Genomic DNA, 54532 nt, shown 5'->3' on the forward strand with positions numbered 1-54532 from the left:
TTAGCCTTTCTTAATGCTGTAGGCAACAACAGTATTGCCAATTTTTTAAAATCGACATCATACCACATAGGTCACAGTATTAAAGTTTTCGATTTCAAAATAGCCCGCAACTGGAATGGTTTTCACGGTTATAGGTTGAAATGCACTATAACTATTTGTTGCTGTATTATAGTAGCTTGATGTTGCAACGGTGATATTGGCGTTATTCACACCTTCAACAGCTCGCAAATGTGCAATCAAGTCGTTCAATACTAATTCACCATCAAATGGCAGCGCCTTCATATAAGAGCGGATTGCTTTTTCCACTGGTTTATCCCCGTTCAAAATGCTAACTCCGTTTTGGTCTATCACTAAGACGTCACGATAAATTTGCATATTCAAAAGCAATTTGTCTGCTGGGTTGTTGACTACGTTTAATTTTACACCCGCATATTTTACCTCAGACATATACTGAAGAAAAGCCGTGATTTGGGTATCGTCTAGCGGTTCCAAGGCGTCGCCAGACTCTCCAGCAACTTTAATCGTTAATCGATTACTCTCAATTGATTCCTTAACCGAGCAATACTTTATAATTTTTGAAGCTTCGATTTGGTCATCGATATAGCCTGTATTATCATACTTATCAGAGTCCACGAGCAAATCAAAACCGTATTGAAACGCCAAACTCATATTGCGGTACCATCTAGGTGTTCCGCTTTTTTGCTCATAAAGTGCCGTGTCAATTTCTTTTTTGTGGTTGTCGAATATTGATTCTAGCAGCCATATTGCAAAAGCTACTATGTCAAACAATATGGATTCTACAGAAACTTTCGAAAACTCATTTTCGAAAACCGCTCCAGCTTCAAAACCATAAGCAGCCTGCAAAACAGCATTACTCATAAATAAGCCTGTAATACTGTCCTTTATTTCTTTTATCGTTCTTGCCATTATCCTACTATAAAATTTTTACCGATTATCATATAACCAATACCGTTTTTGCCAATTGATTCCTGTTGTATCGCATTAAAGTTTGTCGCTGGTCTATTGTATTCATCAAAAAAGGCAACAATCTTGTTTTTAGATGGCGCTGAAGCTTTGACCTCTTTACCTAATACTAAATCATCTGTTATAGCTACTTCATTGAGTAAAGACATTGCGAAGCTATTTTCGATGTCGCCTGTTAGCTCTAAAACTTTATCCAAAAAGCATTGCCCTTGGTATGCTGTATTTTTACTCATAACTAGCATTTATTAAAAGAGGTTGCCCCTCAGACAATTCTAATTTTTGCACAATCAAACCATCTTTTGCAAAATGTTCTCTTATCCTGTGTCGCATCCTTAAATAATCCTTATCCAATAGCAAGTCACTTATAGAAACTCCTATTGTAGGTTCAAATTTGAATTCTCCCGGTGACGCCATTAAAATCAAAGCCTGATTTTGGTTCATAGTTGGTCCAATTACCAAACCTTGAGTAATCTTACCGTCATTGCCTCGTAGTACTTCTATTTTCAAATCAATACTTTCAACTGCGTTGACGCTATCATTAAGTTGTATGCCTCTATCTTTCATATTAAACAGTATTTAAAATAGAATTAAACTGTGTTTTGATCTGATTTAATGCTGTTTTTGTAACTGCGTTTATCGCTCCTGGACCGTTAGGTGTATCAATGACCGAATTGCTAACTGTATCAATCAAATTCTCAATCAATGCACCAAAATTTGCACTCGCATTCTTTAGAGTCACTTTCTGCGTGGTTCCGTCAACCTTAAACTCAAATGCACCGTTTTTATAAAGTACACTTTCAACTGCATCCACCTTAATAACCATCAACCCTGAAAGCGTTCCCGTTTGGCTCATCAAAACCACTTCCGAACCTATTTTAGGAACAATCACAAAAGAATCTTGACCTTCATTGACAGTGGCACAAAGTCTGACATCGGTCAGAACCAAGTCAGAAACCAACCTTACCGTGCAAGTGTTGTTTTGAATCGAAACCACTTCAGCAGTGATTGCGAGGTTTGGATTAACCCCCAAAGCTTCAAGTAAGGCTCTTTTTATTTTTGATGCTTTGTCCATTTTTACTATTGCTTTTCGGTTACTATTACCCCTTCGGGGGTTAGGGGGCTACACTTAATTTTATTCCCGGTTTAACAGTTCTTTTAAAACCCGCTTCATTGATTGAAGTGGTAACACTCACTATATAGTATTTGCCGTCCTTTTCAGGATAATCTTCATCTTTGATTGTTGCTGTATACGTTGGCTGTACGAATGGAATTGCCCATGTGTCAATCGTTCCGTCATACATGTCTGCGGATCTTCTTATGAGTTCCGCATCAGCTATTTTTTTTAAGTCAATGGATCCTACAGAACCCACTTTAAGCGTTACCTTTTCGCCTCCAGTAGTACCAGTAGTATAACTTTCTATTTTGCCCGATAAATTGGTTTTCTCAACCGTTACCTCTACTTTTCTATCGATGGCCTTTTTATATTCCAAAGCGTTGTTTTCAACATTGTGCTGCATACTATAAATTACGGCTCCTGACTTTTCCACATAAGGCGGGTGAATATGGAGCTGCTTTTTTTCAGTATTGAAATAAATGTTAGCTTTTGTTTCTTCAGCAATCTTTTTCAAAACATCATAAGCCGTGGCTTGGTGAATCACAAACTTTTCATAGCTAATATCATAGTCGCAAACAAGCGTAAATGATGGGTCAATTTGGTCAATTAGTAGTTGAGCAATCTTTGGTACCGATGTCGGTTTGAGCTCCACGTTTTTGACTCCTTTTCGAAACAAAAACAGAGCATCTTCACAAACAATTTTCAAAGAGCTATCCTTGGTTACCACTTCCTGAACATAGCCTACAAATTCCGTTTTCAAATCGTCATCATAACCCGCTTTAATGATTACTTCAGAACCTCGTTTTACCTCATTAGCTATATTGAATACTTGATTCATATACGCCTCTGGCAAAGTGATTATAGCCGTATCTGTCAAATTATCAACACTACATTCAATGTCTATGGATTCCACTGTTTGCAAGGAGTAATTCACTCCATCGGTTTTGAATCTAATACTCCATCTGATGTTATACATTACACTTTCTCTTTAATCAATAAATCATACGAAAAATCACTTACCAATTTCAGCTCATACGCCTGTACGTTTTCGCCTTTGGTAAAAGGAAAGCTATAATCTTCAATGACTACTTTAGTAATCCCCAACAATTCCAGAGGATGGCTATAGACATACAATTCTTTGGAATGTTTTAAAAAGTTAAACAATTGAACAAATTGGTCTTTTGGAAAACAGTCCTCAGGCTTGCCCTGCATTATACTACCAATCAGAACGCCTGTAACCGTAATATCAAAGTCCTTACGACTCCAACGCTCCTTTATCGTTCCAATAAGGTTTTCACCTTGTTTGGCCACATTTCGTTTCACAATGTTATTCCCTGAAGAAATATTTATCATTGGCTCGTAAGGGAAAACCCAGCGAACGCCCTTCTCCTTAAAAGAAAAGCTAAGCGGAAAAAACTGCTTTTGTTGGTCTATTGCATTTGGAGTCGTCCAATTGTCATTCACATTGATAGCTCTCCCACGTTCAACAGCTACGTTCGTATTGTTTTTCAAAGGCAAAAACGGAATAACAGGAAGCACGTGCTTAGCCAGTTCATTATTCACAACATTGGCGTTCTGAATTAATGTAACGGCACGGCTCCCCATTAAACTTGCAAATAATATGTCTTGATTGTCTAGCATTAAAACTTCTAATTTCTTATTTCTAATCTCTAACTTTAAGTTGCGCTCCCAGCCATTGCTAAAATTCTTAATAGTTCATCTGCCACACCTTCACCAGATTGTTTAGCGGTTTCTTTACCACCGCTTACCGTTCCAGCTTTTAAACCGATTAATTCCTCAATTTTTATCGTGATGTAATTATGCTTAGTTCCTCCAGTGGCCACTGATTCGTTATTCTTTTTCATATTGCCAGACTGTCCAGTTCCTAAACCGCCGTTGTTTTGACCTAAGTTAGTACCAGGAATGCCCGGTGTGCTAATTCCGTTTTCTTCAGTAGCTTTCTTTTCCTTTTTCCATTTTACAGAATCATAAGCAGCTCTAAATTCACCAGCGGCTTGCATAGCAGTACCACCTGCTTTTTTGTAACCATCAACGATTGATTTTTTACGAGCTTCAACTTGTGCATTGAGTTGGGATATTTGAGCATTATTGGCTGCGGTATTACCCAAACCAACAACATTCTTAAACTTATACCACGCAATCTGAATTTTATTAATGCCTATCATGAAGCCATTTACCAAAGTATTGAAATGGGCTTTTGCAGTTTGAACATACGCCACAAATAGCAATTTTGCGCCATTAACAGTATGTTTCCAAGCTTTTCCCCAGCCTTCAGTTTTCGAAATGACTATAGTAATCGCTGTAATCAACGCGGTAACACCAAGAACAATCGCTATTACTGGATTCATACCCATTACTGCATTAAATGCCGCTTGAGTACCAGTCCAAAGCTTGGTCGCTCCTGATACTACATTCGTCCATAAAGCTTGAAGTTTGGTCGCACTGGTCATTGTCGAAAAGACTTTAGTAGCACCACTAAACAAAGGCATCATGTTTGAAAAGTCTTGAGCTGTTTTCCCAATCACGTTAGCATAGCCCAACAAACCATTTGTACCGTTAAACAGAGAAATTTTAAAATCATCTAAACGAGCTTGCAAATGTTTGTTTTTTTCTTCAGGGGCTTCCATAACAATAGCTGCCTGCTCATAGGCTGTATTCGTTCCAGTCACCGCTTTGGTCAATCGTTCAGCCTCTTCGGTTCCTGAGATCATCGCGAGAGCTGCTGCGTTATTTTCTTTGCCAAAAAGCTTAGTAATCAAGGCTTGGTCACCCATAATACTTTTTAACGGCTTCAAGCGTTCAGATAATGAAACAGAGTTATCAGTAAGCCTATTAACATCAACACCAGCAGCTGCTAATTCCGCTTTAGTGTCTTTTGGCAAAAATCGTCCTTGTGCCAAAGTAGCCATCACGTTACGCAAAGCCACACCTCCTTCAGCCCCTTTCTTTCCACTTTTATCTAAAACTTGGATAAAGGCGTTCGTTTCTTCAAAACCTACATTAGCTGTTTTTGCCGCTAAACCTGTTTGCTCCAAGGCTTCAGCAATTTGTGGCAACTCAGCAGAACCTTCTTTGGCAGATGCTGCCATTACATTGTTCATTCGAGCCATTTCCTTAGCCGCCTTAATAGGGTCTTTTGTGGAAATTTGGTATTGATTCATTGCTGTGGTAAGAACGTTGGTTGCTGCTACCGTATCACCGCCCATCAATTTTGAAGTAATAGAAACCTCTTTTCCCATAGATTGCAAAGCCTTAGGCATTTTTGCAATTTCGGGGGACAGTTTAGATAAAATCAGTTTATAAGATTCTACTCCCTCAGCGGCAGTACCTCCAAATGTTTTGGCGTTTTGTCGTGCATAGCCTTCAATTTCTTTCAAGCTTTTGCCTGTAACTCCTGTAATAGCCTGAAGATCGTACATATTTGTACTGAGCTTCATACCCGGCTCATTCATACTATTAATTCCGTCAGCTGCCGCACTTACATTTTGAATGAAGGCGTTCATACTAACGGAATTGAATTTCTTTTGTATTTTATCAATACCCGTTTGAACGTTGTTTGAAAACTTATTAAAATTCGCGTTGACCTTATCAAAGTTGCTGTTGATCTGAATGATATAGCTTAAGGTATTGCTCATTACATTTAGTTGTTTTCTGATTTTCGGATAAAGATTAATTCTGCATATTTAGAAGCCCACTCTTCGTCAGTTAAGTCATCAGGATTGAGATGAAAATAATATCTCAATTGGGCGTTCGCTATTCTGAGCCAGTCATTCTCATTGACTGCTAATGACTCTACAGCTTTTCCAGTTCAAACTGTTCAAAAGCGCATATTTCATCCAGTTGCGGACAAATACCCAAAAAAAGCGCATCATTTGTCATAATTTCCTCATCGCCGTGAAGCCAGCAGCTTTTTAGGATTGAGGCATTAAAGTTTAAAGGATCTTGCTGTGAAGCAGTAGTGGCAAAACTTAGCTCTTTACGAGTAGGTTTTCTCAGATAACATATTTTATTAGATTCTGGCGCTTTCAAAGCGTAGACACTTACGTGTTCTTGCTTCCAAGCTTCTATTTGTTCTGGTGTTGCTGTTTTCATTGTTTGTTGTTGTTTTTATTAAGGCATTCCCTGAGGAATGCCTTTTTGTCTTTATGCTTGATTTAAAACGGCTAATGCAATAAATGGAATGGTAATTTCCATGTTTTTGTCGCCTTGCTTTAGCTCTTTGGGGGCTTCAGTAAAGCTGATACCCACGATTCTATCCGTAACCATGGCATCGCCTAAGGATGGATTTCCAAAGGCTACAATCCCGTCAAGGTTTAAACCTAAAATAGATCCGTTGCCCGCTCGCTCTAAAGCAATTAATTCCGATTGCAAAACAGTGATTTCACCCTCTACGGTTACATTACCAGTTTGAATGCTGTGTGCAAAACGTCCTTTTGCGAATAGCGCTTCTTTTTCGGCTTTCTCCGTGTACTTCATGCCTCGGATTCCCGTAACATCTCTCCCTCCCAAAACAAGAGTAAGATCTGCCCATTCGTATTGTCTTGAATTAAATGCCATATTATTGTCCTGTATTAAAACCGATTGCAAACTCTAATAATCTGCCATAACCGTGAGGTCTAACGCCTATTCTTCCTTTGATAATAGAATCTTGAGCAACGTTATTAGTAACATCAATCACACATTCCACCCCGTTATCATTTGCCACAGTAGGGTCTACAGAAAGCTCACCTTTCGCCGACATTTCTTGGGCAATTACTCTCACTACTTCAGCTTCCAAAGCCTTAGCGTATGCCGCTTGAATTTTTCCTTCGTTCGTTAACGGAACGGTGTCCAGGATAAAATTAGTTAGCGTTTGATTGGCCAAAACATAAGCTTTATCAATTACACGTCTGCGTGTGAGGTAATGGTAATCGTCCTCAACCTCACAAGCTAGCATATCATCTACAAAATAGTAACCGCTTTTTCCTGTGTGAGTGGTCAAAGTGAGAAAGCCTTTGTTATACAAAGCATCAATATTAACTTGCTCTACAGGCGTGTCTACTATGTAAAATTCAAGAGGGCTTAATGCGCCATCTTTTACACGACCTACATTTACATGCACCTGATTTTTAGCAATTCTACCCGCCAACACTCCAACGGCAGCACCTTTGGAGGCTGTGGCTCCTGTTCTTTTTTCAGTATCACCAATCAATACCGCAACACGGTTGTAAGTTGTATTACTGAAACCAACCAAGTCAGCAGCGACACCAGTATAATTGTAGCCTTCAAGAATAAAGACTAAGGGCTGTGTTTTCTCTTCGGTATAGGTTTCAGCGATCAATTGAGCCGCTGCCAATGTTGTTGGAAATCCAGTTCTCAAACCTGCCGTTACTTCGTCATCGTCAGCTGATGGCGCATATTTAGCCACAACAAAGCGAATTCTTCTATTTGATGCTGTGAGTACCACTTTTGAGTCATCAATCAATTGATCTAATGTTCTCGTTTTGGCTACACCATAAATCCAAAGCTCAGTTCCAGAACCTGCCTCTGCATAAAATTCTTTGATTGTTTTATGCAATTCGTAGTTTCCAGCCACAGTAGGTATAATGCCCAAAGCCTCAGCTTCAGCTAGCGAATACACCGTGTATGGTGTGCTAAGAGCAAAGCCACCATTGGCAACGGCGCTGGCAACAATTACACAAACACCGTCTGGGCTTGTGGTAACGCTTCCAATATTGCCGTTTTCAAAGGCTATATTTACACTTGGTTTTCCCATTATTTAGTGTTTTTAGATGGTTTTACTACTTTTTGAGCTTCTTCAGTTGCTGGTGCATCTGTAGTCACTTCTTCTTTTGTAACTTCTTCAGTTGCTGGTACAGCTGTAGTCACTTCTTCTTTTGTGGCTTCTTCAGTTGCCGGTACAGCTGTAGTCACTTCTTCTTTTGTGGCTTCTTCAGTTGCTGGTACAGCTGTAGTCACTTCTTCTTTTGGAACTTCTTCAGTTGCTGGTGCAGTTTTAGTCCCTTTCTCTTTTGGAGCTTCTTTAGTTGCTGGTGCAGTTTTAGTCCCTTTCTCTTTTGGAGCTTCTTTAGTTGCTGGTGCATCTGTAGTCACTTCTTCTTTTGAAGCTTCGTCAATCTCTTCACCTACAACTTCTAAATGATCTGGATTAAGAACCAATTCTACTTTTTTGTCCTCTAATGATTTGGCGTGCATTTTAGCATCGTTATCATTATAAAAACATTCTCCATCAGCAGTTACGTGAACTTGCTTTAATTGCGGATTACTTTCAAAAATCTTGTGTTTCATTATATCAATGTTTTAAAGTTGTATTTAATGACTGTGTAAATAGCGATTAAAAGGGCTGGTGATAATAGTAGCCAAAACCCCATTATTTGAGTTTCTTGCCACCAAGTCAGGGTATTCGTTATTACAGGAACCTCTTTTACTTGCTGAGTGTTTTCCTGAATGTGCTTTGACTTCCATTGCGCAAATAGTCGTTGTGCTTCGGTTTCACAATTCACTTGTAAGGTGTTGTGATCCACCCGAACCCTTGGGCTTTTTAATGTGCGCCCTGGTTCGGACAGAACAACATGTTTTATTCGCACTTTACCGTCTTGACATTCTAGCAAGGCTTGATAGAATGAACTATCCTTTTCAATTTTAAAAACAGTATCATGTACCGTTTCGGTAACTGTTTTTGTGGTTAGGGTTTCACTCTTCATCACCACTGGTTTATTGCTTGTGCAAGAAACCAGCATGATGAGAACAAAAAACAAACAACCTAGTTCTATATTTTTCATGTACTCTTAAATTAGTTTTTCTAAATCCTTAGCTATTTGTTTTAGTAAAGTAGCATAGTTTGGAGCCGTAGCATAACCCGCTTTTGCTATCTCATCTATAAAGCGATAAGGATCTTCTTTTACTGCTAAGGCTTTCGCGTAGCGTTTGTTTTTCAAAAAGAATTGCGCGTGATCTGTAAAGCATTCTTCGGGTGTATTGTATTTTCTGAAATAATCCTTAATGGTATACTTGAACCATTTCGAACCGTTTTTTATAACAGGTTTTACGGATATGATTCTAGGAAACTTTGCCGTGGCACTTCTTGAATACTCAGTAGTGGTCAACAATTGCTCATTGCCGTTGATTCCGTCCGTATCTTTAACCCCAAAAAACATGTTACCTGGTGCTACTTTCCCCCAAGCACTTTCGACAGCCGCTTGAGCCAAAGTAACTAGTGCGTGTATGCCCGTTTTGTCTTGTGTTTGTTTTGCAAAAGGATAATAAGCTTTTACGAACTCGGTTTTGTTCATTGGGTTTTTCCGTTGAGTTGTTTGAATTTTTGTAACTCTTCTACTAAGTGCTGATTGATTACCATTAACTCGCGGTGTTGTGCCTCCATCGTTTTAATGGTTTCTGTTGCTGCACTCAAGCGTGAGGCCATATCATCCAATAATTCTCGGTAGTATTTCACCGCATTGACTGCATTATCGAGTTCGGCAGCGCGATCTTCTGCCAATGATTTTCTTTTGGAAAAAAACCATGTGATTAAACCCGCGAAAAAAGCAGTTAGCGTAGGGTAAACAAATTGCTCCATAGTGTTTTTTTAAAAACCCTTTCAGGGACCAAACTCTGAAAGGGTTTTGGTTTTCTAGTAAATGGCTCCAATAGCTTTTGAATCAAAAGGCATTGCAATGAAGTAATGTCTATAATTCAATAAGTTGGTTTGCGCTTCTGGATCGTTTTTGGCTTCTTTGAAGTATTGCTTAGTCAGACCTGTTTTCTTAGCAATTTGCCCCTCCCAAAACGCAAAAGTTCCTTGACGATCGCCTGCTGCTTTTACAGCTCCGTATGCCTTTTTAACCCCTGCATTGGTGTACAATGGATTACCATTAAATTGATACAAAGAAAAACCTGCAATTACTGGAGCTGGCATACCTGTGTTGTAGTTCACCAATTTGTCCCCAAAGTTTTTACGATCTACCAACAAGTCATTCCAGTGAGCTGTAGACAATACCAAGCGTCTGCCTTCTGTAGGAACTTCAGCAGTATCCAAAGCCTCTTTCAAGCTAACTAAGTCTTCATAAGTTAATGAAGCTGGACCACCCGCAATTCTTGGCGCACCTGTAGCAGCTATAACTGGAGTTGCAGCAGTATTAGAAGCCGGAGCAATAGCATGAGCCGCTTTTTGGTATTTCTTAGCGTTGATAGCTACTTTATGCGATTTAGTCGCGGGGTCAATAACTGCATAAGACGCACCAATGATTTTATCATCAGAGATTGAGGTTGGTTTTGTTTGGTATTTATCCAAAGCCACCACCGTTTCATCATCCGTGTAAGCCTGTACAGCCAATGGATAAGCAGTGTTATTAATCAATACATCTGGATTGAATGAGGTACGCGGAATGTGAATTACATTCATTTCCGAAGCATCACCGGAACCCATTTCTAACACTTGCGTGTCTAATTCAGGAATACCGTCCAACCAGGGCGCTACATCTTGTGTAGTTAAGTTTTGGCGAACACGGTTCAACCAAACGTCTGCAAAATTTGCTGGCATATTTTTAAAATATTAAGATTTACGATTTACGAAAACAAGGCTTTGTACCCCTCAGGATTGTCAGTTTTGAAAGCCAATTGTTGCTCGATAGACAATTTTTGGAAGTCTTCAGCAGTTTTCACTTCAGGAGCTCCTAAGCCAGAAGGCGTTTTCACACCCGTTGAAAAATTTTGCTTTTCTGGAATAGCACCAAGCATGGTTTCTAAAGCTTTTTCAGAGGTCATTCCAAGAGAGACCATTTCCTCTTTTTGATCCGCTTTAATTTGACCTTTAGTGATAGCCAAATCAACCTTGGATTCAATTCTTGATTTTGTGGCGGCTTCCTGAGCTTCCTTAGCCGTTTGTGCAGCTAATTTCAAAGCATCATTTTCTTGTTTCAAGCTATTCACTTGATTGGAAAGTCCCAATACTTTCGCCTCTACATCAGCTACATCATGCCCGTCTGTAGGTTGGTCTTTAAAGCCTAAGGCCATCAGCGTTGCTACGCTTAAAAGAATTTTCTTCATGTTATCAATGTTTAGATTTAATTCGGGATTCTTAATGCCAGGAATAACAGAAAGTGATAGTTCTTGAATTTCTTTTTCTTCCATTGGCTTGCCATCTGAGTGCATCAATCGCACTGCATTAGCATTGGACGGAACTGGAACAATGGAAACCTCGACAAGTTCACACTTAGTCAAAATCACTTTTCCACCTATCACAGTAAGATTTTCTCGATCAAAGATGATTCCCATTGAGCAGGCGTTGATATAGCCACGCTCAACCTTACCAGCAATAACAGCCGTGTCTTGGTCTTCTGTGTCGAAGTCAGGAAGCCCACTCAAAATGGATCCCTCTTTTTTAACATCAAACCACTTTCCAATGACGTTGCTATTCGAGTTCCAATGGTCTGAAAGCATAACCGGGTTTTTAGAAAACCTAGTTAAGTCAATCCCTTCAGTTAGGATTGAAAAACCATAGGTGTTTTCAATGGTTTCGTCGTTAAATACAAAAGGTTTACTAATTGGTTTTGGCATCTTTTTTTTTCGTTTAATCCTAGCGTTTTATCGCCTTATGAGATGACAAAGATTAGTTGGTTTCGATTCTTAAAAAAACTGTAGCCAATTAGCCGAACGCTTGTGTTTGCAATACCTACAGAGTTGTAAAGCAAGTAAACGGGTGTTTTTTTTACAGGCTTGTTTTTTGGAGTTTTGACATAAATATCAAAGTATGGGATCTAGAAAACAGGTAGAAAAAGACCTCGCAAAAATGCTTTTTGTCAACGAAAATATTTCACAAAAAGAAATTGCAGAACGATTATTTGTTACTGAAAAAACAGTTAGTAAATGGGTAAATGAAGGCGATTGGGAAAAACTTAAAGTCTCGCTTTTAGTTACCAAAGACAGTCAGCTTACTGCTTTGTATGCGCAATTGCAGGCTGTGAATGACGAAATAAAGACACGCCCGGTTGTTCGTGACATTCCCAATTTTATGCTTAAGCCCATAAAGCTAAAAGACAGCTCGGGCGATGAAAAACTGGAATACCCAAAGTATAATCCAGAAGACTATCCAATTTTGATCGGGAACTTTCCTAATTCAAAAGATACTGATATGATTTCGAAGCTGACAACCGCAATCAAGCGTTTGGAAACCGAAACTAATATTGGTGAAACCATTACGGTGGCCAAAAACTTAATTCTATTTATTAGAACAATTGAGCCCGCTTTCGCCAACCAGTTAACCAAGTATTGTGACGCATTTATCAAACAAAAAATGACAGATGGCACTAACTAGAAAAGATAAAGAAAAGCTAATTGGCTGGGAGGACTTTGTAACAAACCAGTACAGAGCTACACCAGTAGATCTAAACGAAACCGCAAGTGATAAACTCAAAAGAATTGCCGATTTAGAGGCGCATCCTGAGAAGTGGTTTAAATACTATTTTCCCAACTTTTATACGTCAGAACCTGCCCCTTTTCACATAATGGCTACTCAGCGAGTGATTGCGAACGCAGAATGGTACGAGGTGCGTTCTTGGGCGCGTGACTTGTCTAAGTCAGGTAGAACCATGATGGATGTGTTTTTACTAACAATGACGGGCAAAAAGAAAACAGTTGTACTGACGTCTGCAACCTATGACGACGCGGAAAGGCTTTTGAAACCTTATAAAACCATTCTCGAAATAAATGACCGTTTAAAGAACGATTATGGAGAGCAAAAGGCGCTTAGCGGATGGGAAGAGGGTGACTTTACCACTCGTAAAGGTGTTTCCTTTAGAGCCGTTGGTGCTGGTCAGTCACCTCGTGGAACCCGAAACGATGCCGCACGTCCTGACTTGATTTTGATTGATGATATTGATACAGATGTCGATTGCAACAATCCAGATACAATCCAAAAGAAATACGAATGGATTGAACAGGCTTTAATTCCAACTCGTTCTATTTCGGTACCGTTAACCATCATCGCCTGTGGTAACATCATTGCCAAGTATTGTTGTATTACTGAAATGGCTAAGAAAGCCAATGTACATGATATTGTAAATATTCGTGACGAAAATGGTAAATCAACATGGCCACAGCGTAACACAGAGGAATTAATTGATTTAGCCTTTAGAACTATGACTTCTAGTTCAATTCAAAAGGAGTATTTCAACAATCCTATTCGAGTGGGTAAACTTTTCAAGCAAGTTCCTTGGGGCAAATGTCCGCCGCTTAAAAGCTGCAAACACGTATTGATCTATTCCGACCCTGCAACAAGCAATAAAGACAACAAAAACAGCTCCCGAAAGTTTACGGGTATCATTGGCTACAAAGATGGCGTTTTCTATTTATACAAAGTTTGGTTAGACAATATGACCCAAAGAACCTTTGTGCAAAACTTATACAATGCGCACGACTGGGTAAAAGAGAGAAAGGTGGATACGTTCAAAAACTGGATTGAAAACAACTCACTTCAGGAGCCTTTTTGGGAGCAAGTACTTAAGCCTTTGGTTAAAACAGTAGCGAAACTTTTAAATCGAATTCCGCTTTTTATGTCGCTGGATAAACGTAAGAAGGACGATAAGTACACTCGTATCGAGGGAACTTTAGAACCAAAATACAAAGAAGGCTGTTTGGTTTTTAACGAAGATGAAAAAGACAACTTGCACATGCAAAGAATGAGTGAGGAATTTTTAGGAGTTGCTCCAAACTCCAAAATGATGGACGGCCCCGACGGATTTGAAGGCGGTGTTTGGATTATTGAAAACTTATCAAGCAAAGAAAACTCCGAGTATGTCGTAGGTCATATTAACAATCGTAAATATTAAAGTTATGAGAATTGCAATTTATCAAATTGGTGTTGACGTATTGGGATTTCCGATTTATGTCGAACATAAAATATGCCAAGGAGAAACTAATCAAAATAAGTTTTGGCCAAAACCTAAAAAGTGGTTAAAGGTTATTCAATCAATCATTAAACAGCATTAATATGTTTATCGAAAAAGCAGACTTAGGAAGTGTCCTATATGATTATCAAATAGACCAAATCACAGACGGGAATGATGATTTGGTGGCTCAAGCTTGCAACGCCGCCATTGAAGAGGCGAAGAGCTATTTAACCCCAAATGTTGAGGATAAAAAATGGCTTGACGGCAGACTATTGTATGATGTCGAAACAATCTTTTCTCAAACTGGAAACGACAGGCACTCGCTAATAGTACAGCATTGCTGTACTATGGCAAAATGGTATGTAGCAGAATTATGTAACGCGGATTTCATTTATGAAAAAGCAAAAGAACGTTACGACCGTGCAGTGGATTGGTTTACTAAGGTTGCCAAAGGAACCATAAACGTTTCTTCATTACCGCAGTTAACAAGAGACGAAACAACAGCAGGAGACAAACAGCCCTTTCAATTTGGTTCAAGAGCAAAATTTAATCACGATTATTAATTATGGGAACATTTTCATTTTCTTTCAAAAACCCATTCGGGCAAAAAAGCAGTGCAGATTTAGGCGCTCAAACCACTAAAAAAGGTAATAGCTACATACAAAATATCGTACCTAAAACCATTAGCCAAACCCGTCAAGACATCAAGGTTTGGACTAATGCGCAAAACATGGCACAAACAGAAGAGAATCCAAAATTCTTTCCTATACAAAACTTATACGACAACATTCTCAAAGATTTGCACCTACAGTCTCAGGTCAACAATAGAATGCTGAAGTCATTAAGCAGACCTTTTACCATTAAAAACGCTGATGGTAAAACCAATGAGGAATTAACCAATTTGCTACAAGACAAAGGGTTTGTTTTTCAAGTCAACAAAGCCATTTTAGAAACGATTTTCAGAAGACACTCCTTGGGTGAGTTCGCCTATAAATTAGTGAACAACGAGCCAGTTCTAACCTTTGATTGTATTCCGCGTCAAAATGTGGATCCCGTAAACGGATACATCTACTACGACTACACAGATGACAAAAAAATCAACTACAGAGAGCAAAAAGAATACGGCTCCTGGTTGATTGAGTTTGGCGAAAAAAACACCACTCTGGGGCTGCTTGATGGCTGTGTACCTATGGTTCTTTTCAAGCGTTTTGGTGGCAGTTGTTGGAGTGAGCTTTGCGAGATTTACGGAATCCCGCCCCGAGTAATGAAGACCAACACTCAAGACAAAGTAATGGTAAATCGTGCCAAACAAATGATGCAGGACATGGGTTCGGCTGCTTGGTTTATCATTGACGACTCTGAGAGCTTCGATTTTGCAAAAGGAGTGAATACCAATGGCGATGTTTACAAAAACTTACTGCAGTATTGTAACAATGAATTGTCAATGGGTATCTCTGGAACCGTTGTAGGTCAAGACACCAAAAACGGCTCCAACGGAAAAGAAAAAACGTCCATCGGCATACTTGACGATTTAGTGGATAGTGATTTATCATTGATTGAACAATGCTGGCGTGATACGGTTATTCCTGCTTTGCAAGCCTTGGGCGTTTTGCCCCCTGGTGTAATGTACAAGTATGATGCGACGGAAGATTTAGAAACGCTTTGGAAAATGGTTACTGAAGCGGCTAACTTTTTAGAAGTTGACCCTAAATGGGTAGAAACTAAGTTTGGTATTAAAGTGATTGGAACTAAAAAGACAGATCCGGCCACAAAACTCTCTTTGAATCTTGGTGAGGATTTTTTCGTGTAGGGACAGGTCGCGACCTGTCCCTACACTCGGAAAATTATTTCAGGGCTTTACACGCCCGACTTAACGGTTTGTACAATTGTGATTGTGATGATTGCAAAAAGCAAAACACCGTTTTGAATTTAGGGATTAGTGACAGTTTTAAACAACTTTTAAACGATGGTTTAAACGCTTTTAAACACTTGCACAAAAAAGGAAGTTATAAGCCCGAAGACCTCAAAACCGAAAAACCTTATCAAAAATTGATACAATCAACTTTTGATGCGTTCGACTTTGCCATTAAGGACAATGATATGCCCGAGGCCATGAGAACCGCGCTACAAGATGACGCCCGGTTGTTTGGTTCCCTTAAGGCAAATGCACAACTATTTGAAGCTTCAAAGTTGCTCTTAACTCCTGATGGCAGGCTAAAACCTTTTTCTGAAGTAAGCAAAGATTTTGATAAGTTGAATGTAAACTACAATCAGAATTATTTGGAGGCAGAATATGAATTTGCGGTTGCGAGTTCCCAAGCAGCTGCACAATGGGCAAATCTTGGAGGTGATCGTTACAGCTTACAGTACAGAACCGCACAAGACGAACGGGTGAGAGCTTCGCACCAAGCCTTGGCAGATATCACACTCCCAAAAGAAGATCCGTTTTGGAACTCTTTTTATCCGCCGAACGGTTGGCGCTGTCGCTGTGTAGCGGTGGAGGTTCTCAAAGGTAAGTATGACGAAAGCGATTCTGACAAAGCAATAGCTGCAGGTGAAAAAGCAACGACCGAAATTGGCAAGGATGGCAAGAACCGTCTTGAAATTTTCCGATTTAATCCAGGAGCGCAAAAGGTGGTTTTCCCTCCAGCGCATCCGTATGGAAAAGTAAAGGGAGCTAAGGAGGTTGCTAAAAGTAAAGAAAGTAAGTTTATACCAAAGTCATTAGACATTTATGAAAAGACTCTTGGAGTAAAAGTTGACAAAACTTTCTTTAACTACTTGGGTAAAGAAACGGCATTGGTTCAAGAAAGCAAATACAATCCAAATGGGGCTTATTACAATCCCGCTGAAAACTATGTTAGAATTCCTTTTGATGATAGGCGCAAGAACAGTAAATGGTATTCGGAAGCTATAGTATATCATGAATTTGGACACGCGGCAGATTGGCATAGAGATATGAAACAAAACAAGGCGGTTACTAAGCTGATGAAAGAATACAAAACTATTCTTTCAAAAGATCAGGCATTCATAGATGTTCACAAAAAACTATATAAGGTTAGTGATGAAGCTAGAGCCAATAATGATTTCGATAAGCTTGAACAGTGTGGCGCTTTAGCTGACACAATGATGTCAATTAATTCGAATTGGGGGTATGGTCATAGTAAGGCTTACTTTGCAAGAAAAGGGAATTCAGCGGCAGAATTTATAGCACATACATTTGAAAACAAATTCGCAGGTAACCCTGTCTTTAAAGAGGTAATTCCAGAATTGTATGATAAAATGATTTTGTTAGCAGATGAGCTAAAACCTAAAGAATAATGATGTTTTCAAGAGTGTATTCATCAACTAAAATACTGTCTTCTGAGTCTAACTCTTCTAATGAAAGTTTTTTGTTTTCAGAATGTGCAGATTCTAGCAAAGGGAAAAAAGTTTCTCCCAAGTGAGAGAAAAGTGTAAGCAACAACTGAGCGTATTCGTCTTCAGTAGATCCTGAATAATCACGCTTAGCTATTAATGAGTTATATAGATTTTTTCCTTCCATAGCCACAAAGTTAACAAATGTAAATTGAATAACAATGCATTAAGTAGTAAATATGAATCCAAACGATTTTATAAATAACATTCTCTCAGACGTAAGAGTGGATTTAAGCGAGGAATTCGACCGAAATTTTGAACGCAAAGGCTTCTTTGACAAAAAATGGAAAGGCACGAATCTACCCAATCAACGCGGTTCATTGTTAATGCGTTCCGGGAAGCTCAGACGTTCTATTATGTCAAGGCAAAATGGAGTCTCGGTTACTTGGTCTAGCTCAATACCGTATGCCAGTATCAACAACAACGGAGGCGAAATAGAAGTAACCGCCAAAATGAAAAGCTTCTTTTGGGCGATGTTCTACAAAGCTGATGGCGCTATAACTATGAAACGAAACTCCGATAAAGAGGTAGTTATGCGCGAAACAGACAGGAACAAAAAACTTTCTTCTGAAGCACAACAATGGAAAAACTTAGCTTTAATGAAAATAGGTTCCAAAATGAAAATTGAGCAAAGGCAATTCATTGGCGATCATCCTGTAGTTAGGCAACGCATTGAGCATATTGTAGGACTCAATATGAAAGAAGTAGAGACTTATTATTTTAACCAACTCAAAAAGAAATGAAAACCTTTTTAGAAACGATTCAAGACAAATTAGCCACGGTAAACGCTTTAAAATACATTGATGAAGATTGGGGACAAATGGATGCTTATAGTCCAAATCCACCAGCACAATTCCCCTGCGCTTTAATCGATATCACAGCATTGAACTTTAGTAACATTGGTAAAGACAATAGCGCAAATCCTGTCAACCGCCAAATAGCTGAAGGAACCGTTACCTTTATCGTTGCGGATCTAAAACTAAGTAACACCAGTCATCGTGCGCCACAATCTCAAAAGGACAACGCTTGGAGCATTTGGACAATTATAGAGGACTTACACAAAGCTGTTCACGGCTGGAAACCTACTGAAGATTCCGGAGCATTGATGCGAACGTCTCACAAAAGAATTAGACGTGATGATGGTATTCAGGAGTACCAAATTACTTACTCAATAGGATTAGCAAATGTTTAAACAAACAATTGCATTTGAGAAGCTTTTAATTGGCGTTGTTTTTCAATTTCAGCCTCTACTTCTTTGAGTTCTGTAGTGATGGAAGTACACAAAATTTCATATAGTGTGGTACGCGAAATAGGGTAAATAGGAGCAATGTAGATTTCCAATATTTTCGTAGTGGGGGTGTAAGGATGTTCCTGGACACTTTTTTGGTAAAGCTCTTTAATAAGCTTGTAACGCAATAACTTATTGCGCTGAACTCCAAGGCTACGATTTAAGGTTACTGACATGTAGCAAATATAAATAACTTACATTTTGTATGCAACATGAGTTTTTTTTGACAATATTCATTTAATTTTAAGACCTTAATCTAAACAATGAATTATGAAGAAATCAACCTTTTTAAAAATAGTTCAAGACAAGATGCCTGATGATATTATCATTGAAGACACTACAAGTTTTGAATTTACCGAAGACGAGTGTATAGGAATACTTTCTTGGATTGAGCATTTTAATGGTCATTACAGTAAATACAATAAGCAAACAAAAACTAAAATACAAAGGCCTTCCGTTTCCAAAAGATTACTTCTTGATTTTGGCCTCTACAATATCCCATGTGATCTTGAAAGCAACAAGGGGAAATACATTGTTTATCTTGCTGAATATCGCAACATTCCCTCTAAATTGAAAATTGAAGACCTAGTAAAGTTTAAAGTAAAGTAAAGAAAAAACCGCTCGTTTTGAGCGGTTTTTTTTTAGTATGATTTAACAATACTGTATTTCTTTTCGTTTTTGACTAATTTATATTTTAAATCTTTAGTTACTCTATAATCAAAATCCTGAACAAATGTGGTTTCCCAAAATGGAATTATATTTTTATCCTCGCTGTATACCTCAAAAAAAGAATAAGTCCCTCCATAGTCTGACCAAACAACTAATAAGCATTTGTCTTTTTCCTCTTGTGAAAGCTCTTCTTTTTGCTCCTCGGTCATTGTAGCTGGTGTATATATAACAACTTTGTATTTTTCATCTCTTAAAGTTCGGTTGCCAGTTTTAAAGTACACATACTTTTCCGAAGCAGAATTTGCAATTTTATCTGAAACTTTTTTTATCTCCTCAAGTGAATTAGACTTTGCCATCAGCTTTATAGTTGGCAAATCTTGAGCATTAATAAATGCAACTATGAGTAAACAGAATAGCGTTAATAGTTTTTTCATTATTACTTATTTTGGTATTTATAAAATTGTTTTCTTATATCTTCAATAGTTTCTTGATGTCCTTCATCTTGCAAATCGTAAGTTTTAAACATATACTTTGCAGCGTATCCTTTTTTAATTATATCATCCTTCCGCTTTTCAATTGCGGATTCTCTTAATAATTTTTGAATTTCTAATTTTTGCCTTTCCACATATCTATAGTAACAATTACAAATACAATCTGCAAAATGCTTTTTTAGCTGAACTTCATTTGGATCTGCAAGTAAATTAATTTGAATATCATTCAGTATTTTGTCATAATATCTGGTTTTGTATTCATCAACAGCCTTTTGAATATCCAAATTAAATCTCATACTTTTTGAAGAAACAATAACATCAGGGTAAATTTTATTAATAAATTCGATCCTTGCCATCAATGTATCTAAATTTGTCGTTTCTTCAACTATAGCCAAACTTTCTAAAAACTGCAATAAAATCCCATATGACACTTTACTATTTACAATTTCAGTTCTTTTAGGTGTTTGGTAGTTGTCAGAAACAACCAGTTTATTTATATTTTTTTCTGTTTTATTAGTAATTCGTTTGACTAAAATAACCAACAGAAAAACCAATAAAGAAACAAGAAATAACATTAATAACAGTATCATGATTTAAGAAATTGATTTGGTTGTGTTTAAGTTAATTTCAAATGTAGTATTTTTTATAATATTCCAAATTCACATATTAAATAATTTTATTTTTGATATCAACAATTAAGCTAAAAGACTCATAAATTTTTAAATTAAGTAGAGACATAAAAAAAACCGCTCAATCGAGCGGTTTTTTTCTTAATTAATTCAATACTTTAAATCTGTCCAGTGGATAATTTTCCCTTTAAAACCAACAGGAAAATATTCCAAGAAATCTTTTTCGCAATCAAAGCCATCATTTATTGCAAGTTTTCGAATGTCATTACCGCCTAACGTCCTACCGTCTACAACAATGATATAATGGTATTTATCAATTTCCCTAAATTCAATTTCTTGAACACTCACCACCGGCAGAACTGGCGCAAACCGAAACATAGTAGGCTGACGGCAATTGATAAAAAAATCAATCTTTGTTCCGGGCTTCCAACGGTCGGTTTTATCTTCTCGGATGGTGTGGAGCTTTGGAGTTATATCTTGTTTTGAAAAAAGATCATATCCTGTATATTTCCAAAAAGCTAATAAATTAATTGGAGCTTTGTAGATTTCTATTCCTCTTAAAATTTTCTCCACAAAATAGGTAGGTTTTCCGTTGAGTTGTGTGCTAAATGGTAGTATCATCTTTTTTGTCTTGGTTAAATCCTATTTCTTTTTTTTCGTTAATGCGGCTGGCGTATCGGGGAGATTGTATTAGTAAATCCAGTTCCTTTAGTTCGTTATCTGAGCAGTTCTCAAGAAACTGCTCAGGTGTTACTGTTACGGTTAGTACTTTGGTTAATGTTGGCATGAGAAATCGTCTTTAACGTTATACATTGAAATATAAATCACATCTTCAACATAAAAAAGAACCTCCTCTTTGCTTGCATCGTGACTTTTTAGCGGCGGAACTGCTGCATTACCCTTGTAAGATTTTAAAGCACTTTCGTACGATTGATTTATAAAACTTATAGCCTGTTTTGGATTAGGGAATAAAGTACAGTCTGCTAGGCTTAGCTCTTCTAAAATTAAGCGTTGTAACTTGTTTTTGGTGCTGTAGGTTTTGGTAACCTTAGTAAATTGTTTTGCCATAGTGGTTGTTTTAATGGTTATACTTTTTGCCACTCATCTTCAAAGTAACGTTGATTAATAAAGGTGGAGAGGTGTGCTTTGTTTACTTTGGATTTGTTTACGTATTTCTCGTAGTGTTTTGCCGTTTGGAAGCACCTAAGAACGTCGGCGGGTTTCAACTTGTTAAATGCCTTTTCGCTTTCGACTCGTTTTATTTTGTGGTCGTAGAGCTTCCAGAGTGCTTCAAAGGATAGGTCAGGTTCTCCAACTGTAATTTCAAAGTTGGCTTTCAATTTCTTTTGCCAATGCTTTATTTGGTCTTCTTTATAAGGAAAATTAGCCTTGACAAACAACCAATCAATTTGTTTAGTAGACAAAACCCCATCTAGCGCTTTAAAGGAATATAATACCCCATTTAAATGGTATTTAAACTCCCAAATATTATTGGAGTTTTTACTCTTGATGGTGTAGGTTACTAGTTGTTCCATTGGTCAATTAGTTCAAATACATTAGTAACGCATGGAATCCCTAAATTAAGTGCCAACTGCTTTTCGATGAGTGCGCCTTTACTTTTGTTGTGGCACGGTAACAAGTAAACTGCATCACAGGTTAGGAGTTCCTTAATGCAAAGCTTCATAGCTTCTAGCCAAGTAGATTGCGCATTGTTTACAACCTCTATTGGGTTGATTACTTCAAAACCAACACTTTCAAGATTCGTTTGCATATCTGCAAATTTGGCGTAAACTTCATCATGTGGTAATCCCGTTACTTTGCCCGCGATGTATATTTTTTTCTTACTCATTTCAATAAAAATTTAGTAGGTTTTTTGCTTGTGTGTTTGGCTGCTAATTCGATAGCTTCCTGTCGCATTCGGTTGCGCTCTTCGTGCAGGGTTTCTTTTATTCTTGGTACTTTCTTGCTCCTTGCCATCACGCTAATTTTTGGTTTAATTGGTTGATTGCTTTTTGGATTTCCTGCCTGATATACGGTTGTTCAATCCCTTTCATTTGTTGAATGAGTAGCATTTCTAACATATCGGCCTCATGAAATTTCAAGGTGATACTGATTTTCTTTTTGGCGTCAAAGAGGTTCCTTTTCGCCTTTACATTTATCGCTTTACCGTCTAATTTTGAGGCTACATCTATCGCAATAGATAGCGTTGATTTCTCTTTACGAGTAAGTGCTTTACTGTTGTAAACCGCTTCAATTGTTGCGGCTACTATGATTGCCGTATCAGGGTTTAGTTTTAATATTACTTTCATTTTAATTTTTCTCCTAAGTTTTTTAAGTAGTCTAGTTTTTGTACACAATATTGGTAGGTATCAATATCGTAAACCCCTTTTGGAACTCTAAAAAAGAATTGGTTTCTTCTGTTGTCAAAAAATATATCAACTCCATTGTGAACGCCCACCGGTTTGCGTAATTTCCATTCTTTTTCAAACCAACTAGATAGTGCGTTTGTTTCTTCCAGTGTCCTGTCTTCTATCAATTTTATAACTAATGCTTTGCTACATTTGGTTTTATGAAAATCCGTTAAGTAACAAATCTTACCATTGCTTAACAGGTTCTCTTTTTTTAGCTTTTTTAAAAGCTCAACTTTACTAGTTATTGTTTTCATCTAACATTCGGTTTTAGGTTGGGTTAATTGCTGACCACACTCGATACAAAATTCTGCTGTAGTTTCGCAAGTGGCTACTGATTGAAGTACTCTAATTTCGGCTATGTCGTGGGAGCATATTTCGGTTATACTGTATTCTTCCATAACGATACATTTTCAAGTGCTGTGATTTTTTTTGAAACTCCCCATTTCTTCATTTTTTTAATTTGAATTCTATTCGTTCGGTAAGTAGCTCATCTTTTGTTTTTTCACGTGCCCAAAAAACAATTGTATATTCTAAGCCTAGTCTGATCTCAAAAGGTCTTGAGTAAAACATATAATCGGATCTTTCTATTGGTTCGTTATGCTTTAGATCATTTTTATCTATATAATTCTTAATTAAAGCCTCTATTTCGGATCTAAAAAGATGTTTTTCCGTTTCGCCTACTATTATGTGTTTTTTGAACAGCGGATATTCGGTTTTTGATTTTCTTTTTGAATTCTTAGGCCAGTTAATCCATATGAATAAGCAAATATTAAATCCACTGGTAAAGCAATAGAACATTAACCAGTGTAAATCGTTTATCATTTCTTCCATAATTATTATATTTGATTCTTCCATAAGGATACGTTTTCAAGAGCTGTGATTATTTTTGAAACCTCATAAGGCGACATTTTCTTTAGTGGCTTTTTCACGGGCGATTTAGGCGATTGTAGGAAGCGATTTAACCAACCGGCAGTATCGGGTACTTCGCCCCATTTTTGGCTTTTAACTACAATATTTGCCGTTCTTAAAATGGATAAGATGTAACGGTGTTGGCTGTTGTTTTTATCGAATGCTCCCCAGTTCTCGACAGTTCCCGAGCTGTCGCTACCGGTTTGCTGTTTGATTATCCTAACGGCTTGGGCTTGTGTTAGACCGCTTAAACTTGTTTTATTTACATCACCCGTTACCCATTGCACCCACTCATTTTTAATTTCAACTTGGTAATTGCAATTGTGCATGATGCGCTTTTTTTGGAAGGGTGTGATTGGTCCTTCGGGATCGTAGGTGGGGACAGCTTTGGAGCTATTCGTGCTTTTAGTTTTTGTCATCTTAGGCGTTTTTTAACTCTTTTAAAACTTGTTTTAGTCTAAAGTATTCGTCGCTTTTCTCGTTTATCTTTATTTCTAAACCTTGCTCATCATAATCGCCCCAGTCGGCTCCAAAATCTTTAATAACTTTTCTTTTTATTACTTTTAATCTGGCCTCGACTACTGGGATAAGCCTTTTTAAGTGGTGGTCTTGTAAGTCTATGTACATTTTGTTTATTTTTAATTAGCTCCCGAGGCGGGACTCGAACCCGCAAAAGCCATTTTCACTCGGGACACCGAACTAACTAACCAATTATTTCGTTTTGTACACCGACTTGGTGTGTTTCTTAAAAGCTTTATTGTTAATGACCACTTTTTCGTAGTTTCGGAAGGCGTTGAGTTCTGTATTGGATAAATCGTGTTTGCAAGTCCAATTCCCTAGGGCATCTTTGTACACCAAATGCCCGTTAACCGTGTATTCCTCGTGATCCTTTACAGGTTGTATTGTTACGCTCATTTTGTTGCATTTTTTTAAAATAAGTCCTGATTTTGAAACGAAGCCATTCTATGTACTTCGCTATGTCTTTTCCGTTGAGTACTGCTATAAATAATAGCAGTACTATATTGATTATGGTTGGGTCGCTCATGGCTTACAGACTTGAAAAGTTTAAGTATAGGTTTTGCCATTTACCATCATCGCCTTTGACCTTGAATTCGTAGCCGTAGCCTTTGAGGTGGTTGGAGAAGGATTCTTTTATCAATCGTAAGCCTTCTTTCCATCGTGGGTCGTCAAACTTATCCTCGTGCTTGTATAAATCCATCACTCGACCGTATTCCAATTCGCCTGCAGCGTTTCGCTCTAAGAAGCTCATTAGGATCTCATACATTTTGGTGTCACGTTTTTTAATCGCATCGCCTAAGAAATCTTTTATCAGTTCTACGGCTTTGGTGCTACGTTCATCCCAAACTGGTTCTGTATCACGTCTGCGGGTTACCCTCATAGTGTCCTCGCTATCGGTTACTGAGAAACCGCCTTTTGAATTGCTTCTTAACTTGCCATATTCTGAAAGCTTTACGGCTTGGTTGTCCATTTCAATGTGGCAAAACTGCTTAAACTCTCCTAGTTCTCTAAACAGGGCTTTTGCTGTCGTGATTACTTTGGTAATCATTTCGTCACGGCCTTTTTCGTATTCGACTTTTTCTTTTTCGGCTTTGGCTCGCTCTTCTTTTTTGCGTTTGGCTAATAATTGTTCTAATTCGGCAGTGGATAATTCTTGTGTGTGCATTACTATGGATTTATGTTAAGTGGTTATCGATTATTTTTTTTAGTGTGAATCTTATTTTTGACTCCAGGAGCGCAAGGCATTTATAGTTGCGCACGTCATTGGGAAAGTGCTCAGCATTGAGTTGGCTCATTAGCGAGCCGCGCTCTTGATTGATGCAAATTCTTTCGCCTCTTGAAAAGCTGGGTGATTTGCCCAGGGTTTCGTTTTCTGCACAATACTGAAGCACGGCGTGCAGGTCTTCTAAGCGTTGAATGATTTGGTTTGTATCCATTTAATTGGCATTTAAAGCGGTTAAAACTGGTATTCCTTTGGGGATTTTTTTGATTTCCTTCAAAAGGGCTGTGGGGCGAATGTTGTTGAGCTTATACACACAGTCTCGGTGACAATTATTGAAGTCGAGCGGGGTTACGTTGCTCCCAACATAACGATCCGTTAGTAAGTGAAACTCGGTTTCGCACTTTGCCAGCTCCATCAAGAACCAACGGTTAACGGCCGAGCTCGCTAATATTTTTTGAAACTCTTTATTATCGGTAGCTACACTCTCGCACCAATTGCTGTACAAATTGAAAATCATACTTTCGTACTGTTGCGGGCATATATCTAGTTTTTGTAATGTTTTTGTGTTCATTGGTTGTGGTTTTTAAACAATTTCTTTCCAATATTTAGCGGCTCTTTGTGCCCAAATCACGAAGGGTTCCCCGCCACCGTTCAACCTTCCGTCTGGGAATAGTTTGAATCCTTCTACTCTTAATTTTAGGTCGACATCATACATAATGTCATCGGCTAAGGCTCCTTTGGGCAAACTTCCTTTGGCTTGCGAGATCCAAACAATACCTTTTCCTTTTTTAAGCATCAACTCCTTGAGCTGATAGTATTGCGCCTTAGTAATTCGGGTATACTGAACGGAGTCGATAAAAAGAAAGTCGGGCGATTTGGGTTTTTTCATTCGAAGTACCAATTCTTCAAAGGGTTCACGGTCGAGCAATACGAAGGAATTTCCGAGGGATTCCATGTGGTTACGCTCTAGGGCTTTTTGCATGGTGGCAGACAATCCTTGCTCTAAAGAGTTGTAGGCTACTTTGCCAAAATTGGTGAGGTATTTAGCGAATTTGATAGCGGCTTCGGTTTTACCGTTGGTGGTTCCGCCCCAAATGATGGCAGAAAAGGCTTTGTCTGGTTTCCCCAGGGTGGCTTCCCATTCGCCCGTAAATTCTAGGGCATTAAATTGTTTTGAAAGAACGTTGGATACAGAGTAGGCTCTATTAATTATTTTGGTCATGTTTTCTTTTAATTCTTCTAATGTTTGCTTCGTCAACTTTATAAATTCTAGCAATGGCTCTTTTGGCTTCACCTTTTTCTATCCGTGCGATAATATCCTCTACATCGGCTCCGGAAAGGATCTGTTTGAACTTTTGCACTCCAGTGTTTGGTCCTTCTTTCCACTCTAAATTGGAGTAATGATTACTGGAAAGACATCCTATTTTAGAAGCATACAATCCGGTATGCGCTCTCAGGCCGTTCCATGTTTCGCAAACCAATTTGGCTACTGTATGCCTTCGACCTGCGAATGATACTTTAAGAGTCGGATGTTTTCTGGTGGTATCGTTTTTAGTAATTCGGAGCAATTCCTCATTATAGTAGATTTCAGTGCCGTCTTCATTTATCCGAAGACCTTCGATTATGGGGTGGTATCTAAATTCCATTAAGAGGCTCTTTTGTTTGAAAAAATTAAACGTCTCACTCTTCTTACATCGCCGTCACAGTCCTTGGATATGGCTCTGATTAGGGCAGGGTCTTCGATCCCGTTTGCGTTACATATCTTTTCGACGTCGCTGTAGCTTGTGGTTTCTAATTCTATGAATCGAAGTCCAACACGGCTGTAAATTTCGCGGTAGCCCTTCTTTTCCATTGCCACACCACGTTTGATTCTTTTTTCTAGGAAGTGGGTCGCCATTAGTACAATACCGCAATGATTTTCGAGCTCATTATATAGTGTTATGAAAAAAAGCAGTACGTTGTCGGCCAGTTTATCGGCTTCATCTAATATGATAATTGGTGAGTCTAAAGATTTTAAAAGCAATACCGCTTTGTGCATCATTTCGGGAAGAGTAAGCCCAGCATGGTCACGCCCCATCTTAGCAAGCAATTCACGAAGGAACCAACGCTTATCCCAGTACTCGTTGCAGGACAATAAAAAGGCGTTTTTGTTTTCGGACTCGTACTTCTTAGCGCTTTCAGATTTGCCGGCTCCTGCTTTGCCTGTGATAGCCATAACCAATGAAAATTGTTGGCTATCGTTAAAGAAAAGCATCAATTCTTTGGAGTTTCTTGTTTCGGCATAGTTCCATCCGCTAGCGGTTACGCCTACATACTTGGCTACTTTGCGCCACATTTCGTCGGCAATCAATTCCCATTTGTGGTTTCGCATTTGCGAAAGTGTCGCGGCTGATACGCCTGGCATTCCCGCTGCAACTTGGTTTTGTGAGCCTTTTTGAACGATGAAATTTTCTAAAGTTTCTACGGTTTGAATTTTGTCTTGATGTGTCATTTTTTGTATATTTAATAAGGGTTTGAACGTTTTTTAAACAGTATTTAATAGCGAGAATAAAAACTATTAGTGTCGGTTTCCATTTGTAATTCTTTAGGTAAATGACCTTGAAACTTGACCATCAGTTCCTGCTCTTCGATTAAGCTTTCTCGACTGATGCCGGTGCGCTCGATTAATCGTTCATAGGCTTCTTGGTCGCGTTTGAGTTCCAGATCTCTTGTTTCTACATCTTGAAGTAGTAATGCTTTCGAGTTTTCTTTCATCAGTACAGGGATGGACTCGTGCATTCGTTTGGATTGGGCATAGGCAACAAATCTCTTTTCTCCTGATGGCGTTAATTCGTAAAGACCGACAAACTCATCTAGTCGCTCAGGATCATAGCGTACAATTAGATTTTCTCCCACATATTTTCGTCTAAAATCTAAGTCAACATTATTGGTTTCGTCGTACACTTCGTAGAGATAATCTTTACCCTCTACAGTAAGCGGCATCCCATGCGGATAGTATTTTTTAACCTTGGTTTCATCAATCCAGAACATTGAGAGCTGATCCATGATATTGATTTCTTCGCGGTGCTCGGTCTCTTCATTGTATCTTTGATTTCTGTTCAATTCCCAGTCGTCCTGTTTGCCAGCGTTCCATCGGTTTACTAATGCTGTAAATATTTTATTGAATTCGTCCACCGTTGGAAGCGCTGATTTATACTCTACAATGAAATCGGTGTTGGGTTTGTTTCTTGTTTCCTTAACTTTAATTCCTTGTTTGTCTGAAAACCACATTTTCGAAATTACTTGCTGTTGTAAGCGATTGAAAATTTGTTCTGCTGGCGATGATTTACGCCCAACTTTGTGGCTGTAGTGCGTTCCGCCTTTGGCTGGCAAGCGGTTGTACAAATCTTGCATCTTACTTGTGGTGTGCCCCGATTGTTTGTCGTAAGTAAACAAGAAGGGTCTGCAACCCGATTCGTTTACGGCCATTTTAATCGCTCTAAAATGCGATGCGTGGTTTTCTGAGTACGCAATATCCCAACCTATAATTTTCTCGCTGTAGACATCAAAAACAACGTTTATTTTGAGTTCTGCTGCCATCTTTTGTTTGTTGTTTGCGAAGTGTACTAAATCGAGCTTAGTACCATCGATAGCCCACCAAGCGTTCGGGAACCATTCAGCACGTTTACGTGTTACTGTGTGACCAAAGTTTTTCATGTATTCGTCACGACCGTCTCTCGCTAGCATCCAAATGCGTTTTTGTTCTGTTTTTTCCAGCCAAGCGTTAACCGCCCTTTCGCTTAAAGACTTCCAGCCCTTTGCCTCACGGACACTTTCATAAATGCGAATCAGCTCAGGAACTGTATGTTTAATAGGCAAGCAGTATTGTGCTAGAATAAAGTCGGCTACTTCGCCTTGAATCAAAGTTGAATTGGAATTCAACCATTTGCCCGACACGATAGAACCGTAGCCTTCCTCTTCATATCTTTTGATCGCTCTTTTGAATGAGAGAACGTTTTTGTATCGTGTGTGGGTCCACGTTTCGGGAAGGTTCCCAACGGCTTCTTGCATACGGCTCCACATTTCTTTTTTGCCCCCAAAACGTTTTTGTACTACGACATTGTTCGCAATAAATTTGGTTGCATTGAACACTATAGCCTGATGGGTGTATTCTCGTTGCTTTTCTTCGGGCAGGTGCTTGCCGTTGTCTAAGAGGTAGTCGCTATAATACGATTCAGCCTTATAATCCCACTCCATATAGTCCCCGAAAACAATGTTTTTTACACTGGCGTAGGGATCTATGCCACGGTCACGAATAATTTTTTTGTAGCGGTCAGGTATCGACTCATAGGCCACCATTGCTCTACGGCCATTGCCTCCTTTAGCTACTTTCTTGATTTGGCCACGGTACACCAATAATTTCAAATTGGGTTCCGATATCACCCCCTCATTAACGAGCCAGGTGGAGGCCACGCAAAGTGTATTTTGTTGAAATTCGAACATGGTTGGTTTTTTTTAATATGGAAAGTCTATTAAGTAATCTGATTTATGACTTGCTGCTTAGTTTTCTTCGCTTTCTTTCAGTTTGTCAATTTCCTTTTCCAACAGCTCCACGGCTCTTTTTCTAATAGCTTTAGCCTTTTCAGAAGTAAACACGCCGTCAAGACTCATAGTCACGGTTTGATAAGAGGTTGAGAACTCTTTTTCAAGTTGTTTCTTTAAAACTGGGTGAATGTGTATTTTTTTCATTACTTTGAGCTGTTTAATAAGTGTGTAAAATGTATAGAGCAAATATAAATACATTTTGTACATGAAAACAAATATTTTAAATACAAATTGTATATTTATTTTTTTATATATGGACAAGCTATTGATATTAAACAAAATACAAGAACATTATGGATATAAAAAAGATGCTCATTTTGCAGAATTTTTAGGTATACCCGCGCAAAATCTATCAAAATGGAAGCTTAGAAAAACCTTTGATACCGAATTAATATATACAAAATGTACAGATTTGAATCCAGAATGGTTACTCACAGGAAAAGAGCCTATGCTTAAAACAGACAAGGATCTAGTAGTAGCTGCTCCAGTCAACAAAGGAGGGGTTCCGTTACTACCAATCGACGCATTTGCAGGGCTGGGTGATACCAGTATAACAGGAGTAGACTTTGAAACCATTGAAGAGCGCTATGTGATTCCTTTGTTTGACGGCCTTAAAATTGATTTTATGATAGCCGTGCGAGGATCTAGTATGTATCCAAAATACAGCAGTGGCGACGTGGTAGCCTGTCGATTAATTAGCGAATTATTGTTTATTCAATGGAATAAGGTATATGTGTTGGATAGCAAAAGTCAAGGTGTAATTATGAAGCGCGTAAAAAAAAGCCAAAACCCTGAGTACATCCTTTGTAAGTCGGACAACAAAGATTACGATGACTTTGAGATTCCCAGATCCGACATTAGAAATATCGCTCTAGTGGTAGGAGTCATAAGATTAGAGTAACTACCAAAAGCACATCATAAAAAGAGCCTTTTTTATGATTACTTAAGTGAAAATCGGCAAAAACCAAAGAAACTATTTAATTTACAGCTACTTACAGTGATATTCACCCCAGCAAAAGCGGTATTATCCCCCCTTGCATCTACAAAATTCAACGCTTTTTAACATTGTTTAGGGTATTATCCCCCTTTCGATATGGTGTTTTTTCTTGTGTTTTGTAACCCCAACTGTAACCCCAACTGTAACCCCAAAAGTAAAAACACAGGAAACTGCAACTTAGTGGAGATATCCAATTTTAGAGCAAAAAAAAGCCGTTTAAATACTAGTTTAAACGGCGTTGTTATTTGCAAATCCTTTGTTTTTGTTGGTTTTAAGGGCTTTTTTTGGCTGTATTGGGTCTTTGGTGGTACTTATGGCGTTTAAGATGTTTAAAACGGAGATTTAAATGGTACTTAAATGGTAGTTAATTTACTTTTCGTTTTGAGTTGCTTTTTCGACCTTTTTTGCGTTAAGTATTGATTTTATTGGCTTTTTCGACCTTTTTTGTATTGAGTATATTTATACTTTTGGTTATACGCCCTATATAATTTCAATTATTCTTTTGAAGCAGAAAGATTTGGCTTGTTTGGCAATATTGTCCCGCTTTCCGTTTCAATCTTATAAGCCGAACACCGGCTTATAAGGATTTCCACTTCTATCGGGGCTAAAGAGAAAGATTTGGCTTGTTTGACTATATCTCTCAAAATCTTTCCATAAAAAAAACCGTCTTGTTCAATTGAGCAAGACGGTTTTTTAATATTTCTTAATTTTTTAATGATGAACCACTTTTTTCTTAATTAATTTTAGAAAAACAGGCAATGTTGACACCAGAATAATTCCTATTACAATTTTCTCGATATGCTCTTTTAAATCAATACCCATTTCTAAAAACATGCCGTACAAATAATGTCCAGAAAATATTAAAACAAAGGACCATAAAAAAGAACTCAAAATATTATAATACATAAATTTCTTTTTATCCATTGTCCCAATACCTGCAACTATAGGAGCAAACGTTCTAACAATAGGCAAAAACCTAGCGTAAATAATCGCTTTACCGCCATGCTTTTCAAAAAATTCTTTGGATTGAAGCAAATATTTTTTCTTAAACAAAAGGGTATCTTCTCTATTGTATAAGTAATACCCGCTTTTGGCTCCAAACCAATAACCTACCATATTACCGAAAACACCTGAAAAAGCTACCAATGTCGAAAGAAGAACAAGATTTATAAAATCACTTTCTATAAAAAGGATATTCTGAACTAAATCACGGCTATAAATTCCAGCTAAAAAAAGCAAACTGTCTCCTGGAAGAAAGAAACCGGCAAAAAGACCCGTTTCGGCAAAAACAATGAATAAAACAATGTACAAACCTAGTTGAATACCTCCAATTGTAAAAGTTATATAAAATTCGGGATTTACCAATTGGGTCCAATCAAAGTTGCTCATAAAATTATTTTTAGGTTGTGAAAGTAATCATAATTTAGGTGAACCACAATTTATTACTTCACTTTAAAGTTTAATTAACGATTTTAAAAAACCAAAAAGCATCAAAATAGTGTACTAAATATGATGCTTTTTATTTTTTTTAAAACTACAAAATAGTCATTATAAATAAACTATAGCCTATCGTATTGACAACAAGAATGAAGGCTATCATACGCTTCTTTTGTTGATTTTACTTCATCTGTATCATGTCCAACTTTGGCGATCGCTTTTTTTACATCTAATAAAGAACATTTTTCTTCATTTATAATAACACTCAATTGGTGCGTTTCAATATTCCAGGACGCTGATTTTACACCTGGAACAGAAAATGCAGCTTTTTGAATTCGTTTCTGACATTGTTCACAATTCCCATTTACTTCAGTGGTATATTTAGCATTTTTATTTTTTTGCGTTTGGCCTTGAGCTGAAAGCCCTATAAAAACTAGCAGCATAACTGCAACTATATTCTTAATTGTGCTACTTTTGAAACTGTTTCTGAATTCTTTTTTTATTGTTTTCATTTTTTTATATTTTAAAATTGTTGTTATTTTTTGTTATTTTAAGAATTAACGTTATATCTATTTTATTCTAAAACGCAAGCCTGCATAATACATCTGACCAAATACTGGCGCATACAAAATTGTAGCATCAAAATAGGGTCCAAAAGGGTTTTGTGCATCCAAGATAACTTGATTTTGTGTATAATTACCAATATTCTCTCCTCCTACATACACCTCAAAAGTCTTTGAAAAAACTTTTGTGACTTGAGCATTCATCAAAGAATAAGAAGGAGAATTTTCAGAAAGTTGGTACCCTATAGGATTAGAAGCTGTATTAGGTAATTGTTGTTCCCCAATCCAATTGTAAGTAAAATCAAACTTCCATTGTTGTCCTTTATCCTTAACATGAGTTTCATATCCTAAATTTCCAAAGAAACGATGTGCCGCCTGCAATGGTCTTTGGTATTTCCCTGATAAATAATCGGTTTTGATATCATAGTATTTATAGGCAGAACGCAATTCCAAATGTTTTGCCAATTCGTAATTGAATTCCAATTGAAAGCTATTAGCAAATGAAACTCCATCTAAATTATGAAAAATCACTTGCTGTGGACTTTGCATTACATCTACCACCACTTGATTCTGGAAATTGGTTCTGTAAAAATCAATAGTTACATCTCCATTTCTATTGAACAATTTAAAACCTTGCATAAAACTCAAACCATAATTCCAAGCAATTTCAGGATCCAATCCATACAGTTTTCCTCCGGAATTCACAATATCGAAGTTTCTAGAACTAGCAAACAAATTTTGGTTTTCGGCAAAAATATTGGCAGGACGTTTTCCTCTACCTGCTGAAACTCGCAACACTCCTTTCTCCCAAGGATTGTACTTCAAATGCAATCTTGGAGTAACAAAAACCCCCAAACGATTTCCAGAATCTACTCTACCTCCCAAAATCAAACTAAAATTATCTTGATTATCGAAAGTATACTCAAAGAAAGCACCAACTGTATTGTCTATCCTACTATAATCAGTTGTATTGACAAACTCCGAATATTTATCGTAAGTAAAATTCAATCCTGTTGCAAACTTGTTTTTTTCGTTATTGATAATTGAATTAAAAATCAAATTTGAATAAAAACTATTTTGTTTGATGTTGTACCCATTCAATCCAAAATACGAATCTTGGTCATAACTGGAAAATGCATTTTGAAATCCAATGCTTTGATACGGCATATCCTTAAATACATATCCAATTTTTGTAGAAACATCTATTTTTTGGGTATCAATTTCCGATCCCCAAGAATTCGTTGTTCCTTTATCAGTATCTGGATCAAAACTCAATTGCCCCATTAATTTTGAATCATTCATATATTGAAAATTAATAAAACTAACCCAACCAGTCTCGGCATTGTAATACTGATAGCGATTGAGTAAATTGATTTGTTTTTGCAAAGGATTGTCTAGAAAACCATCATCATTGTTATCCATTTTGGAATTTCTCATATTTCCGTGAAGCAATAAACTGGTGGCCCATTTATCTGATAGTTTCTGATTAAAATTGGTATTCAATTCAAAACGGGAATCGGTCGAACCGTACGCATTTAATAAAAATGGCACATCAGATAATGGCTTTACCAATTCAGTATTGATTTGTCCTGAAATACTTTCGAACCCATTGACTACACTCCCAGCGCCTTTGGTAATTTGAATACTTTCTATCCAAGGTCCAGGAGTAAAAGAGAGACCAAAAGCTTGCGAAGCCCCTCGAACAGAAGGTACATTTTCTTGGGTCATCATCAAGTACGGACTAGTCAAACCCAACATTTTAATTTGTTTGGTTCCCGTTAAAGCATCCGAAAAATTGACATCAATGGATGGATTTGTTTCAAAACTTTCGGCAAGGTTACAACATGCCGCTTTGAGAAGTTCTTTTTTGGTAATTAAGCTAGTATTACCAGTAACTGTGTATGATTTTTGAATGCCCTTGCGTTTGGATTGGACTTTAATTTCCCTCAAAGTATCTTGCGAATAGGAACTAAAACCAATAAACAAGAGTAATAAAACCACTGTTATATTTGTTTTCATAATTTAAATTATAATGGTTAAAAATTTAGAACCCTAAAAAAACAGGTTCTATTCTAATTAAACATTACAATTTATCGTAAAGGAGATATTGGCTGTACAGCTTGAAAAGTGGCGGTGCATTGGCATCGCAATAATAGGTAAGAGTCGTGTTATTTTTGAAATTATTTACTGCAGTAAAAACAATTGAATGCGTTTCTGGAATGAGGAACGCATAATCCATTTGAAAAGAAAATGATTTAAAAACATTACTTTCTGTTTTTTTCTGGATAACAACTTTTTTGTCCTTGCAGCAACTGTCTTTTTTAGAAACTATCTTTTCGCAACAACCTTTTTCACTTTTCAATGAAGACAAAGGAGAATTCAAAGAAACGGAGGCTAATTTACCCCCACAATAATGCACATTAAAAGCAAGTCCTACATTGGAAACCAATAGTAGAAAAGCAAGAAATAGGCTTATTTGTTTTTTGAATACCATACTACAAAATTAAAACTATTATTTGTGGAATAAATCAAATTCTTGTTAAACTTTAAAAAAGATTAAAACTACAATTCAAATACTTGACCCATCATAGGAATAACACATTCAATTCCGTATTTTTCTTGAATTTTTATTCTAAGTTCATCTGCTGGCTCGTTTTCTCCGTGAACCAAAAAAACTTTTTTAGGTTTCTCCTCCATATTTGAAAGCCAATTCACCAAGTCCTTTTGATCACCATGTGCTGATAATCCTTCAATTTCTAGTATTTTAGCTTTTACTTCATAATATTTTCCGTGAATTTTTATCTCTTTTGCACCTTCTAATAGTTTTCTGCCGCGAGTACCCTCTCCTTGATAACCAATAATAATTACTGTTGTTTCTGGCAATCCAATATACCGCTCCAAATAACTCAAAACTCTACCTCCAGTAACCATTCCACTAGCCGCAATTACAACTTTGGGTTGCTTGTTATAAATGGTATTAATTGTTTCTTGATAATCTGAAATCAGCGTAAATGATTTGCACATAGCAGTAAATTCATCAGAACGTAAACGATGCCATTTTCTATTATTAACAAAAAGTTCTAACATACTTATTCCCATTGGAGTATCAATTATATAGGGAATATTTGGAATTCTATTTTCTTCTTTCAGCTTCCAAATCAAGTACATTACACTTTGTACACGTTCCACTGCAAAACTTGGAATAATAACTGTTCCGCCATTATGAACTGCATTATTAATATACATTTCAAGTTCTAATTTAGGATCTGTATCAGGATGCAATCTATTTCCATAAGTACTTTCGAGGAAAACATAATCTGCTTTTTGGGGTTTTGTGGGTGGATACATTAACACATCATTATCACGGCCAATATCCCCTGAGAAAACAACAATTTTATTTTCAAGCCGAAGCTCTACCGTACAGGCTCCAAGAATATGTCCAGCATTGGTAAAAACGGCTTCGATTTCTGCGTCCAATGAAACACTTTCTTTCGGATTTATAACCCTAAAATGCGGAAAAACCTTTTCTGCTTGCGCAACAGTATAAAGAGGCTCCGCGATTTCATGTTTTGAATATTTTCCTTCATTGGCCAATTTGGCATCTTCCTCTTGAATTTTGGCACTATCCAAAAGAATCAATTTGGCAACATCCTTGGTAGGACTTGTACAATAAATTTTACCATCGAAACCTTGATTGACGAACCTTGGCAACCAACCACAATGATCCAAATGGCCGTGAGTTAACAAAACAAAATCTATAGTAGAAGGTAAAATAGGTAAAGGCTCCCAATTTAATTCTCTCAGTGGTTTCAAACCTTGAAATTGACCACAATCAACCAAAATTCGAATACCGTTACTTTCTATCAAAGTTTTGGATCCGGTAACAGTTCCAACTCCACCAATACATGTGATTTTCATTTTTTAAAATTTTGATTAATCGAAAAAAGTAAAAACTTTGTGTTTTATAAACCTAGTCTCTTCAAAAAACTATATCAATCTACACAGCTCAGACGCTTCTTTCATTACGTTTTTAATCCTAGTAGCGCTTAAACCTATTTTCTCTAAATCTGCTCTATTATTAACAATCTCGCGAACCAAAATAATATCCAAAATCAATAGTTTCTCTTTTTCAGAAAGCGTTAATGTCGTCAAACAAGTAATGGGATACAATTGCCGATTATCAATTTGAGTTTTTAAATTGTTCTTTGAAGGATAATCCCAACTTAATAAATTGAGTTCAGAACATTTTGCAAAATCAATTGCATCCGATGTAAACCGATTATTAGTCACAATCCAACATTTTGAGATGTTGTCATTTCTAGAAAAAACCTCATGATTTCTAATTTTTAGATCATTAAAACGGGACAAAATATACATTGGTACTTTTACATCAGTAGCGGCATCTCGCCCGACATGAAACTTGCATTCTATCATAGCAATAACATTGTCTTTTTTGACAAGGACATCTATTTCATGCGAAACACATATACCCTGGAGTATCATATTTACTTTAGTTTCATAATGTTCTAAAGAAAAAAGTCGGGCAATAAACTTTTCAAAAAAGAAACCTGCTGGCCCTAACAATCGAATCGCTTCTCTTAGATTATACCGAGCAGCATGTGAATTGGAAGCCTTTTTTAAAAGTCCAAAAGCCATCTTGTAAATTTGCTTAGTCGAAATCCCCTCGTATATTTCTTTTTCAATAAGATGCAAGACATCTTCAACAACAGCAGACGTTGCTCCTGATTTCAAAAGAGATTGTTTCAACTTTGCTCTATTAAAATCAACAATCGCACCTGAATGTTTAATAATTTTCATCTTAGTTGTACTTGCTAAAATCAGCCTTAAATTCTGATTAAAGATACAAAAAAAAGAGGCTTATTTATTTAATTTTTGATAATAAAATGCTGGTATAAAAAGAATTAGAAACAAGGGCTGGATTAAAAATCGGCGCACATAAAATAGCAAAAGATTATTTTGGTTTCCGTAAAAATGAAGAACAGAAAAGAATCCAACAATTAATATCACAAAGAAAAATAAATATAAAATTGAAGCAAACTGAATCATTTCCCTGTCCTTAAAAAGACAATAAACAATTACCAATGAAACTATTGCATTCAAAAAAAAACGAAAAGACATACCTAAAAACAACCAAAAAGTATTATAATCTGGCAAAGACTTTTTTAAATAATCTCCTTCAAAATAGTGTAAAAAAGGATCGTAAAACAATTGATTTTCGAAAGTTCGAATACTTATCAATAAGAACAACAATAGAATTAATAACACAATTTTCCGCTTGTTCTGTAGTATCTTATTTAGCATATTTCGAGAATTTATTGACCCATATTATCCATAAAACAAAAATGGATCCGTAAATAATCAATGGAAAAAAAACACCATGCAATAGATGATTTTGCTTTGGAAAAAAATACAACAAAACTATTAGAGCCGCAATACGAAGTACATTTAAAATATAGATCAATATACTTCCAGCAAAAACAAACAATAAAGTATTTTTTAAACTTCCTGAAAATGCTACAACAAAAGAAACAAAAAGAATGATTACACTTATTCCATTGCAGCCTTCCACTATTCGAGCAACATTTTGATTTTGAAAAACAACTGAAAAACAGGGCTCATTTAGCACTTCTTCAACACGTATCGAATGGTAAAACCAAGAAAGAACAATTTCAGTATTTTCAGCAACAAATTGAGTTATTGAGTCCGCTTTATTATTATCAAAACCATTTAGAAAAAAATGATAACATAAAGTGAGGAGTATGTAAGTTCCAAAAAAAGCGGAAAGAAAAAGCAAAAATGGTTTATAAAGGACTAAGTATTTTTTCATTCTTAATTTAATTTTTAAATTGAATCTCGAAACTATCAAGAGGAATCACCATTCTGCGTCCTTTCCTATTTATTTGGCATGGTGATTTCAAAATAAATTTTTAACAAATTTATGCAATTTTAAATTTGGCTTTAAATACTTTTGCATAAAAAATAATAAACCATGACTTTTAAAGAATTACAACCTATAGTAAGTGAGATTATCTTAGACACTACTTTAAATAGAGACGAAAAACTCTTAGCCATTTGTCAACTTTTGAGTGATTCCATCTCCTATTACAATTGGGTAGGTTTTTATTTTGCTAATCACGAAGCCAAAACTTTACACCTTGGCCCCTATGTAGGTGCAGAAACGGACCATACCGTAATCCCATTTGGAAAAGGAATTTGTGGACAAGTAGCTGTCTCCAACAATAATTTTGTAGTACCCGATGTAAGCGCCCAAGACAATTATATTGCCTGTAGCTTTACAGTTAAATCAGAAATAGTAGTTCCTTTATTTGTAAATGGAAAAAACATAGGACAAATTGACATTGACAGTCATGTGATTGACCCATTTACCAAGGAAGACGAACACTTTTTGGAGTTTGTAAATGAGGAAATTGCGAAGTTATATTAAAACACAAGAGATATAAAAAATTAAAGATTTAAAAATTAAAGATTGCTAATTATACGAATGTAAAATAATTCATGATTCATAATTCATAATTCATAATTATTTTTTACTTTTGCACCCGTCTTACAATAGCTGTACGACATACATAAAAATCATTTAAATAATATTAGCATGTATTTAACTAAAGAGATTAAAGAAGAAATCTTCGCTAAACACGGAGAAAAAACAAACACTGGAAAAGCAGAAGCGCAAATCGCTTTATTCACTTTCAGAATCACTCACCTAACTGAGCACTTGAAAAAAAATCGTCATGATTACAACACAGAGCGTTCATTAGTATTATTAGTAGGTAAAAGAAGATCTTTATTAGATTACTTGAAAAAGACTGAGATCAACAGATATCGTGAGATTATCAAAGTATTGGGTATTAGAAAATAATCAATATATAAAGAGGTGCGAAAGTGCCTCTTTTTTTTATTAGCCCCCCAACCCCCAAAGGGGGAGCTAGCAAATAATTCCCCCTTTGGGGGCTAGGGGGCTAAAAGTTTGTTTTTCATTGGGTTTTAGGCATTAACTACGCAACAACAACACAACTAAAACCTATGTTAAACTTAAAGAAAAAAAAATTATGATTCCACAATTATTTGTAGAAAGTATCGATTTAGGTGATGGCAGAAACATCACAATCGAGACAGGTCGTTTAGCCAAACAAGCCGACGGATCTGTTGTAGTAAGAATTGGTAAAACTGTTATTTTAGGAACAGTTGTATCATCAAGAAAAGCAAGTCCTGGAATCGATTTTTTACCTTTAACGGTAGATTACCGCGAAAAATTTGCAGCAGCAGGTCGTTTTCCTGGAGGTTTCTTCAAAAGAGAAGCGCGTCCAAGTGACAGCGAAGTGCTAACCATGAGATTAGTTGACCGTGTTTTACGTCCGCTTTTCCCAAGTGATTACCACGCAGAAGTTCAAGTTATGATACAGTTAATGTCTCATGATGACGAAGTTATGCCAGATGCACTAGCAGGATTAGCCGCTTCGGCAGCACTTGCTTTGTCTGACATTCCTTTTGAAACTTTAATTTCTGAAGCTAGAGTAGGTAGAATTGACGGAAAATTCATCATCAACCCTTCTCGTGCACAATTGGAATTATCAGATATCGATATGATGATTGGAGCTTCAAACGATTCTATCGCAATGGTAGAAGGAGAAATGAAAGAAATTTCAGAAGCAGAAATGCTGGAAGCCATCAAATTTGCACATGAACATATTAAAGTACAAATTGCAGCTCAAGAAAGATTGGCAAATGCATTTGGAAAAAAAGAAGTTCGCACCTACGAAACTGAAAAAACAGATGATGCTATTTACGCCAAAGTAAAAGAAGCAGCTTATGATAAAATTTACGCTATTGCAAGCAAAGGTTCTTCAAAACAAGAACGCTCTGCAGCATTTGATGCCGTAAAAGAAGAAGTAAAAGCATTATTCTCTGAAGAAGAATTAGCTGAAAATGGAGATCTAGTTTCAAAATATTTCTACAAAACCAACAAAGAAGCCGTTCGTAACGTAACTTTAGACTTAGGAACGCGTCTTGATGGAAGAAAAACTACTGAAATTAGACCAATTTGGTGTGAAATTGATTATTTACCATCTGTTCACGGTTCGGCATTGTTTACTCGTGGAGAAACTCAAGCATTGGCAACTGCAACTTTAGGAACTTCTAGAGAAGCAAACCAAATTGATTCACCATCAGAACAAGGGGAAGAAAAATTCTATTTGCACTACAACTTCCCTCCTTTCTCTACAGGTGAAGCTCGTCCGTTAAGAGGAACTTCAAGAAGAGAAGTAGGTCACGGAAACTTGGCTCAAAGAGCTTTGAAAAATATGATTCCTGCTGATTGTCCTTATACCATTCGTGTGGTTTCTGAAGTATTAGAATCAAATGGTTCTTCTTCTATGGCAACTGTATGTGCTGGAACATTATCATTAATGGATGCAGGTATCCAAATGATACGTCCTGTTTCTGGAATTGCAATGGGATTGATTACTGACGGAGAACGTTTCGCCGTTTTATCCGATATTTTGGGTGACGAAGATCACTTAGGAGATATGGATTTCAAGGTAACTGGAACTTCAGAAGGGATTACAGCTTGTCAAATGGATATCAAAATTGACGGATTGAAATATGAAATTATGGAAGCGGCTTTAGCACAAGCTAGAGACGGTCGTTTGCATATTTTAAACATACTTACTTCTACACTTGCGGCTCCAAAAGCTGAGGTTAAAGCGTATGCTCCAAAAATCATCACAAGAACCATTCCTGGTAACTTTATTGGCGCGTTGATTGGACCTGGTGGAAAAGTAATTCAAGAATTACAAAAAGCTACAGGTACCACTATCGTAATCAATGAAGTAGACGAACAAGGAGTTATCGAAATTCTTGGAACAGATCCTGCTGGAATTGAAGCAGTACTGGCCAAAATCCAATCGATTACTTTCAAACCTCAAATGGGCGAAGCTTATGAAGTGAAGGTAATCAAAATGCTTGATTTTGGTGCAGTTGTAGAATATACTGCTGCTCCTGGAAATGAAGTATTGCTTCACGTTTCAGAACTAGCTTGGGAAAGAACAGAAAACGTTACCGATGTTGTAAACATGGGTGATGTATTTATGATTAAGTATTTAGGTTTAGATCCAAAAACTCGTAAAGAAAAAGTATCTAGAAAAGCCTTGATGCCAAGACCTCCACGTGAGGAGAAAAAAGAGTAATCCAATCTTAGTTTACTAAAGGTTTATTTATAGAAAGAACCCCGTTTCATGCATGTGAAACGGGGTTCTTCGGTTTTTAATCCTAATTAGGGCATGACCCCAATAGAAAATGGAGCCCAATATACAAACCGCTTATTCGGCTCCATTGGCTATTGCGGTCGGGCTATCCGCCTTTACAAGGTAACTTGCTCCTATCCCTCATGCGGTCTTATAGGATTAAAATTAATTTTTACATTGAACCATTAAGTCATTAAGGTTCATTCAGCCCTAGAAAACTTAATTTTCTTAATCTCTTAATCAATATTGTTTCCTTAAGGAAGATATGACATTCCGACGGAGCAGGAATCACACTCGTGACTAACGAAATCGATCCCTCTTTCGTCGGAATGACAAACTGCATGAATTAGAAAGCATTTGTTTACTTAAGGAAAAGACATTGATCTCTTAATGGCAAAATTTTCTTTTTTTTACCCACGCCAATTATGGCAGATCCAAAAGACAAAAAAACCTTTGCGCCTTTGCGTCTTAGCGGTTAACTCCCAAGTCAGCAATTAAAGAAATCCGTGAAAATCTGTTCCATCCGTCAAATACGTGGCTCAAAAACACACAAAACAAAATTTTGCGCCTTTGCGCCTTTGCGAGAAAACAAACAAAAAAAAGCTTTGCGCTCTTTGCGTAACCCTTTGCGCACTTTGCGGTTAAACTCCACAAAACCACTATTAAAAAATCCGTTTTAATCCGTTCCATCCGCCAAATCCGTGGCCAAAACCAACACACAAAACAAAACTTTGCGTCTTTGCGTCTTTGCGAGAAAACAAACACAAAAAAACCTTTGCATTCCTTGCGTAACCCTTTGCGCACTTTGCAGCTAAACTCCACAAAACCACTATTAAAAAATCCGTGAAAATCAGTTCCATCCGCCAAATCCGTGGCTCAAAAACACACAAAACAAAATTTTGCGCCTTTGCGAGAAAAACAAACACAAAAAAAACTTTGCGCCCCTTGCGTAACGCTTTGCGCACTTTGCAGCTAAACTCCACAAAACCACTATTAAAAAATCCGTGAAAATCTGTTCCATCCGTCAAATCCGTGGCCAAAACCAACACACAAAACAAAACTTTGCGCCTTTGCGTCTTTGCGAGAAAAACAAACACAAAAAAAACTTTGCGCCCCTTGCGTAACGCTTTGCGCACTTTGCAGCTAAACTCCACAAAACCACTATTAAAAAATCCGTGAAAATCTGTTCCATCCGTCAAATCCGTGGCTCAAAAACACACAAAACAAAACTTTGCACCTTTGCGTCTTTGCGAGAAAAAAAACACAAAAAAACCTTTGCGCCCCTTGCGTAACCCTTTGCGCACTTTGCGGTTAAACTCCACAAAACCACTATTAAAAAATCCGCTTTAATCCGTTCCATCCGCCTAATCCGTGGCCAAAACAAACAAAACAAAACTTTGCGCCTTTGCGTCTTTGCGAGAAAACAAACACAAAAAAACCTTTGCGCTCCTTGCGGTAAAACCCAACAAATCAACTATTTAAAAAATCCGCATTAATCCGTTCCTTCTGTAAAATCCGCGGTCAAAACCAACTTACAAAACAAACCTTTGTGTCCCTTGCGTAAAACTTTGCGTTCCTTGCGGTTAAACAAACCCAACAACAAATACTATTACAACTTTTTAAACGAATAACTCAAAATAATAACAAAAACATTACAAATTATTCAAAGAAAAAAAATATCTTTAACGTGAAAATTAGTATCTATTAACCAATTAAAAAAACAACTATGTGCGATTCTACAAAAGAACTATCCTTTACCCCTTACCCAACCGTCCAAACCACCAAGATTAACACTTTACCGTTTACTTTCCTAGAACCAGGCGAGGTTAATTACCCAGTAGCCCCATTGGTTTCTGCAAAATTCTACACCCCAAAAGGTGGTGTTTTAACCCTAAAAGTTAGAGCTACAGTATACATGAACTCCGAAATTCCAGACGCTCCTGTTGTAGAACCACCTGTTGAAAAAGATGGCGTTTTGACTATCAATTACGATTATGATTTTTCTATGGAGACCCCAGAAACTTGTGATGTATGGTACGTAGAACTAGATTATACCTCTGCTACAGTGGGAGACATAACTACTGTTGAATCTTTTATGGTAAACTTAGATCCTGAAGTCTCTAGAGGAACAAAAGTAGATGTTACTCCTTAAAACCTTTAAATTATTACTTATAAAATAATATAATGATAAAATTCAAATTGTATTTAATTTCAATACTATTCTCATTTCCTTTGATTCTTCATTCTCAAGATAAATCAGAAAATGATATTGTAAAAAAAAAATTACAAAAAAAAGTAGTTGAATATAAATCTGAAATAAATTTTATTAAATCCCAATCTTTTTTTTTAAAAAAAGATTGGGATTCCTCAATTGTATATTCCATGAAACAATTGAGTTTAAATAAACATAAAGAATTGAATGATTATTGTCATTTTTTTAGAGGAACAGGTTTTTATAGTAAAAAACTTTTTAAAGAAGCCAAAAAAGAATACTTACAAGTTTCTAATCAATTCACATTTTACCCATTAACTCAAATTTACTTAGGTGGAGTTCTACTTGAATTAAGAGAATTTAAAAATGCAATTTATTATTATGAAGAAGTTATAAAAAAGCCTTTAATTCAAAAACAGACTTATAGCATAAACAAAATATATGAAGGACTAGGAAATACTTATAGTTGTTTGAAAAAATATAAGGAAGCAGAAAAATATTTAATTAAAAATTTACAATCGAAAGAGGAAAATATAAATAAAACTGAATTATATAATGCATATAATAGTTTAGCAAATCTATACTATGCACAATACAAAGACAAACAAGCTATACATTATTTTGAGCAAGCCTATTTGTTATCCAAACAAATAAAAGATTTTGACAAAAAATACCTTTCTTCTTTTAACATGGCAGCAGTAGAAGAAAACAGAGGCAACTTCAAACAAGCATTAGTATACAGAAAAGAATCAGAGCAATGGAATGATTCCCTATACAATCAAAACAAAGTCTGGGCACTCGCAGACTATGAGAAAAAATATGCGGTAGCGCAAAAACAAAAACAAATATCGGTACTTAAGGTCGAAAACAAACTAAAAGACACCCAACGAAATACGATGTTTTTTTCTACATTGGGTTTATTATTGCTATTAGTAGGAGGCGTTTATATCTATGCACAAAAAGTAAAAAATGCTAGAATCATCCTCACTCAAAAAGAAAAACTAGACGAGCTCAATACTACCAAGGATCAATTGTTCTCCATAGTGAGCCACGATTTGCGCTCCTCAGTCAACGCGCTCAAAACCAGCAATGCCAAATTGACCACTTCGCTAGAAACCAAAAACTACAGTGAGCTCGACCAGCTCCTGCATCAAAATAGCGCCATTGCAAACGGCGCCTACAGTTTGCTCGACAACTTGCTCCATTGGGCTTTGTTGCAAACCAAACAGTTGTATTTCAGCAAAGATTCGGTGCATTTGTATTCCATCGTGCAACAAATAGAATACAACTACAAACCGTTACTGCTCGACAAAAGCATTGCTTTTGAGAACGCCGTTTCCAAAAATAGTTTTATCTTCGTGGATCTCGATTCGCTAAAAATTGTTTTGCGCAACCTGCTCGACAATGCTATCAAATTCTCCCCAGAGAACAGCAAAATTAGTTTTTACACAGTCGAAACCCATACCGATTTTTGCCAACTAGTGATTCAGGACAGCGGTTTGGGTATGAATCAAAACACCATAAACGAGTTGCTCGAAGACAATGAACTATTGGCCAAGAAAAGCAATTCGGAAATAATAGGAACTGGCCTTGGAATGCAATTGTGCAAACAAATGATCAAGAAAAACGGAGGAACACTAGCCATAGAAAGCGAACTCAACAAAGGAACCAAAATGATACTTTCGTTCCCAAAAACAGAACAAAATGGATAACATCAATGTACTTATTATAGAAGACACTCCAGAGCAAAGTGATGCACTGAGCAAAGTCTTACTGGCCAACAAATACAACATTGTAGGAGTTGCCAGAAATTATACAGATGCCCTAACTTTATTCTACCAAAACCCCGTGGACATCATCGTAATCGATGTCTTCCTCGACGGAAAACCAGACGGAATAACCTTTGCCGAGACCATCAACATTGTACCAAATGCATCAAAGCCGTTTGTGTTTTTGACCAGTTCACAAGACCGCCAAATTTTTGAGAGAGCCAAACTCACCAAGCCTTTCAGCTTCCTGATGAAACCCTTCAACGAACTGGAAATTCTCTACGCATTGGAAATGGCTGTCGAAAAATTCTATGAGCAAACCAATGTTTTCCTGAGCGAAGACCAAGACACCGTAATCAGCAATGATTGCATGTTCATCAAAAAGAAAAACGCACTCAAGAAAGTGTCCCTTCAAGACATACTCTACATCGAAGTCGAAGACCGTTATTGCAACATCATCACCGAGAAAGAAAAATTTGTCATCTTAATTTCGCTCACCAAAATCAGTGACTTACTAGACAAAAACAAATTCACCCGTACCCACAGGAACTACATTGTAAACACCGACAAAATTGAAGAAATCATCCTAGCCGACAACCTTGTCATCCTAAAAGGAAACCACAAAATAAACCTAAGCGACTCCTATAAAGATTTCATCAAGAAAATGAATATTTTGTCTTAGGAATTGGTTTTGCGCTCGTATGTCATTGCGAGGTGTAATTTTTATTCTAAAAAAAGCAATATATAATGACGTTTCGGTCGTCAGTTCGAGTAAATTTTCAGAAAATGCGAATAGCTTTTTCTGAAAATTGTATCGAGAACCGTTCGTTATAATAAAAACTTCTATGTTAGTTCCTATAGCTATGGGAATCTCGCATGTCTCTTCGTGTGCAGAAAGTTTTTTGCGTACAATCAAAAATTATTGGCACTCATAACAACAAAAACCCATTTCATGACATTGCTTTTTTAAAACACTAATTACTGCTGTAAATTTACTTTAGAATTAAAATCCAAAAAACACCACCATGAGACTAGAACTTAACAACCAAAAAAATATGCAACTCAAATCCATTTTTAACAAACTCAATCCTTGGATTGGACTTATAGCGTCATTGTGCCTCATAATCCCGAGTTTATATGACATCCTAGACGACCCATTACTGTTTACATCAGATCACTTGATCTTAGGCGCAGGTATTTTCTTAATGGTTTTATTTTTAAAACAAATATTTGATAGAATCATCAATTTTGATGAAATAGATTAATCATAATAAAAAATAGCTAATGCCATTTAGTCTATTTCTTGTATAACTAATGCTTTCCAATTAACAATTAAATTAGTTTGAAATACCTGTTTCATTTTTTTGAGACAGGTATTTTTTATTTTTAATAAAAAAGATTAAACTTTTGTAACTTTTTTGAAACAGCATACGTATAATAACTTGTACACTTAAAAAATTGAGGAGACAAAAACATGAGACAACTTAAAATCACCAAGCAGGTTACCAATCGTGAAACCGCTTCATTAGACAAATATTTACAAGAAATTGGTAAAGTTGACCTTATTACCGCTGACGAAGAAGTAGAATTAGCTCAAAGAATTAAAGCTGGGGATCAAAGAGCCCTAGAGAAATTGACAAAAGCCAATTTACGTTTCGTGGTTTCGGTAGCCAAACAATACCAAAATCAAGGTCTTACCCTACCCGATTTGATCAATGAAGGAAATCTTGGTTTGATTAAAGCAGCACAACGTTTTGATGAAACTCGTGGATTCAAATTCATCTCTTACGCCGTATGGTGGATTCGTCAATCGATTCTTCAAGCTTTGGCAGAACAATCTCGTATCGTTCGTTTGCCTTTAAACAAAATTGGTTCTATCAATAAAATCAACAAAATGTATGCCTTATTAGAGCAATCTAATGAGCGCCCACCTTCTGCTGAAGAAATTGCAAAAGAACTTGATATGACCGTAAATGATGTAAAAGAGTCTATGAAAAACTCTGGACGTCACTTATCAATGGATGCACCTCTTGTAGAAGGTGAAGACTCTAACCTTTACGATGTATTGCGTTCAGGTGAATCTCCAAATCCAGACAGAGAATTAATTCACGAATCATTGCGAACTGAAATAGAACGTTCCCTAGAAACATTGACACCAAGAGAAGCCGATGTGGTGCGTTTGTACTTTGGTCTTGGCGATCAACACCCAATGACACTCGAAGAAATTGGTGAAACTTTTGACTTGACTCGTGAGCGTGTACGTCAAATCAAGGAAAAAGCAATTCGTAGATTGAAACACACTTCTAGAAGTAAAATCTTGAAAACGTATTTAGGTTAATTTAAAATATCCCCCAAATTAAAATTTTTAGATACTTTAAGGTTTAAATCTTTTAATTCAAAATGAACAACAGTCTGATTAACTGTTCGTTTTTTGATTGATGATTGAAACTCCGGCTGATTACCGGAGTTTTATTTTTTAAAACATAAACTAACCATTATAAACTTAAATCGTTTTGCAAGAAATCTTTTAAAATTTGAAACATTAAGAGATTAAGAAAAATAAGAACACATTCAATCCCTATTTTTAAACAGTCCAAAATCAAAAATCGTTAATCTTAAATCAAAAATCATTATGCCTTTGCAGTTAAAAAAACTAATTTTGCAAAAAACTACAAACTAGTAAAGATGCATTGCAGTGCATCTCAACGTAAAAACTACACAATGAAGAATACAATTATTGCTCCATCAGTTTTGGCCGCCGATTTCGCCAATTTACAACGTGACATCGAAATGATCAATAACAGCCAGGCCGATTGGTTTCATATTGACATTATGGATGGTGTTTTTGTACCCAATATTTCTTTTGGAATGCCAGTACTTGAAGCTATTACAAGACATACCAAAAAAACAGTAGATGTCCATTTGATGATAGTCAATCCAGACCAATACATCAAAACATTCAAAGCATTGGGAACAGATATTTTGACCGTACATTACGAAGCTTGCACCCATTTGCACAGAACCCTTCAAGCCATCAAAGCCGAAGGTATGAAAGCAGGAGTAGCATTAAACCCACACACTAGTATTGATTTATTGGAAGATGTAATCAACGACATCGATATGGTTTGCATCATGAGTGTAAATCCAGGTTTTGGAGGACAATCTTTTATAGAAAACACATACGCGAAAGTAAAAAAACTAAAAGACCTAATTACCAGAAAAGGAGCGTCAACTATCATAGAAATTGATGGCGGGGTAACCAACAAAAACGCTTTGCAATTGGTCGAAGCGGGTGCCGATGTACTTGTTGCGGGAAGTTTTGTCTTCAAAGCCGAAAACCCAACACAAACTGTAGCTGATTTAAAAAAACTGACAACAGTTTAAAATCATAGTTTCATCGGAAAGTACCCCAAATTTTCGAATTTCAAAACTTTCGTTATTACCAAACAACAACAATAATAAAGGCTATTTAGCATTAAAATACAAAAGTCCCAATAAGCAACAAAGCTACATTGGGACTTTCTTTAGTAAACACTTAATCTTACATTCCTTATTTATACTGATCAATTAAATATTTGATCAAATCAGTAGTCGTAACAATCCCAACCAATAAATGATCTACACATACCGGCAAAGCATGAAACTCATTATGTGCCAATATCTCCGCTGCTTCTTTAATAGTTGTTTCTGGAGTAATTGTAATTAATTTTTTTGCCATTACTTGTTCAACTGTAAACATATTGTAAACGGTAGTATCTATAACCTCCTCATCATCATCTATCGCATCAGCAAAGGATATACGTAATAAATCAGTATAACTTAACATTCCAATTATTGTTGCACCATTAACCACAGGAATATGTCTGATTTTATGATGCTTGAAAAGAGATTCGGCTTTAGTTAAATCATCCGAAATTGTCAGTTTAATAATATTTTTGGTCATAATAGTTGACACGGGAACATGCTGTCTCATAACGCCTTTTCTTTAAATTATAATGTAAATTTAGAATAGAAATTTGAGCAAAAATATGATGTTTATCAGTTGTTATTAAAAATAAAATTGAATAGACAATCAGGCTTTTACATCTCAATATTTCCTACAAGATTTAACATCATTACAACAAAAACAACCTACGTAAAAGTACTCGAAAGAACAAGTCTTTTTTTTAGTTTTTTTCTTATTTAATCATTCAAAATAAATATTTTTGAAAGACAAATCTCTATTTATAGACATTTATTGACAGAAATAATTAACACTATTGAACTAATTGCACTATAAAATCAACTCATTTTTTAATAAATAGACCCCTAAAAACGTTCCTAAATACCATTTTTACTAAGAAAATTCATATTTAACAAAAAATTAACATTCCTACAAAATAGTGTACGAATTTTTTGGTAGTTTTACTTTGTAAATAAATAAATTTATAACTAAAACATTTTTATTATGTCATTTTCAACAACATTGACCGTAGGTGGGAAAGATTACAAAGTACTTTCTGTAAGCTACGATTTAGCACAAGAAACTGACGCTTCAGGGCGTCCATCTACAGTAACTCGTGGAGGCAGAATCATGGTAGAGGTAGAATCTACTGGAGGAACAGAATTGTTTGAATGGATGACCAACAATTTCGAAAGAAAAGATGGGTCAGTAAAATTCATCAAACGCGATTCAAACGCAACTCTAAAAGAATTGAAGTTTACAGAAGCTTACATGGTGAAGTACAAAGAAAACTTTGACCACACTGGTGAGAATCCGTTAACAGAAACTTTTATGATTTCAGCTCGTAAAATTGCAATGGGTGGAGGAGAATTTGACAATGCCTGGGTATAATCCTAGAGACTTTGTCAAACTTCTTTAAGCTTGAACCTTTAAAGGAAGTCTATTTACGGACTTCCTTTTTTGTGTTACAAATAAAGCTTTTACAATTTCATATTATTTAGGACTTATTTTTAAATCAAAATCTATATCCTGAAATTTCAAAAAAGTCAAAAACCAAAATTATAAAATATGAGTTTTTTATCTACCTTTCATGTTGACGGAGAAGAGTACAATGTACTCGAATTTAATATTGATTTCAAACAAGGAACAGACACTACTGGCAAGCCCATAGGTGGGCCAAAAGGTGGCGCGATAAAACTTACCGTTGAAGCCACACAAAACACAAAATTTCTATCTTGGATGCTCAACAGCGAATTGACAAAAGATGGCAAAATAATTTTTTATCGCAGAGACGCTTTGAGTAAAATGAAAGAGCTAACCTTCAAAAAAGCTTTTTGCATCAATTACCACGAACAGTTTACCAGCACAACAGATATCCCGATGAAAATAACCCTTGAGATAATTGCAAAAGACATTGTCTTTGGAGACGCCAAATTTTCAAACAACTGGATCGCTTTAGACTAGTGACTTTTTTAGTTTTCAGTCGCAGTAAGTAGTAGAAGAGTAAAATATATCCTAAAAAGATCTTAACTCTTAACTGACAACCGACAACCTTTAACTGATAACCGATTAAACCCCAACCTCATGATTACATACGCAGAACAAGTACATTTAGACATTAGCGGTTTCGCGCCAACTGTGATTTATTATGATTTGAAATTGGAACAGAAAATGGCAGATCACCACCATTTTTCGTTTGTGTGGCAATACACCAATACCGCCATTATAGAACCCAGCGCTCAAGCCAAAGCCATACGAGATTACTTAGGACGTGATGTAATCTTTACTTTCAAAAGCCTTACTGGAGTACAATTGATGGCCAAAGGAGTAATCAATTCACTCGAATCTATTGATTTACATGGAAGTCCCGCAGGTTTGCATGTAACGGGAATAAGCCATAGCATTTTTCTAGACGACATGAAAAGGTCAAGGACCTTTATAGAACAAGATTTAGAAACCATTGTAAAAAATATTCTAGCCGAAGGTCCGGGTGATTTTTACAATCGTGAAGCCATCATCCCAACCTACGACCCCAACCTTGCCTATATGCCACAATACAACGAAACCAACTTTGATTTCTTGAAAAGGCTAGCACAACGTTACGGACAATGGTTTTATCACGATGGAATGCGCATGCAATTTGGACAGTTAAAACCCAGCAAAGTAAAACTCACCAACGGTGCCTCTTTGCATCATTTCAAGATACAAACCCTATTGCATTCTCACAAAGAATCGCTGGGTGGTTATGATTACAACAGCGCCTCAAACATCAAAAATGCGGCTGCCAAAACCACTACCGGAAGCGGAGACGGATTTGCAACGGCTGTTGGATACAGACAAGGAGCCGTAAGACAACCCGACTTGGAAGTAGGTGCCTATACTGCACAAGCACCCGATTCTAGTGCACTTGCCGAAATGGTCAAACTGCAAACCAATGGAAAAGATGCCAACAGTATTTTTTACAGCGGTGTTTCTTATCTTCCGCTTGGAATAGGTCAAAAATTTACGATTGTAAACAACACAGTAGAACATAATTTAGTTGTAATAGAAGCCACGCATCACTCGGAAGTACAAGGGAATTATACTTGTGCTTTCAAAGCCATCCCCTCGGATGTTGGTGCGCCACATTACACAGATGTACACGCTTACGCCAAAGCCGAAAGTCAACCCGCCAAAGTAATCGACAACAACGACCCCGACGGTTTAGGTCGAGTAAAAGTAGAATTTTACTGGGCTGGAGGAAACAGGAAGAGCGACTGGATGCGCCTTATACAACCCCACGCAGGAGCTGGAAAAGGTTTTTATTTCATCCCGGAAATCGACGAGGAAGTCCTAGTAGGTTTTGAAGGAGGAAGTGCCGAAAGACCTTATATAATGGGAACAAACTACAACGGTAGCGAAAGTTCAGGTTACAACACTAGTGGCAATGACCAAAAGGTAATTCACACCCGCTCCGGTACCAAAATGATTTTTAACGATGCCGAGGGAAGTGTTTTTATCGAAGACCCGTCTGGTAATACTTGGAAAATGGATGGTCAGGGAAATATTGACGTGACTGCTCCTAAGAATTTCACAGTAAATGCTGGGGAGAATGTAAGTATAACGGCAGGAAAAAACGTAACTGTAAGTGCTGGGGAGAATATATCCTCAAGTGCTGGAAATGACATAATAGATACATCAGGAGCAAATATAAATCAAATAGCAACTGCAGATTATATGTTGATGGCAAAAAACATAACAAAGATAGCAAGCGATAATTATTCAGCAGATGCTAAAGACATCACGAGAAATGCTTCTGGCAAAATCGAAGCTATTTCGGTAAAAGAACACGTACAAAATAGCAAAGGCAAAATTCAGAATCTATCCGGTGAAAAATCATTAAATGCTTAAGGTATGGGTGTAATAAATATTTATGCTACTAATTTTAAAGAAAATGTATCTGGTAGTATTAGAGAAGATGGCGGTCAAATAGTTAATCAATCAGAAGCAAAAGTTGTCCAAAATGGCGCAAAAGGTGTAGATTATGACAAAAACAAAGAACGTAAACCACCAACAGACATTAGAATTACCAAAGTTGAAGGTCCATTTGATGACAAAGGCAAACTAATTAAAAAAATTAATTTAGGGACTTCCTATATTTACAAAGCAACAACTTCTAGAAAACCAAAAAAAGAAGAGATTGCATTACTAAAATGGTCTATAAAATTTGACCAAGGTGATCGCTTAATTATAAATGGAGTAGCTTCTCTCAACAAATTAGACGGAGATAAGATAATTATTAATCTTAAAATCAATCAGGAATTTGAAAAAGGAAAAGTTTATGCTTTTTACCAAAAAGCAGATGAAAGCGTTAGTGTAGAGCTTAGTTTGAAGAAAGTGAAGTTCCCAATTTTAATTCTTCAAGGATCAAGAAGAAAAGGAAAAAACAGAGAGAATAATGGCACTGCCTTAGATATGCTGTATAAAGATTATTCTATTGATGCTGTAGGATATGAAAAATTACGAAAACAATTATTTGATGAAACATATAATGTTGAGAAACAAAATAGTTTTTATAATGTGAATTCTCGAACTGATAACGCAAAAAAACAATCTGATTTAAAAATTGAAAAAATAAAAAGCTTTTTAGATAAATCTACTGATGATTTATTTAAAATATTTAGAAATGATATTAAAGGCTATTC

At 36.6% G+C, this 54532-nt stretch carries 74 protein-coding genes (2 of these 74 cut by a window edge); 22 read left to right on the forward strand and 52 right to left on the reverse strand.

From position 1 onward, the window contains the following. The 17 genes from OYT91_RS09990 to OYT91_RS10070 all read right to left on the reverse strand — a co-directional run. Window positions 1-68: the start of a hypothetical protein gene (locus tag OYT91_RS09990; protein WP_281237836.1), read on the reverse strand. It extends 397 nt beyond the left edge of the window; 68 of the gene's 465 nt are visible here — the first part of the coding sequence; it begins with the start codon at window positions 66-68; the stop codon falls past the left edge of the window. Then, window positions 58-927, reverse strand: coding sequence for a nucleotidyltransferase (locus tag OYT91_RS09995; RefSeq protein WP_281237837.1), 870 nt, complete (start codon window positions 925-927; stop codon window positions 58-60). The genes OYT91_RS09990 and OYT91_RS09995 overlap by 11 nt, the downstream gene beginning before the upstream one ends. Continuing rightward, complete coding sequence (locus OYT91_RS10000; RefSeq protein WP_281237838.1) at window positions 927-1217, reverse strand: hypothetical protein; 291 nt, start codon at window positions 1215-1217, stop codon at window positions 927-929. Before OYT91_RS10000 ends, OYT91_RS09995 begins: the two co-directional genes overlap by 1 nt. Next, on the reverse strand, window positions 1210-1548 hold the full coding sequence (locus OYT91_RS10005; protein ID WP_281237839.1) for a hypothetical protein: 339 nt from the start codon (window positions 1546-1548) through the stop codon (window positions 1210-1212). Before OYT91_RS10005 ends, OYT91_RS10000 begins: the two co-directional genes overlap by 8 nt. Window position 1549: 1 nt before the next feature. Further along, on the reverse strand, window positions 1550-2056 hold the full coding sequence (locus OYT91_RS10010) for a hypothetical protein (RefSeq protein ID WP_281237840.1): 507 nt from the start codon (window positions 2054-2056) through the stop codon (window positions 1550-1552). Between the two features lie 40 nt (window positions 2057-2096). Continuing rightward, a complete protein-coding gene (locus tag OYT91_RS10015; protein ID WP_281237841.1) occupies window positions 2097-3074 on the reverse strand; it encodes a hypothetical protein in 978 nt (325 codons plus the stop codon). After that, window positions 3074-3739, reverse strand: coding sequence for a DUF6046 domain-containing protein (locus tag OYT91_RS10020; protein WP_281237842.1), 666 nt, complete (start codon window positions 3737-3739; stop codon window positions 3074-3076). The genes OYT91_RS10015 and OYT91_RS10020 overlap by 1 nt, the downstream gene beginning before the upstream one ends. 35 nt (window positions 3740-3774) lie before the next feature. Beyond that, on the reverse strand, window positions 3775-5754 hold the full coding sequence (locus tag OYT91_RS10025) for a phage tail tape measure protein (protein WP_281237843.1): 1980 nt from the start codon (window positions 5752-5754) through the stop codon (window positions 3775-3777). 157 nt (window positions 5755-5911) lie between these two features. Then, window positions 5912-6211, reverse strand: a complete 300-nt coding sequence (locus tag OYT91_RS10030) for a hypothetical protein (protein ID WP_281237844.1) — start codon at window positions 6209-6211, stop codon at window positions 5912-5914. Between the two features lie 51 nt (window positions 6212-6262). Next, entirely contained in the window at window positions 6263-6676 is a 414-nt protein-coding gene (locus OYT91_RS10035) for a hypothetical protein (protein ID WP_281237845.1), read from the reverse strand. Window position 6677: 1 nt separating this feature from the next. Continuing rightward, window positions 6678-7874 carry a DUF2586 family protein gene (locus OYT91_RS10040; protein WP_281237846.1) on the reverse strand — a complete coding sequence of 399 codons (1197 nt, stop codon included), beginning with the start codon at window positions 7872-7874 and terminating at the stop codon, window positions 6678-6680. Next, window positions 7874-8407, reverse strand: coding sequence for a hypothetical protein (locus tag OYT91_RS10045; RefSeq protein ID WP_281237847.1), 534 nt, complete (start codon window positions 8405-8407; stop codon window positions 7874-7876). The genes OYT91_RS10040 and OYT91_RS10045 overlap by 1 nt, the downstream gene beginning before the upstream one ends. Beyond that, window positions 8407-8901: a hypothetical protein gene (locus OYT91_RS10050; RefSeq protein WP_281237848.1), complete on the reverse strand. Its 495-nt coding sequence runs from the start codon at window positions 8899-8901 to the stop codon at window positions 8407-8409. Before OYT91_RS10050 ends, OYT91_RS10045 begins: the two co-directional genes overlap by 1 nt. Before the next feature lie 6 nt (window positions 8902-8907). Continuing rightward, window positions 8908-9411, reverse strand: a complete 504-nt coding sequence (locus OYT91_RS10055; protein WP_281237849.1) for a glycoside hydrolase family 73 protein — start codon at window positions 9409-9411, stop codon at window positions 8908-8910. Further along, window positions 9408-9695: a cell wall anchor protein gene (locus OYT91_RS10060; RefSeq protein ID WP_281237850.1), complete on the reverse strand. Its 288-nt coding sequence runs from the start codon at window positions 9693-9695 to the stop codon at window positions 9408-9410. Before OYT91_RS10060 ends, OYT91_RS10055 begins: the two co-directional genes overlap by 4 nt. 54 nt (window positions 9696-9749) lie before the next feature. Continuing rightward, window positions 9750-10658, reverse strand: coding sequence for a phage major capsid protein (locus OYT91_RS10065; RefSeq protein ID WP_281237851.1), 909 nt, complete (start codon window positions 10656-10658; stop codon window positions 9750-9752). Between the two features lie 26 nt (window positions 10659-10684). Continuing rightward, window positions 10685-11674: an HK97 family phage prohead protease gene (locus OYT91_RS10070; protein WP_281237852.1), complete on the reverse strand. Its 990-nt coding sequence runs from the start codon at window positions 11672-11674 to the stop codon at window positions 10685-10687. Between the two features lie 193 nt (window positions 11675-11867). Between OYT91_RS10070 and OYT91_RS10075 the strand changes: the two genes are divergently transcribed. The 5 genes from OYT91_RS10075 to OYT91_RS10095 all read left to right on the forward strand — a co-directional run bounded on the left by OYT91_RS10075 (window position 11868) and on the right by OYT91_RS10095 (window position 17325). Beyond that, window positions 11868-12431, forward strand: coding sequence for a helix-turn-helix domain-containing protein (locus OYT91_RS10075; RefSeq protein ID WP_281237853.1), 564 nt, complete (start codon window positions 11868-11870; stop codon window positions 12429-12431). Further along, on the forward strand, window positions 12418-13944 hold the full coding sequence (locus OYT91_RS10080; RefSeq protein ID WP_281237854.1) for a hypothetical protein: 1527 nt from the start codon (window positions 12418-12420) through the stop codon (window positions 13942-13944). The genes OYT91_RS10075 and OYT91_RS10080 overlap by 14 nt, the downstream gene beginning before the upstream one ends. Before the next feature lie 161 nt (window positions 13945-14105). Next, window positions 14106-14567, forward strand: coding sequence for a phage protein Gp36 family protein (locus OYT91_RS10085; RefSeq protein WP_281237855.1), 462 nt, complete (start codon window positions 14106-14108; stop codon window positions 14565-14567). A 2-nt stretch (window positions 14568-14569) separates the two neighbouring features. Next, window positions 14570-15814, forward strand: a complete 1245-nt coding sequence (locus tag OYT91_RS10090; protein WP_281237856.1) for a phage portal protein family protein — start codon at window positions 14570-14572, stop codon at window positions 15812-15814. 68 nt (window positions 15815-15882) lie between these two features. Continuing rightward, window positions 15883-17325 carry a phage head morphogenesis protein gene (locus OYT91_RS10095; RefSeq protein ID WP_281237857.1) on the forward strand — a complete coding sequence of 481 codons (1443 nt, stop codon included), beginning with the start codon at window positions 15883-15885 and terminating at the stop codon, window positions 17323-17325. On the opposite strand, the gene OYT91_RS10100 is transcribed toward OYT91_RS10095, so the two are convergent. Beyond that, window positions 17315-17548: a hypothetical protein gene (locus OYT91_RS10100; RefSeq protein ID WP_281237858.1), complete on the reverse strand. Its 234-nt coding sequence runs from the start codon at window positions 17546-17548 to the stop codon at window positions 17315-17317. The two genes, OYT91_RS10095 and OYT91_RS10100, sit on opposite strands and share 11 nt — an antisense overlap. A gap of 52 nt (window positions 17549-17600) precedes the next feature. On the opposite strand from OYT91_RS10100, the gene OYT91_RS10105 reads away from it, so the two are divergent. Both OYT91_RS10105 and OYT91_RS10110 read left to right on the forward strand, forming a co-directional pair. Further along, a complete protein-coding gene (locus tag OYT91_RS10105) occupies window positions 17601-18164 on the forward strand; it encodes a hypothetical protein (RefSeq protein WP_281237859.1) in 564 nt (187 codons plus the stop codon). After that, window positions 18161-18613 carry a hypothetical protein gene (locus tag OYT91_RS10110; protein WP_281237860.1) on the forward strand — a complete coding sequence of 151 codons (453 nt, stop codon included), beginning with the start codon at window positions 18161-18163 and terminating at the stop codon, window positions 18611-18613. The genes OYT91_RS10105 and OYT91_RS10110 overlap by 4 nt, the downstream gene beginning before the upstream one ends. Here OYT91_RS10110 and OYT91_RS10115 read toward each other — a convergent pair. Further along, window positions 18610-18885 (reverse strand): hypothetical protein, encoded by a 276-nt coding sequence (locus tag OYT91_RS10115; protein ID WP_281237861.1) that lies wholly within the window; start codon window positions 18883-18885, stop codon window positions 18610-18612. The two genes, OYT91_RS10110 and OYT91_RS10115, sit on opposite strands and share 4 nt — an antisense overlap. A gap of 94 nt (window positions 18886-18979) precedes the next feature. Between OYT91_RS10115 and OYT91_RS10120 the strand changes: the two genes are divergently transcribed. Further along, window positions 18980-19318, forward strand: a complete 339-nt coding sequence (locus tag OYT91_RS10120; protein WP_281237862.1) for a hypothetical protein — start codon at window positions 18980-18982, stop codon at window positions 19316-19318. Window positions 19319-19350: 32 nt separating this feature from the next. Here OYT91_RS10120 and OYT91_RS10125 read toward each other — a convergent pair whose 3' ends face one another. From OYT91_RS10125 to OYT91_RS10235, 23 genes are all read right to left on the reverse strand, one after another. Next, on the reverse strand, window positions 19351-19812 hold the full coding sequence (locus OYT91_RS10125) for a hypothetical protein (protein ID WP_281237863.1): 462 nt from the start codon (window positions 19810-19812) through the stop codon (window positions 19351-19353). A gap of 2 nt (window positions 19813-19814) precedes the next feature. Further along, window positions 19815-20459, reverse strand: a complete 645-nt coding sequence (locus OYT91_RS10130) for a clathrin light chain (protein WP_281237864.1) — start codon at window positions 20457-20459, stop codon at window positions 19815-19817. A gap of 189 nt (window positions 20460-20648) precedes the next feature. Next, window positions 20649-21119 (reverse strand): hypothetical protein, encoded by a 471-nt coding sequence (locus OYT91_RS10135; protein ID WP_281237865.1) that lies wholly within the window; start codon window positions 21117-21119, stop codon window positions 20649-20651. Next, window positions 21103-21285 (reverse strand): hypothetical protein, encoded by a 183-nt coding sequence (locus OYT91_RS10140; RefSeq protein ID WP_281237866.1) that lies wholly within the window; start codon window positions 21283-21285, stop codon window positions 21103-21105. The genes OYT91_RS10135 and OYT91_RS10140 overlap by 17 nt, the downstream gene beginning before the upstream one ends. Next, complete coding sequence (locus OYT91_RS10145; protein ID WP_281237867.1) at window positions 21273-21566, reverse strand: hypothetical protein; 294 nt, start codon at window positions 21564-21566, stop codon at window positions 21273-21275. The genes OYT91_RS10140 and OYT91_RS10145 overlap by 13 nt, the downstream gene beginning before the upstream one ends. A 17-nt stretch (window positions 21567-21583) precedes the next feature. Then, a complete protein-coding gene (locus OYT91_RS10150; RefSeq protein ID WP_281237868.1) occupies window positions 21584-22033 on the reverse strand; it encodes an LvrA C-terminal domain-related protein in 450 nt (149 codons plus the stop codon). Next, window positions 22021-22347, reverse strand: coding sequence for a DUF4406 domain-containing protein (locus OYT91_RS10155; protein WP_281237869.1), 327 nt, complete (start codon window positions 22345-22347; stop codon window positions 22021-22023). Before OYT91_RS10155 ends, OYT91_RS10150 begins: the two co-directional genes overlap by 13 nt. Continuing rightward, entirely contained in the window at window positions 22344-22475 is a 132-nt protein-coding gene (locus OYT91_RS10160; RefSeq protein ID WP_281237870.1) for a hypothetical protein, read from the reverse strand. Before OYT91_RS10160 ends, OYT91_RS10155 begins: the two co-directional genes overlap by 4 nt. Next, entirely contained in the window at window positions 22475-22807 is a 333-nt protein-coding gene (locus OYT91_RS10165) for a hypothetical protein (RefSeq protein WP_281237871.1), read from the reverse strand. The genes OYT91_RS10160 and OYT91_RS10165 overlap by 1 nt, the downstream gene beginning before the upstream one ends. After that, window positions 22804-23163 (reverse strand): hypothetical protein, encoded by a 360-nt coding sequence (locus OYT91_RS10170; protein WP_281237872.1) that lies wholly within the window; start codon window positions 23161-23163, stop codon window positions 22804-22806. Before OYT91_RS10170 ends, OYT91_RS10165 begins: the two co-directional genes overlap by 4 nt. Further along, window positions 23164-23307, reverse strand: coding sequence for a hypothetical protein (locus tag OYT91_RS10175; RefSeq protein ID WP_281237873.1), 144 nt, complete (start codon window positions 23305-23307; stop codon window positions 23164-23166). Window positions 23308-23356: 49 nt separating this feature from the next. After that, window positions 23357-23764, reverse strand: coding sequence for a hypothetical protein (locus OYT91_RS10180; RefSeq protein ID WP_281237874.1), 408 nt, complete (start codon window positions 23762-23764; stop codon window positions 23357-23359). Beyond that, a complete protein-coding gene (locus OYT91_RS10185) occupies window positions 23746-24147 on the reverse strand; it encodes a hypothetical protein (RefSeq protein ID WP_281237875.1) in 402 nt (133 codons plus the stop codon). The genes OYT91_RS10180 and OYT91_RS10185 overlap by 19 nt, the downstream gene beginning before the upstream one ends. Before the next feature lie 91 nt (window positions 24148-24238). Further along, window positions 24239-24445, reverse strand: a complete 207-nt coding sequence (locus tag OYT91_RS10190) for a hypothetical protein (RefSeq protein WP_281237876.1) — start codon at window positions 24443-24445, stop codon at window positions 24239-24241. 84 nt (window positions 24446-24529) lie between these two features. Continuing rightward, the gene (locus tag OYT91_RS10195) at window positions 24530-24733 is read right to left on the reverse strand and encodes a hypothetical protein (RefSeq protein WP_281237877.1); all 204 of its coding nucleotides are present in this window, start codon (window positions 24731-24733) and stop codon (window positions 24530-24532) included. A gap of 133 nt (window positions 24734-24866) precedes the next feature. Then, window positions 24867-25502, reverse strand: coding sequence for a DUF3164 family protein (locus OYT91_RS10200; protein WP_281237878.1), 636 nt, complete (start codon window positions 25500-25502; stop codon window positions 24867-24869). 10 nt (window positions 25503-25512) lie between these two features. Next, entirely contained in the window at window positions 25513-25773 is a 261-nt protein-coding gene (locus tag OYT91_RS10205) for a hypothetical protein (protein WP_281237879.1), read from the reverse strand. After that, window positions 25774-26130, reverse strand: coding sequence for a hypothetical protein (locus tag OYT91_RS10210; protein WP_281237880.1), 357 nt, complete (start codon window positions 26128-26130; stop codon window positions 25774-25776). It abuts the gene before it with no gap. 12 nt (window positions 26131-26142) lie between these two features. Next, window positions 26143-26781, reverse strand: coding sequence for a hypothetical protein (locus OYT91_RS10215; protein ID WP_281237881.1), 639 nt, complete (start codon window positions 26779-26781; stop codon window positions 26143-26145). Beyond that, window positions 26765-27205, reverse strand: coding sequence for a helix-turn-helix domain-containing protein (locus tag OYT91_RS10220; RefSeq protein ID WP_281237882.1), 441 nt, complete (start codon window positions 27203-27205; stop codon window positions 26765-26767). The genes OYT91_RS10215 and OYT91_RS10220 overlap by 17 nt, the downstream gene beginning before the upstream one ends. After that, complete coding sequence (locus tag OYT91_RS10225) at window positions 27205-28050, reverse strand: AAA family ATPase (protein WP_281237883.1); 846 nt, start codon at window positions 28048-28050, stop codon at window positions 27205-27207. The genes OYT91_RS10220 and OYT91_RS10225 overlap by 1 nt, the downstream gene beginning before the upstream one ends. Window positions 28051-28094: 44 nt before the next feature. Next, window positions 28095-30041, reverse strand: a complete 1947-nt coding sequence (locus OYT91_RS10230; RefSeq protein ID WP_281237884.1) for a hypothetical protein — start codon at window positions 30039-30041, stop codon at window positions 28095-28097. 57 nt (window positions 30042-30098) lie between these two features. Continuing rightward, a complete protein-coding gene (locus OYT91_RS10235) occupies window positions 30099-30287 on the reverse strand; it encodes a hypothetical protein (RefSeq protein WP_281237885.1) in 189 nt (62 codons plus the stop codon). Between the two features lie 109 nt (window positions 30288-30396). On the opposite strand from OYT91_RS10235, the gene OYT91_RS10240 reads away from it, so the two are divergent. After that, on the forward strand, window positions 30397-31044 hold the full coding sequence (locus OYT91_RS10240; protein ID WP_281237886.1) for a LexA family transcriptional regulator: 648 nt from the start codon (window positions 30397-30399) through the stop codon (window positions 31042-31044). Between the two features lie 807 nt (window positions 31045-31851). Here the strand turns inward: OYT91_RS10240 and OYT91_RS10245 are convergent. The 8 genes from OYT91_RS10245 to xrtF form a co-directional block, all read right to left on the reverse strand. Further along, window positions 31852-32529, reverse strand: coding sequence for a DedA family protein (locus OYT91_RS10245; protein ID WP_269221865.1), 678 nt, complete (start codon window positions 32527-32529; stop codon window positions 31852-31854). 170 nt (window positions 32530-32699) lie between these two features. Continuing rightward, window positions 32700-33089: a heavy-metal-associated domain-containing protein gene (locus OYT91_RS10250; RefSeq protein ID WP_348651430.1), complete on the reverse strand. Its 390-nt coding sequence runs from the start codon at window positions 33087-33089 to the stop codon at window positions 32700-32702. Between the two features lie 57 nt (window positions 33090-33146). After that, window positions 33147-35159, reverse strand: coding sequence for a TonB-dependent receptor plug domain-containing protein (locus OYT91_RS10255; protein WP_281237887.1), 2013 nt, complete (start codon window positions 35157-35159; stop codon window positions 33147-33149). Window positions 35160-35223: 64 nt separating this feature from the next. Beyond that, window positions 35224-35634: an HYC_CC_PP family protein gene (locus OYT91_RS10260; RefSeq protein WP_269221863.1), complete on the reverse strand. Its 411-nt coding sequence runs from the start codon at window positions 35632-35634 to the stop codon at window positions 35224-35226. Window positions 35635-35702: 68 nt separating this feature from the next. Beyond that, window positions 35703-37058, reverse strand: a complete 1356-nt coding sequence (locus OYT91_RS10265; protein WP_281237888.1) for an MBL fold metallo-hydrolase RNA specificity domain-containing protein — start codon at window positions 37056-37058, stop codon at window positions 35703-35705. A gap of 69 nt (window positions 37059-37127) precedes the next feature. Next, window positions 37128-37958, reverse strand: coding sequence for an ATP cone domain-containing protein (locus OYT91_RS10270; protein WP_281237889.1), 831 nt, complete (start codon window positions 37956-37958; stop codon window positions 37128-37130). Window positions 37959-38018: 60 nt separating this feature from the next. Beyond that, on the reverse strand, window positions 38019-38462 hold the full coding sequence (locus OYT91_RS10275; protein ID WP_281237890.1) for an exosortase F system-associated membrane protein: 444 nt from the start codon (window positions 38460-38462) through the stop codon (window positions 38019-38021). After that, window positions 38452-38988 (reverse strand): exosortase family protein XrtF, encoded by a 537-nt coding sequence (xrtF, locus tag OYT91_RS10280; protein ID WP_281237891.1) that lies wholly within the window; start codon window positions 38986-38988, stop codon window positions 38452-38454. The genes OYT91_RS10275 and xrtF overlap by 11 nt, the downstream gene beginning before the upstream one ends. A 162-nt stretch (window positions 38989-39150) precedes the next feature. Here xrtF and OYT91_RS10285 point away from each other — a divergent pair, with 162 nt between their 5' ends. The 3 genes from OYT91_RS10285 to OYT91_RS10295 all read left to right on the forward strand — a co-directional run bounded on the left by OYT91_RS10285 (window position 39151) and on the right by OYT91_RS10295 (window position 42367). Continuing rightward, complete coding sequence (locus tag OYT91_RS10285) at window positions 39151-39606, forward strand: XrtF-associated fRMsr-like GAF protein (RefSeq protein WP_281237892.1); 456 nt, start codon at window positions 39151-39153, stop codon at window positions 39604-39606. Between the two features lie 168 nt (window positions 39607-39774). Next, window positions 39775-40041, forward strand: a complete 267-nt coding sequence (rpsO, locus tag OYT91_RS10290; RefSeq protein WP_269221859.1) for a 30S ribosomal protein S15 — start codon at window positions 39775-39777, stop codon at window positions 40039-40041. Window positions 40042-40231: 190 nt separating this feature from the next. After that, window positions 40232-42367, forward strand: coding sequence for a polyribonucleotide nucleotidyltransferase (locus OYT91_RS10295; RefSeq protein ID WP_281237893.1), 2136 nt, complete (start codon window positions 40232-40234; stop codon window positions 42365-42367). A 719-nt stretch (window positions 42368-43086) separates the two neighbouring features. On the opposite strand, the gene OYT91_RS10300 is transcribed toward OYT91_RS10295, so the two are convergent. Further along, window positions 43087-43623 (reverse strand): hypothetical protein, encoded by a 537-nt coding sequence (locus tag OYT91_RS10300; protein ID WP_281237894.1) that lies wholly within the window; start codon window positions 43621-43623, stop codon window positions 43087-43089. Window positions 43624-44150: 527 nt separating this feature from the next. On the opposite strand from OYT91_RS10300, the gene OYT91_RS10305 reads away from it, so the two are divergent. The 6 genes from OYT91_RS10305 to rpe all read left to right on the forward strand — a co-directional run bounded on the left by OYT91_RS10305 (window position 44151) and on the right by rpe (window position 49789). Continuing rightward, window positions 44151-44576, forward strand: a complete 426-nt coding sequence (locus OYT91_RS10305) for a hypothetical protein (protein ID WP_269221857.1) — start codon at window positions 44151-44153, stop codon at window positions 44574-44576. 32 nt (window positions 44577-44608) lie between these two features. Next, window positions 44609-46348 carry a tetratricopeptide repeat-containing sensor histidine kinase gene (locus OYT91_RS10310; RefSeq protein WP_281237895.1) on the forward strand — a complete coding sequence of 580 codons (1740 nt, stop codon included), beginning with the start codon at window positions 44609-44611 and terminating at the stop codon, window positions 46346-46348. Then, window positions 46341-47087 (forward strand): LytR/AlgR family response regulator transcription factor, encoded by a 747-nt coding sequence (locus tag OYT91_RS10315; RefSeq protein ID WP_281237896.1) that lies wholly within the window; start codon window positions 46341-46343, stop codon window positions 47085-47087. Before OYT91_RS10310 ends, OYT91_RS10315 begins: the two co-directional genes overlap by 8 nt. Window positions 47088-47430: 343 nt before the next feature. Further along, window positions 47431-47670, forward strand: a complete 240-nt coding sequence (locus tag OYT91_RS10320) for a hypothetical protein (protein WP_281237897.1) — start codon at window positions 47431-47433, stop codon at window positions 47668-47670. A 209-nt stretch (window positions 47671-47879) separates the two neighbouring features. Then, window positions 47880-48743, forward strand: a complete 864-nt coding sequence (locus tag OYT91_RS10325; RefSeq protein WP_007804760.1) for a sigma-70 family RNA polymerase sigma factor — start codon at window positions 47880-47882, stop codon at window positions 48741-48743. Window positions 48744-49126: 383 nt separating this feature from the next. Beyond that, a complete protein-coding gene (gene rpe, locus OYT91_RS10330; RefSeq protein ID WP_269221853.1) occupies window positions 49127-49789 on the forward strand; it encodes a ribulose-phosphate 3-epimerase in 663 nt (220 codons plus the stop codon). A 166-nt stretch (window positions 49790-49955) separates the two neighbouring features. Here rpe and OYT91_RS10335 read toward each other — a convergent pair whose 3' ends face one another. Further along, window positions 49956-50378 (reverse strand): CBS domain-containing protein, encoded by a 423-nt coding sequence (locus OYT91_RS10335; RefSeq protein ID WP_281237898.1) that lies wholly within the window; start codon window positions 50376-50378, stop codon window positions 49956-49958. A 474-nt stretch (window positions 50379-50852) separates the two neighbouring features. On the opposite strand from OYT91_RS10335, the gene tssD (OYT91_RS10340) reads away from it, so the two are divergent. From tssD (OYT91_RS10340) to OYT91_RS10355, 4 genes are all read left to right on the forward strand, one after another. After that, complete coding sequence (tssD, locus tag OYT91_RS10340) at window positions 50853-51239, forward strand: type VI secretion system tube protein TssD (RefSeq protein ID WP_160376505.1); 387 nt, start codon at window positions 50853-50855, stop codon at window positions 51237-51239. 177 nt (window positions 51240-51416) lie between these two features. Continuing rightward, window positions 51417-51812 (forward strand): type VI secretion system tube protein TssD, encoded by a 396-nt coding sequence (gene tssD / locus OYT91_RS10345; RefSeq protein WP_269221852.1) that lies wholly within the window; start codon window positions 51417-51419, stop codon window positions 51810-51812. Window positions 51813-51932: 120 nt separating this feature from the next. Beyond that, entirely contained in the window at window positions 51933-53738 is a 1806-nt protein-coding gene (locus OYT91_RS10350; RefSeq protein WP_281237899.1) for a type VI secretion system Vgr family protein, read from the forward strand. Window positions 53739-53741: 3 nt separating this feature from the next. Beyond that, window positions 53742-54532, forward strand: partial view of a DUF3289 family protein gene (locus OYT91_RS10355; RefSeq protein WP_269221850.1) — the 5' portion only. The gene runs 526 nt beyond the window's last position; only the first 791 of its 1317 coding nucleotides appear in the window; it begins with the start codon at window positions 53742-53744; its stop codon lies off the right edge, out of view.

This window comes from Flavobacterium praedii (assembly GCF_026810365.1).
Lineage (GTDB): Bacteria > Bacteroidota > Bacteroidia > Flavobacteriales > Flavobacteriaceae > Flavobacterium > Flavobacterium praedii.

Excerpts from the sequence above, each read along its gene's own strand:
- OYT91_RS09995 (WP_281237837.1), bottom strand. The coding sequence starts at position 927 with ATGGCAAGAACGATAAAAGAAATAAAGGACAGTATTACAGGCTTATTT.
- OYT91_RS10000 (WP_281237838.1), bottom strand. The coding sequence starts at position 1,217 with ATGAGTAAAAATACAGCATACCAAGGGCAATGCTTTTTGGATAAAGTT.
- OYT91_RS10005 (WP_281237839.1), bottom strand. The coding sequence starts at position 1,548 with ATGAAAGATAGAGGCATACAACTTAATGATAGCGTCAACGCAGTTGAA.
- OYT91_RS10010 (WP_281237840.1), bottom strand. The coding sequence starts at position 2,056 with ATGGACAAAGCATCAAAAATAAAAAGAGCCTTACTTGAAGCTTTGGGG.
- OYT91_RS10015 (WP_281237841.1), bottom strand. The coding sequence starts at position 3,074 with ATGTATAACATCAGATGGAGTATTAGATTCAAAACCGATGGAGTGAAT.
- OYT91_RS10020 (WP_281237842.1), bottom strand. The coding sequence starts at position 3,739 with ATGCTAGACAATCAAGACATATTATTTGCAAGTTTAATGGGGAGCCGT.
- OYT91_RS10025 (WP_281237843.1), bottom strand. The coding sequence starts at position 5,754 with ATGAGCAATACCTTAAGCTATATCATTCAGATCAACAGCAACTTTGAT.
- OYT91_RS10030 (WP_281237844.1), bottom strand. The coding sequence starts at position 6,211 with ATGAAAACAGCAACACCAGAACAAATAGAAGCTTGGAAGCAAGAACAC.
- OYT91_RS10035 (WP_281237845.1), bottom strand. The coding sequence starts at position 6,676 with ATGGCATTTAATTCAAGACAATACGAATGGGCAGATCTTACTCTTGTT.
- OYT91_RS10040 (WP_281237846.1), bottom strand. The coding sequence starts at position 7,874 with ATGGGAAAACCAAGTGTAAATATAGCCTTTGAAAACGGCAATATTGGA.
- OYT91_RS10045 (WP_281237847.1), bottom strand. The coding sequence starts at position 8,407 with ATGAAACACAAGATTTTTGAAAGTAATCCGCAATTAAAGCAAGTTCAC.
- OYT91_RS10050 (WP_281237848.1), bottom strand. The coding sequence starts at position 8,901 with ATGAAAAATATAGAACTAGGTTGTTTGTTTTTTGTTCTCATCATGCTG.
- OYT91_RS10055 (WP_281237849.1), bottom strand. The coding sequence starts at position 9,411 with ATGAACAAAACCGAGTTCGTAAAAGCTTATTATCCTTTTGCAAAACAA.
- OYT91_RS10060 (WP_281237850.1), bottom strand. The coding sequence starts at position 9,695 with ATGGAGCAATTTGTTTACCCTACGCTAACTGCTTTTTTCGCGGGTTTA.
- OYT91_RS10065 (WP_281237851.1), bottom strand. The coding sequence starts at position 10,658 with ATGCCAGCAAATTTTGCAGACGTTTGGTTGAACCGTGTTCGCCAAAAC.
- OYT91_RS10070 (WP_281237852.1), bottom strand. The coding sequence starts at position 11,674 with ATGCCAAAACCAATTAGTAAACCTTTTGTATTTAACGACGAAACCATT.
- OYT91_RS10075 (WP_281237853.1), top strand. The coding sequence starts at position 11,868 with ATGGGATCTAGAAAACAGGTAGAAAAAGACCTCGCAAAAATGCTTTTT.
- OYT91_RS10080 (WP_281237854.1), top strand. The coding sequence starts at position 12,418 with ATGGCACTAACTAGAAAAGATAAAGAAAAGCTAATTGGCTGGGAGGAC.
- OYT91_RS10085 (WP_281237855.1), top strand. The coding sequence starts at position 14,106 with ATGTTTATCGAAAAAGCAGACTTAGGAAGTGTCCTATATGATTATCAA.
- OYT91_RS10090 (WP_281237856.1), top strand. The coding sequence starts at position 14,570 with ATGGGAACATTTTCATTTTCTTTCAAAAACCCATTCGGGCAAAAAAGC.
- OYT91_RS10100 (WP_281237858.1), bottom strand. The coding sequence starts at position 17,548 with ATGGAAGGAAAAAATCTATATAACTCATTAATAGCTAAGCGTGATTAT.
- OYT91_RS10105 (WP_281237859.1), top strand. The coding sequence starts at position 17,601 with ATGAATCCAAACGATTTTATAAATAACATTCTCTCAGACGTAAGAGTG.
- OYT91_RS10110 (WP_281237860.1), top strand. The coding sequence starts at position 18,161 with ATGAAAACCTTTTTAGAAACGATTCAAGACAAATTAGCCACGGTAAAC.
- OYT91_RS10115 (WP_281237861.1), bottom strand. The coding sequence starts at position 18,885 with ATGTCAGTAACCTTAAATCGTAGCCTTGGAGTTCAGCGCAATAAGTTA.
- OYT91_RS10120 (WP_281237862.1), top strand. The coding sequence starts at position 18,980 with ATGAAGAAATCAACCTTTTTAAAAATAGTTCAAGACAAGATGCCTGAT.
- OYT91_RS10125 (WP_281237863.1), bottom strand. The coding sequence starts at position 19,812 with ATGAAAAAACTATTAACGCTATTCTGTTTACTCATAGTTGCATTTATT.
- OYT91_RS10130 (WP_281237864.1), bottom strand. The coding sequence starts at position 20,459 with ATGATACTGTTATTAATGTTATTTCTTGTTTCTTTATTGGTTTTTCTG.
- OYT91_RS10135 (WP_281237865.1), bottom strand. The coding sequence starts at position 21,119 with ATGATACTACCATTTAGCACACAACTCAACGGAAAACCTACCTATTTT.
- OYT91_RS10140 (WP_281237866.1), bottom strand. The coding sequence starts at position 21,285 with ATGCCAACATTAACCAAAGTACTAACCGTAACAGTAACACCTGAGCAG.
- OYT91_RS10145 (WP_281237867.1), bottom strand. The coding sequence starts at position 21,566 with ATGGCAAAACAATTTACTAAGGTTACCAAAACCTACAGCACCAAAAAC.
- OYT91_RS10150 (WP_281237868.1), bottom strand. The coding sequence starts at position 22,033 with ATGGAACAACTAGTAACCTACACCATCAAGAGTAAAAACTCCAATAAT.
- OYT91_RS10155 (WP_281237869.1), bottom strand. The coding sequence starts at position 22,347 with ATGAGTAAGAAAAAAATATACATCGCGGGCAAAGTAACGGGATTACCA.
- OYT91_RS10160 (WP_281237870.1), bottom strand. The coding sequence starts at position 22,475 with ATGGCAAGGAGCAAGAAAGTACCAAGAATAAAAGAAACCCTGCACGAA.
- OYT91_RS10165 (WP_281237871.1), bottom strand. The coding sequence starts at position 22,807 with ATGAAAGTAATATTAAAACTAAACCCTGATACGGCAATCATAGTAGCC.
- OYT91_RS10170 (WP_281237872.1), bottom strand. The coding sequence starts at position 23,163 with ATGAAAACAATAACTAGTAAAGTTGAGCTTTTAAAAAAGCTAAAAAAA.
- OYT91_RS10175 (WP_281237873.1), bottom strand. The coding sequence starts at position 23,307 with ATGGAAGAATACAGTATAACCGAAATATGCTCCCACGACATAGCCGAA.
- OYT91_RS10180 (WP_281237874.1), bottom strand. The coding sequence starts at position 23,764 with ATGGAAGAATCAAATATAATAATTATGGAAGAAATGATAAACGATTTA.
- OYT91_RS10185 (WP_281237875.1), bottom strand. The coding sequence starts at position 24,147 with ATGCACAATTGCAATTACCAAGTTGAAATTAAAAATGAGTGGGTGCAA.
- OYT91_RS10190 (WP_281237876.1), bottom strand. The coding sequence starts at position 24,445 with ATGTACATAGACTTACAAGACCACCACTTAAAAAGGCTTATCCCAGTA.
- OYT91_RS10195 (WP_281237877.1), bottom strand. The coding sequence starts at position 24,733 with ATGAGCGTAACAATACAACCTGTAAAGGATCACGAGGAATACACGGTT.
- OYT91_RS10200 (WP_281237878.1), bottom strand. The coding sequence starts at position 25,502 with ATGCACACACAAGAATTATCCACTGCCGAATTAGAACAATTATTAGCC.
- OYT91_RS10205 (WP_281237879.1), bottom strand. The coding sequence starts at position 25,773 with ATGGATACAAACCAAATCATTCAACGCTTAGAAGACCTGCACGCCGTG.
- OYT91_RS10210 (WP_281237880.1), bottom strand. The coding sequence starts at position 26,130 with ATGAACACAAAAACATTACAAAAACTAGATATATGCCCGCAACAGTAC.
- OYT91_RS10215 (WP_281237881.1), bottom strand. The coding sequence starts at position 26,781 with ATGACCAAAATAATTAATAGAGCCTACTCTGTATCCAACGTTCTTTCA.
- OYT91_RS10220 (WP_281237882.1), bottom strand. The coding sequence starts at position 27,205 with ATGGAATTTAGATACCACCCCATAATCGAAGGTCTTCGGATAAATGAA.
- OYT91_RS10225 (WP_281237883.1), bottom strand. The coding sequence starts at position 28,050 with ATGACACATCAAGACAAAATTCAAACCGTAGAAACTTTAGAAAATTTC.
- OYT91_RS10230 (WP_281237884.1), bottom strand. The coding sequence starts at position 30,041 with ATGTTCGAATTTCAACAAAATACACTTTGCGTGGCCTCCACCTGGCTC.
- OYT91_RS10235 (WP_281237885.1), bottom strand. The coding sequence starts at position 30,287 with ATGAAAAAAATACACATTCACCCAGTTTTAAAGAAACAACTTGAAAAA.
- OYT91_RS10240 (WP_281237886.1), top strand. The coding sequence starts at position 30,397 with ATGGACAAGCTATTGATATTAAACAAAATACAAGAACATTATGGATAT.
- OYT91_RS10245 (WP_269221865.1), bottom strand. The coding sequence starts at position 32,529 with ATGAGCAACTTTGATTGGACCCAATTGGTAAATCCCGAATTTTATATA.
- OYT91_RS10250 (WP_348651430.1), bottom strand. The coding sequence starts at position 33,089 with ATGAAAACAATAAAAAAAGAATTCAGAAACAGTTTCAAAAGTAGCACA.
- OYT91_RS10255 (WP_281237887.1), bottom strand. The coding sequence starts at position 35,159 with ATGAAAACAAATATAACAGTGGTTTTATTACTCTTGTTTATTGGTTTT.
- OYT91_RS10260 (WP_269221863.1), bottom strand. The coding sequence starts at position 35,634 with ATGGTATTCAAAAAACAAATAAGCCTATTTCTTGCTTTTCTACTATTG.
- OYT91_RS10265 (WP_281237888.1), bottom strand. The coding sequence starts at position 37,058 with ATGAAAATCACATGTATTGGTGGAGTTGGAACTGTTACCGGATCCAAA.
- OYT91_RS10270 (WP_281237889.1), bottom strand. The coding sequence starts at position 37,958 with ATGAAAATTATTAAACATTCAGGTGCGATTGTTGATTTTAATAGAGCA.
- OYT91_RS10275 (WP_281237890.1), bottom strand. The coding sequence starts at position 38,462 with ATGCTAAATAAGATACTACAGAACAAGCGGAAAATTGTGTTATTAATT.
- xrtF (WP_281237891.1), bottom strand. The coding sequence starts at position 38,988 with ATGAAAAAATACTTAGTCCTTTATAAACCATTTTTGCTTTTTCTTTCC.
- OYT91_RS10285 (WP_281237892.1), top strand. The coding sequence starts at position 39,151 with ATGACTTTTAAAGAATTACAACCTATAGTAAGTGAGATTATCTTAGAC.
- rpsO (WP_269221859.1), top strand. The coding sequence starts at position 39,775 with ATGTATTTAACTAAAGAGATTAAAGAAGAAATCTTCGCTAAACACGGA.
- OYT91_RS10295 (WP_281237893.1), top strand. The coding sequence starts at position 40,232 with ATGATTCCACAATTATTTGTAGAAAGTATCGATTTAGGTGATGGCAGA.
- OYT91_RS10305 (WP_269221857.1), top strand. The coding sequence starts at position 44,151 with ATGTGCGATTCTACAAAAGAACTATCCTTTACCCCTTACCCAACCGTC.
- OYT91_RS10310 (WP_281237895.1), top strand. The coding sequence starts at position 44,609 with ATGATAAAATTCAAATTGTATTTAATTTCAATACTATTCTCATTTCCT.
- OYT91_RS10315 (WP_281237896.1), top strand. The coding sequence starts at position 46,341 with ATGGATAACATCAATGTACTTATTATAGAAGACACTCCAGAGCAAAGT.
- OYT91_RS10320 (WP_281237897.1), top strand. The coding sequence starts at position 47,431 with ATGAGACTAGAACTTAACAACCAAAAAAATATGCAACTCAAATCCATT.
- OYT91_RS10325 (WP_007804760.1), top strand. The coding sequence starts at position 47,880 with ATGAGACAACTTAAAATCACCAAGCAGGTTACCAATCGTGAAACCGCT.
- rpe (WP_269221853.1), top strand. The coding sequence starts at position 49,127 with ATGAAGAATACAATTATTGCTCCATCAGTTTTGGCCGCCGATTTCGCC.
- OYT91_RS10335 (WP_281237898.1), bottom strand. The coding sequence starts at position 50,378 with ATGAGACAGCATGTTCCCGTGTCAACTATTATGACCAAAAATATTATT.
- tssD (WP_160376505.1), top strand. The coding sequence starts at position 50,853 with ATGTCATTTTCAACAACATTGACCGTAGGTGGGAAAGATTACAAAGTA.
- tssD (WP_269221852.1), top strand. The coding sequence starts at position 51,417 with ATGAGTTTTTTATCTACCTTTCATGTTGACGGAGAAGAGTACAATGTA.
- OYT91_RS10350 (WP_281237899.1), top strand. The coding sequence starts at position 51,933 with ATGATTACATACGCAGAACAAGTACATTTAGACATTAGCGGTTTCGCG.